The following is a 56,858-nucleotide window of genomic DNA, read 5'->3' on the forward strand; positions in this document are numbered from 1 at the left end:
ACCCGCCCCAGACGGTCAGCGGAACGCCGATATCCATCGAGCCGCCCTGGTTGCGGGTGACGATGGTCTCGTCGAACAGGTTCTCGACCCGGCCGACGAAGCTCAGCTTGTCGACCAGCGGGACCTGGGCGAACAAGTCGACCGTGGTCGCGGCAGGCAGCGCGTCGTTCTCCTGGTCGTCCTCGTACTGCAGGCCGACATGGCGGAGCGTGGCGGCGAAGGTCATGCCGTCCGCAGGACGCCAGCTGACGGTGCCGCTCGCGGCCCACTCCGGAGTCTGCGCCGGACGGAAGCCGTCGAGCGCGGCCTGGACGCCCGAGCTCTGCATCTTGGCGTCGGTGTAGGCGAGCGTTCCGTCGAAGCTGATCTGACCGAACGCGAGCTGGGTCGCGAATTCGATACCCTGCGCCTTGATCGCGTCGATGTTCTGGCGCTGGCGGATGTTTGGCGCGTTGACCGGATCGGGCGTGACGTTGGTGATGGCGTCCTCGACCTCGTTGTCGAACGCAGTCAGCGAGACGTTGACGTTCTCGGTCGCCTGCCAGTCGATGCCGGCTTCGAAGCCCTTGAGGCGTTCGTTGCCGAGTGCGGCATTGGCCTGGGTGGTCACCGGGAACACCACGAACGGGCGATAGAGCTCGTTCAGGGTCGGCAGGCGCAAGCCGGTGTAGGCCGCCGTGCGCAGGCGCAACCCTTCGGTCGCCTCGAACACCGCACCGGCACGCCAGGAGGCGGTCCAGTCGGAGCGGTCGGCGAAGGTGTTGTCGATCGTGGTCACGCCCGCGGCGTTTACCGAGCGGAAGTAGCCGTCTTGAATCTGGTAGTGGTCGGCGCGCACGCCGCCGGTCAGGGTGACCGGGCCAATCTCCCAGTCGTCTTCGAGGAAGAAGCCGAGGTCGGTGTTCTTACCGCCTGCGAAACGGTGCGCGGTGAGGGCTTTGGTCGTGGCGTTGTAGGAGTCCTCGGCCAAGTTGCCTTCGGAACGGCGGTAGTCGGCCCCGAAACGCAGGGTGTGGTCCTCGCCAACCGGCGGACGCACCTCGAGCTTGCCGCCGACGCCGGTCGAAGGCGTGTCCTTCTGGTCGAGCGAGAGGTTGAAGGTGGTCGAGGAGATCACCTTGTTGGTGAAGTTGCGCCACTGGGCATAGGCCACGGCGTCGACCTGCCACGCACCGCGGCTGACCAGGCGGGCGCTGATGTCCTGCCCTTCGCTCGACGTATCGGCGCCCGCGAAACGCAGCACTCGCTGGTCCTGGAACGCGAGGCCGCGCAGCTGCAACTCGAGGTTGTCGGCCACGGGCTGCACCACTCTTGCGCTAGCCGACCAGGAATCGAACTTGGCCCGCACCGTGGCCGGAACGCGCTGCTCCTCGGGCGTGGTGTAGAAGCCCTTGCCCCGGTCCCAGCGGCCGCTGACGACGGCGAAGCCTTCGCCGATCTGCGGGGCGACTGTACCCGAAAGCTCGGTCTCGGCGCGGCTGTTGATCGAGGCCTGGCCGCTGAGCAGGCCGAGCGTCGCGGCATCGGCGCTCTCCAGTTCGATCGCGCCGGCGAGCGCGCCCGAACCGAACGGGCCCGAGCCGCCGCCGCGGGTGACGCGGATGCTCTCCAGTCGCTCCGGCGCGACGGCCGAGAGCGGGATGTAGCCGAAGAAGGGGTCGGAGATCGGCACGGCGTCGAGCAGTACCAGCGCGCGGCTCGTGGCATTGCCGCCGAGCGCGCGCAAGGTCACGCCCTGTGCGCTCGGGTTGGAGGAACGGCTGTCCGAACGGCGGAACTGCTGGAAGCCTGCGACCGAGCCGAGCACGTCCTCGATCCGGCCCGAGCTGCCCGAGACGATCTTCTCGCGCTCGATCTCGATCACGTCGTAAGCAGGCGTGGCGGGGGTCTGTTCGAGGCCGTGCCCGGTGACGACGATCACCGGTTCCTTCTCCGGCTCCTTGTCCTGGGCGAGGGCCGGAACGGCCGGCAGCAGGAACGGCAGCACGGAGGCCATTGTGGCCAGGTTACGCAGGCGCATGAACGATCTTCCCCGACTTCCCAAATTGCGTTTGTCCGGCTCTCTAGCGAGTCATGCTTGCCGCGTCACCCCTCCTTTGGCAAAGACTGTACAAAGCAGGTAGATACGAGGGGAGATGTGGGGATGCGCCTCGCTATAATTGCAATTGGAACCATCGCGGCGGCCTTGGCCACTCCTCTCGCCGCTCAGGAGACGTTGACTATGTCCGTTCCACCAGTCGTTTCGCAGGACCATGAAGCACTGCTCGCCAGCCCCGATCCGCGCCTCGCGGCGAACAAGCGGCTGGTCTACGACATGTATCGCATCGTGCTGCAGGCGGGCCTAGCCGACCGGGCGCATGAATTCATCGCGGAGGATTACATCCAGCATAATCCCAACGCGGCGCAGGGTTTGAAAGGCCTGGTGGACTATGTCCGCGCCAGCCGGCCCGAACGGCCGATCAAGGACAAACTCGATTTGCCGCTGGTGCACCTGATGGCTGAAGGCAACTACGTCACCACCACCTTCGTCCGTCCCGAGAAAGACGCCAACGGCGAGACTTACTATTCAAGCTGGTTCGACCTCTACCGGATCGAGGACGGCAAGATCGTCGAGCACTGGGACCCAATGCTCAAGAGCGACCCGAAGATCGATCCGAACGACAAGCGGATCTAAACGGTGGTTAGTGAGAGGGCTTGACATTTATAACCAAATAGGTTAAAGGCCCCGCCGTCAGTTGACACCTGACAAGCGACGGGGGCGGGAGCGGTAGCGCTTCGTTCTCACTCCCGCAGCTAAGGCCGGCGCCCTTCCGACATCGTCAGAGGGTGTCCAGCGTAGGATACGAGGATGACAACCGTTGGCGGGACCTGCGAGCCCTAACCGCCAGTGCCTCCTATCCGACAGGGCCGAGCAGCGAGTTTTGGTCGCAGCCCTCGCCGCCGTTCGCTTTATGCTCGCGCAAGGCAATCCTGTGACGCCCAGGACGCGCCGGCCTTTGCCCGTCCGCGACATTTCCTTCCGGCGTTAGGCCCGCGCTCGCCAGCGGGTGATTGGGTGTGCCTGCGGCACACAGGATCTCACGCAAAGGCGCAAAGCCGCGAAGAACTAGTCCAACACCTCTCCCCTTTTTCGTCATTCCCGCGAACGCGGGAATCTAGGGCGGAGTAGCGCAAGAGAGCCGACTGGGTCCCCGCGTTCGCGGGGATGACGAAGGGTGGGGGTACAGAGATCGAGCGAGTTGCGCGAGGTGGTCATACGGGAGAGAGCCTTCGGCTCAGCGCACCCTCTTCGCGGCTTTGCGCCTTTGCGTGACCAAAAATCCTCCTAAGTTTGCTCGGGAGGAGAAGCGCTCGCCTTCTCAATCCTCGTCCGGGTCGTGACCCTCGCCGAGCGTCTCGTCCTCATCATCCATGTTAGGCTCGCCAAGATAGGCGCCCATGTCGATGCGGCCCGACTGTTCCATGTCGCGCATATGGTCGATCAAGTCCTGCGTGGAATCGTCCATCACTTCGCCGGGCTCATCGGACTTCTCGCTGTCGAGCGGGCTCTCTTCGTCGTCGGCGGAATAGGCCTCCTGGGTGACGGTCTGGGCCTGGGCCAGCTCGTCGTCCTGTTCGGCGTCGTGAAGCTCGGGTGCTTGTTCGGCGGAAGTGTGCACACCTTTGCGCAGCTTGTCGGTCATCGGGGGATCTCCTTTGCCCCGACCAACCAACCGTGAGGCCGCCCTGTTCCCGTCAGCGCGTCGGGACGGGTTCCTCGCCCGAATAATCGTAGAACCCCTTGCCGGTCTTGCGGCCGAGCCAGCCCGCTTCGACGTACTTGGTCAGCAGCGGGGCGGGGCGGTACTTGGAATCGCCAGTGCCGGCGAAGATCACGCGCATGATCTCCAGGCAGGTGTCGAGGCCGATGAAATCCGCCAGCTGCAGCGGACCCATTGGGTGGTTGAGGCCGAGGCGCGCGCCCTTGTCGATGTCGGCAATGCCCGCGGTGCCGCTGCCGAGCACGAATACCGCCTCGTTGATCATCGGCAGGAGCACGCGGTTGACGATGAACCCCGGCTCGTCCCCGCTGAGGATCACCTGCTTGCCGAGGCTTTCGGCGAAAGCGCGGGTGCGCTCGACCGTTACGGAGGAGGTGGCGAGACCGGGGATTACTTCGACCAGTTCCATCAGCGGCACCGGGTTGAAGAAATGCAGCCCGATGAAGCGCGCCGGATCGACCGTGGTCGCGGCCATGCGGGTGATCGGGATAGAACTGGTGTTGCTCGCCAGGATCGCCTCGGGGGCAAGGACCTGGCCGGCCTGGGCGAAGATCGCCTGCTTGATGTCCTCTCGCTCGGTCGCGGCCTCGATGATCAGGCCAACGCCCGCTAGCGGAGCATAGTCCGCCGACGGGTGAATCCGGGCGAGAGCCGCATCGGACGCGGCTTGTGTCAGCTGCTGCTTCTCGACCTGACGCGCGAGCCGCTTGCCGATCCCGTCGCGCGCCTTTTCGGCAATGGCGATCTCGCGGTCGACCAGGAACACGGTGTACCCGCCCGCGGCAGCGACTTGCGCGATGCCGGCGCCCATCTGGCCCGATCCAATGATGCCGACCGCTTCCATATGTCACTCCTTCGCAGGTGCAGCAGAGTAGCGACGGTGAGGCGTGTAGGCTAGCGGTTCGCGCCGGGCTTCCAGAGCACGTCGCCCGACCCGTCGGAATTCGCGGCTCGTGCGACGACGAACAGATAGTCGGACAGGCGGTTGATATAGGCGAGCGCCGCGGGGTTGACCGGCTCTTCTGTCGCGAGCGCGGTCATTGCCCGTTCGGCGCGGCGGGCCTGGGCGCGGGCGAGGTGGAGGCGGGCGGAAGCTTCGCTGCCGCCAGGGAGGATGAAGCTCCGCAACGGCTCCAGCGCTTCGTTCGCCTCGTCGATCAAGCTTTCGAGCCAGGTCACTTGCGCGGGCACGATCCGCAGGACCATGTCCGATGGGGTGAAGTCGTCCCCCGGCGTGGCCAAGTCGGCGCCGAGATCGAACAAGTCGTTCTGGATGCGCACCGCGGTCTCGGCCTCGCTCACCTTGAGCGCCAGCACCGCCCAGCCGAGCACCGAGTTCGCCTCGTCCACCGCGCCCACCGCCTCGAGCCGGGCCGAGTGCTTGGGCAGGCGTGAACCATCGACCAGGCCAGTCGTGCCGTCATCGCCCGTGCGGGTGTAGATCTTGGTCAGCCGGACCATTCTGCGATCGATCCTCTCAGGCCATCCAGCTACTTGCTGTTCACCATCATCAGGATCACGACGACGACGATCGCCAGCGCCTGGTACTTGATGCGGGCGAACATCATCTTGTTCTGCCGGAGCTGCATCTCCTTGACCCGATCGCCATCGTTTTCGAGGTCGAGCTTGGTGCTTTGCAGGAAGGCCGCAATCCCGCGTACGAGCGAGATGACCACCCAGATCATCGCGAGGATGAGGACGACAATGAGGACTGTGTTCATGGCGTCCCATCTAGGCCTTCCGACAGGGTAATTCCAGTCGGTAGGCGCCCTTCGCGCAAGGCTTCGGCGAGAGCTCGCCCATCCTCGCCCGCACGGCGCCGGTCGGCGAGCGAGGGGGAATTGCGCCGTTTGGCGAGCTTGGTGCCGTCCGCATCGAGCAGCAGCGCATGGTGATGCCACACGGGCACCGGCAGGCCGAGCAAAGCTTGCAGCAAGCGATGGATGTGGCTCGCTGCGAACAGGTCCATCCCGCGCGTAACCAGGGAAACTCCGTCGGCGGCATCGTCGAGCGTCGCGGCGAGGTGGTAGCTCGCGGGCGTTTCAGCCTCCTTGCGCACCAGCACCACGTCGCCGGCTAGATCGGGACGGGCCACTTGCTCGCCGGCCAGCTCATCGGTCCAGGTCAGCGGGCCGGTTCGAGCGAGGGCTTTGCTCACGTCGAGTCGCCAAGCCACGGGATCCGTGGAAACCCAATTCCCGTCTCGACAAGTGCCCGGGTAGACCGGACCGTCGGGCCCTTTCGCCAGGGCCGCTGCGGCAATCTCTGCGCGAGTGCAGCGGCAGGGATAGAGCAGGCCCATCTCGCGCAGGGCAACAGCGGCGGCTTCGTAGCTGGCAATGCGCGAGGACTGCGCCGGGACTTCCTCCCACTCGAGGCCGAGCCAGGCGAGATCGGCGCGGAATTCCTCCGCCAGCGCGGGACGTGAGCGCGACCCGTCGATGTCCTCGATCCGCACCAGGAACCGACCCCCGCGAGCTTTCGCCAGATCATGCGCCACGATGGCCGAGTAGGCATGCCCCAGGTGCAGAGAACCGTTAGGGCTGGGGGCGAAGCGCGTGACCGTCATGCACCGCTCCCTAACAATATCGCGCAGTTGCGGCAAAACGCTGGGGATTCCACCTTCGTAACGGGGTTGACGCAAATTGCTGCAAATGCTCCCTTACGTCGCATCAGGGGAGCATAACGCTGTGCTCAAGTCCGAACTGATAGATAGGGCATCCCGGTTCCGCAGCGCGGAAGAGGATCCTACGCGCAAGTTGGAAAACTGCCCCGCGCTGGTCCTCAACGCCGACTATACCCCGCTTTCCTATTACCCGCTGAGCCTGTGGCCGTGGCAGACCGCGATCAAGGCGATCTTCCTCGAAAGGGTCGATGTCGTCGCGACTTACGAGCGCATGGTCCACTCGCCCTCGCTCGACATGCAGATCCCTTCGGTGATCGCCTTGCGGCAATATGTGAAGCCGAGCGAGTTCCCCGCGTTCACCCGCTTTAACGTGTTCCTGCGCGATCATTTCGCCTGCCAGTACTGCGGCAGCCCGCAGCACCTGACCTTCGATCACGTCGTGCCGCGCCGGCTCGGCGGCAAGACGACGTGGGAAAATATCATCACCGCCTGCGCGCCGTGCAACATGAAGAAGGGCGGACGCACCCCCAGGCAGGCGCACATGCACCCGCTGCTCGAACCGATCCGGCCGACCAGTTGGCAGCTGATCCAGCAAGGCAAGAGCTTCCCGCCGAACTACCTGCACGAAACCTGGCGTGACTGGCTCTACTGGGACATCGAGCTGGAGGAATAACGGCTCTTTTCGAATCCCGGTGCTTCCAATCCGTTTCCTTTCCCCCTTCACCGTTCGTCCTGAGCTTGTCGGAGGACGTCAGCACGGCACCAGGGTGGTTCGACAAGCTCACCACGAACGGAAGAGGTGGAATGGAGGCTCTGCCTTTCGGCCTTGAGATTTACGCTATGCCATGTGCCCTCTGGGCGTTAGGGCGCTCCCACGCGTAACCTTCAAGCACCAGAGGATCGCCCTTGGCTGACGAGCAAACCGACCGCTTTACCGCGCGTGAAGCGCTGTTTTACCACGAGACGATCCGGCCGGGTAAGATCGAGATCATCGCCAGCAAGCCGATGGCGACTCAGCGCGACCTTAGCCTCGCCTACTCTCCTGGTGTCGCCGTTCCGGTTCAGGCCATCGCCGATGATCCCGCGAACGCCGCCCGTTATACGGCCCGCTCGAACCTCGTCGCGGTGATCTCCAACGGTACGGCCATCCTCGGCATGGGCAATCTGGGCGCGCTCGCCTCGAAGCCGGTGATGGAAGGCAAGGCAGTGCTGTTCAAGCGCTTCGCCGACGTCGACTCGATCGATATCGAACTCGACACCGAAGACCCGGAAGCCTTCATCAACGCCGTCGCGCTGATGGAGCCGACTTTCGGCGGCATCAACCTGGAAGACATCGCCGCGCCTGAGTGCTTCGTGATCGAACAGGCCCTGCGCGAGCGGATGAACATTCCGGTCATGCACGATGACCAGCACGGCACCGCGATCATCTCGGCCGCCGGCTTGCTCAACGCTTGCTTCATCACGGGGCGCGACCTGACCAAGGTGCGCATGGTGGTGAACGGCGCGGGCGCCTCGGCCATCGCCTGCACCGCGCTGATCAAGGCGCTGGGCGTCCCGCACGAAAACGTCACCATGTGCGACCGTTCGGGCGTGATCTACCGCGGTCGCGACAACGTCGACCAGTGGAAGAGCGCGCACGCGATCGACACCGCTGCGCGCACTCTGGAAGAGGCGCTGGACGGCGCCGACATCTTCCTCGGCCTTTCCGCCGCGAGAGCGCTCAAGCCCGAATGGGTGGCGAAGATGGCCGACCAGCCGATCATCTTCGCGATGGCCAACCCCGATCCGGAAATCACCCCGGACGACGCCAAGGCCGTGCGCCCCGACGCGATCATTGCCACTGGCCGGTCGGATTATCCGAACCAGGTCAACAACGTGCTCGGCTTCCCGTTCATCTTCCGCGGCGCGCTCGACGTGCAGGCGACCGCGATCAACGAAGAGATGAAGATCGCCGCCGCTCGCGCGATTGCCGAGCTCGCGCGCGAGTCCGTGCCGGAAGAGGTCGCCGCGGCCTATGGCAAGAGCCATCAGTTCGGGCGCGACTACATCATTCCCGCCCCGTTCGATCCGCGCCTGATGGAAGTTGTCCCGATGGCCGTCGCCCGCGCGGCGATGGAAAGCGGCGTGGCGAAGAAGGGCATCGAGGATTTCGAGGCCTATCGCCTCCAGCTCAAGAGCCGCCTCAATCCGACAACCTCGGTCCTGGCGAGCGTCTATACCGAGGTGAAGAACAACCCCAAGCGGGTGGTCTTCGCCGAAGCGGAAGAGGAAGTGGTGCTGCGCGCTGCGATCCAGTTCCAGGAATTCGGCTACGGAACGCCGGTCCTGGTCGGGCGCACCCAAGCCGTGGTGGACAAGCTGGCGGAGCTCGGCGTGTCGGATCCGCGGCAGTTCGAAATCCAGAACTCGGCGGACTCGCACCTCGTGCCGCAGATGGCGGACTTCCTCTACAAGCGGCTTCAGCGCCGGGGCTTCACCGAGCGTGACGTGCGCCGCATGGTCAACCAGGACCGCAACACCTTCGCTTCGTTGCTGGTGGCGCTTGGCCACGGCGATGCGCTGATCTCCGGCCTGACGCGTCCGTTCGCGCAGACCATGCGTGAAGTCAGCCAGGTGATCGATCCGAAGCCGGGCCAGGTGCCGTTCGGCGTCCACATGATGATCGGCAAGAACTACACCGTGTTCCTGGCCGACACGACGATCAACGAGCGGCCGAACGCCGAAGAACTCGCCCACATCGCCAAGGAAACCGCGGCGGTGGCGCGCCGCCTTGGGCATGAGCCGCGGGTGGCGTTCCTGTCCTATTCGACGTTCGGCAACCCGTCGGGCAAGTGGCTCGATAACATCCGCGACGCGGTGCATATTCTCGACGCCGAGGATCCGGGCTTCGAGTACGAAGGCGAAATGGCGCCCGACGCCGCGCTCAATCCGCGCGTCATGTCGCTCTATCCGTTCAGCCGCCTCTCGGGGCCGGCCAATGTGCTGGTCATGCCCGGCCTGCAATCGGCCAACCTTTCGGCCAAGCTGCTGCGCGAGCTGGCGGGCAATGCCACGATCGGCCCGATGCTGATCGGCCTCGAAAAGCCGGTCCAGATCGCGCCGATGACGGCCAATGCGCCCGACGTGCTGACGCTGGCGGTCCTGGCGGCGGCCGGCATCGTCGGGTGAGGGCTGCTGGGGCCAACTGGGCCCTGGTTGTAGTGCCGCTGATCTTTGCGGCGCTCAGCCTGCCGATGGTGTTCGAGTGGGTCGGGCCCAACGCCTACTACGGCGCTCGGACCGCGGCGTCTCAGGCCTCCGAGGCCGAGTGGTACCGGATCAACCAGCTGTCCGGCTTGGTCGGCGTGATCGGCGGCCTGATCGGGGCCGCCGTCAACGTAGCGATCGTCCGATCAGGCTTGTCGGTGATGCACAAGCAGGTCGCCTGTGTTGCGGTAATCGTGGCCGTGGCCGTGTCGATGGCCGCGTCGGCCTCGGTCGTCGCGTAGTCGCCTGGGGGCTTAACCCCAGGCACTCCACACACCGTAGGCGCTCGTCAGCGTCAGCACGATACCGACCAGGATCAGCATCTGCTTGGCCGGGAAGTGCTTGGCCGCCCAGGCACCGAGCGGGGCCGCGAGCAAGCCGCCGATCAGCAGGCCGAGCGTGGCGCCGGCAAGCTTTTCGATGCCGAGGTGCCAGATGAACGACGCCGAGATCGTTACCGTCAGGAAGAACTCAGCGGCGCTGACCGTGCCGACGACCTTGCGGGGCTCTGCCCCCTGGATCAGCAGGTTCGAGGTGACGACAGGTCCCCAGCCACCGCCGCCGGCAGCGTCGAGGAAACCGCCGATGAGGCCGAGCGGAGCAACGAGCTTCGCTTCCTTGAGCTTGGGCGGATACATCAGCCCGCGCCACAGCAGGTATAGACCGATCGAGGTGAGGTAGAGCAGCACGAACGGCTTCACGATGGCTGCGTCGAGGCTCGAGAGGACATAAGCGCCGGCGAACCCACCGATCATGCCCGGCACGACCAGATGCAGGAACAGTTTCCCGTCGATGTTCCGGTGCAGCAGATGGCTGAGCCCCGAAACGCCGGTGGTGAAGACCTCGACGATGTGGACGCGCTGCGATGCGTGCGCGGGGGGTACGCCCAGCACACCGACCAGCAGCGTGTTAGAAATGACCCCGAAGGCCATGCCGAGTGCACCGTCGACCAGCTGTGCGGCAAAACCCACCGCGATAAATGGCAGCAAGGCAGCAAGGTCGAAATCGCCAAACGGCATGCGGCAGTCCCCTTCGTTCCGTGCGATCCGGCTATCGAACCTATTCTCAACCAAAAAGATAGAGAATCATTCAGGCAGAGAAGCTTGGCTATTTGAGGGAAATACGGCCTTACTGCGGCAAAGAGGTCAACTTAGCCAAAAGCGCTTAAGTCCCTCCAAAAGGGGCTAACTCCGACGGAAGCGGAAGTACCAGACCTCGTGACCATCCCGCCGGGCCTTGGCTTCGTAGCGGGTTTCACTCCAGCCACCGGGGCGGTTCTGCCAACTCTCCGGTCCGTCGACCAGCCATTCGAACTGATGGGTGTGGCGGCGCATGACCATCAGTGCGTGGCGCAAGTAGATCGGGTGGTCGGTGCCGAATCGGAATTCGCCGCCGGGCTTGAGCTTGGCTGCGATCATGTCGACCGGGCCGTCGTTCATCATGCGCCGCTTGGCGTGGCGGGCCTTGGGCCAGGGGTCCGGGTGGAGCAGGTAGACGAACGACAGCGCCCCGTCGGGCACGCGGGCGAGCACTTCGAGCGCATCGCCATGATGGAGCCGCACGTTGCCGATCGGCGGGTGCGCTCCGTGGTCGCCGCTCACATGCACGAGCGCCTGGGCGACACCGTTCACAAACGGCTCGCAGCCGATGAAGCCGTGGCCGGGGAGCAGGTCGGCCCGCGCCGCCATATGCTCTCCACCGCCGAAGCCGATCTCGAAATGGAGCGGGCAATCCTCGCCGAACAAGCGCTCTGCCGTAACCGGGCCTTCTGCCGGAACGGCGATCTGCGGCAGCAGTGTGTCGACCAGGTCCTGTTGCCCGGCACGCAGGGTCTTGCCCTTGGAGCGGCCGTAGAGCCGGTTGAGAGTGGTCGGATCGCCCGACTTGTGTGCAGTCATGGCGCGCCCGCTAGGCGGCAGGGGGCGGGATTGTCCAGCGCGAAACTCCCTTCCGGCTCGCGGAAGGGAGACCAAAGAAAAGGGCCCGCCTCCAGTGGAGGCAGGCCCAAGTTTCTAGGAGTACGATAGTTTCTAAGAGTACGACTGCTTCTAGGAGAACAATATCAGGCCGCTTCGACCTCTTCGCCCGGGTCACGCAGCACGTAGCCACGTCCCCATACGGTTTCGATGTAGTTTTCGCCGCCGCACGCGCTCGAGAGCTTCTTGCGCAGCTTGCAGATGAACACGTCGATGATCTTGAGTTCGGGTTCGTCCATGCCGCCATAAAGGTGGTTGAGGAACATTTCCTTGGTCAGGGTGGTGCCCTTGCGGAGCGAGAGCAGCTCCAGCATGGCGTATTCCTTGCCCGTCAGGTGAACGCGCGCGCCGTCGACTTCGACAGTCTTGGCATCGAGGTTAACCGCCAGCTTGCCGGTACGGATGACCGACTGCGAATGACCCTTCGAACGGCGCACCACGGCGTGGATGCGGGCGATCAGCTCGTCCCGGTGGAACGGCTTGGTCACATAGTCGTCGGCACCGAAGCCGAAGCTGCGAATCTTGGAATCCATTTCCGAAATGCCGGAAAGGATCAGCACCGGCGTCTGCACTTTGGCGACGCGCAGTTTCTTAAGCACGTCATAGCCGTGCATGTCAGGCAGGTTCAGGTCGAGCAGGATGATGTCGTAATCATACAGCTTACCAAGGTCCAAACCCTCTTCGCCGAGATCGGTCGAATAGACGTTAAAGCCCTCAGTCGTGAGCATGAGCTCGATCGCCTTGGCGGTCGTCGGCTCGTCCTCGATCAACAGAACACGCATTGCTGCCCCCCTAGAGCTCCTGGTAACGTCACGCTAACAGGTGTTGCCCGGAATTAACCACGACATGTCTCAACGAAAAAGGTTAATTTTTCCTTTAACCCTTTTGCAAGAGTCGGTGGCTGCGCGATTGCGCTAGGCGACGCGGGCCAGTTTCTTCTGCCGCCGCCGCTGGACCGAAGAGCCGATACCGATCGCCTCGCGGTACTTCGCCACCGTGCGGCGGGCGAGATCGAAGCCCTTTTCCTTGAGCAGTTCGACCAGCTTGTCGTCCGAGAGGATATCGTCGGCGCTTTCGGCGTCGCACAGCGAACGGATCTGCGCCTTGACCGTCTCAGCGGACACCGCGCCTTCGCCATCGGACGAAGCGACGCCGCTGGTGAAGAAGTACTTGAGCTCGAACGTACCGCGCCCGCAGTTGAGGTACTTGTTCGAAGCGACGCGGCTGACCGTGCTCTCGTGCATCTCGATCGCTTCGGCCACCATGCGCATGGTTAGCGGGCGGAGATGCGATACGCCGCGGCGGAAGAAGCCTTCCTGCTGCTTCACGATTTCCGCGGCGACCTTGAGGATGGTTTTCTGCCGCTGGTCGAGCGCCTTGATCAGCGAGTTCGCCTCCGACAACCGCTCACTCAGCCAGCGCTTGGCGCTGCGGTCGACGCAGCCGCCGCGCAATTCGACATAGTAGGGGCGGTTAACGATGAGCCGTGGAAGTGTCGCCTGGTTCAAGGCGATCTCCCAGCCCTTGGCACCATCGCCGGAGATGAGGATGTCGGGCACGACAGGAGCCCGTTCACCGCCGCCGTAGCGCAGGCCTGGCTTCGGATCGTAGCCGCGCAGTTCGATGAGCATGTCGGAGAAATCTTCGTCATCGACGTCGCACATGCGCTTGAGGCGAGCGAAATCGCCCTTGGCGACCAGTTCGAGGTTGTCGATCAGCCGCGCCATGCACGGGTCGTAGCGGTCGGCCTCCTTGGCCTGGAGAGCCAGGCACTCGGACAGGTTTCTGGCACCGACGCCTGTCGGGTCGAGCGTCTGCACGATCGCCAGGGCCTCTTCCACACGCGCCAGCGGGACGCCGAGGCTGTCCGCGGCTTCGAGCAAGGGAGTGGGAAGGTAACCAGCCTCGTCGATCAGGCCGATCAGGTGGCGAGCGACGAACAGCAGCGCCTGGTCCGAGGTGACGGCGCCAATCTGCGCCTCCAGGTGCTCGGCCAAGGTCGGCTCGTCATCGCCGCGCTCGTCGATGTCCGGCCCCGGTTCGCTGCCGCCGATCGACGCGGTGGCCGACCAGTCGCCGGTGTCACGGTCGCGGTCGAGCGCGGTGACGTCGATGTCGAGCGGCGCGTCGGCCTCACCCTGGCCGCGCATGATCAGCTCGTCGGACGAAGGGTCTTCCGGCGCTTCTTCGCGGGTATCGGGTTCGGCCTGGCGCTCGAGGGAGATTTCGCCGGCTTCAAGTAGCGGATTGTTGTCGAGCGCGTCGCCGATGAAAGCTTCGATTTCGAGGTTGGAGAGCGCCAGCAGCTTGATCGCCTGCTGGAGCTGTGGCGTCATCGTGAGCGACTGGGATTGCCGCAGGTCGAGCCGAGGCCCCAGTGCCATCGATCAGCCTCCCCCTATACCAACCTAGAGGGTGAAGCTCTCGCCGAGGTAGAGCCGGCGCACATTGGGGTCGGCTACCAGATCCTCGGGACTTCCGGCGAACAGCACCTGGCCGCCGTAGATAATGCAGGCGCGGTCGACGATATCGAGCGTCTCGCGCACGTTGTGGTCGGTGATCAGCACGCCGATGCCGCGCCGCTTGAGATCCCTCACCAGCTCGCGAATGTCGCCGATCGACAGCGGGTCGATGCCCGCGAAGGGTTCGTCGAGCAGCATGATCGAGGGCTTGGCGGCTAGCGCGCGGGCGATCTCGCACCGGCGCCGCTCGCCGCCTGACAGCGCCATCGCCGGGCTGGAGCGCAGGCGGGTGATGTGGAATTCGTCGAGCAGGCGGTCGAGCTCGGCCGCGCGAACATCCCTGTCCGGTTCGACCATTTCGAGCACGCAGTTGATGTTCTGCTCCACCGTCATGCCGCGGAAGATCGAGGTTTCCTGCGGCAGGTAGCCAAGGCCGAGGATCGCGCGGCGGTACATCGGCAGCTTGGTGACATCGACGCCATCCATCAGGATGCGGCCGCTGTCGGGGCGGACGAGGCCCATGATCGAATAGAAGCAGGTCGTCTTGCCGGCGCCGTTCGGGCCGAGCAGGCCGAGCACCTCTCCCTTGCCGACCGTCAGCGAGATGTCCGACAGGACGGCGCGCTTGTCGTAGCTTTTGGCGATCGAGACGACCTCGAGCCCGCCTTGCGGGATCGGTGGCGCGGCATTGCCCGGCGCCTCTGCCATCGCTGAGGCGAGTGCGCGGGTGTCGAGGGCGGTTTCGTCGAGTGGGGTCATGGCTTCAGGTTCAGTCCTTTAGCACGGCTTGCGGAGGTTTGAACCCCGTTGGCAGGATTCCTGCATGACACGTTAGGAACCTACGGCGGACCGACAAGGTTACTACACTTGAAACACTGTCACGGTGGTGAGATAGTCCGAGTCGGGAAAGCAGAGGAGGAAAGGCGCGTGAATAAGGCGCTTCGTGATTCTGCGGCAACGCAAAATGTCTCCGGGCAGAAGGCGGCCGGACAAAAGCCAGTAGGCAAGAAGGTCGACTGGCGACGCAAAATGAGCGACCATGTCGCTTACGCGCTGCTGGTTTACACGGGCTTGCAGATTTTCGTGACGATGGGGGCACTTAAGAGCGGCCACAGCTCGATCCTGCCGTATTTCGCGCTGATCGTGCTGGTCGCGGCGATCATTCCGGCATGCCGCATGTTCGAACAACGCTGGGACGGGCTGAGCGACAGCGATGCCGCCAATCCCGAGCTGGCCGACCGTTTCAAGCGCGATCGCCTGGTCCTGTGGCTCTGTGCCCTTGGCTTGCCATTCCTGCTGACCGGGCTGTTCAAGGTCGCCTACTCGTTCATGTAGCGCCTTAAGGTCGCTGGACATGGAGGCTGCTGCCGACGCGCTCGAACGGATGATCGAGCGCTATTCTCCCCACGTGGCGGAACTGGGCAGATCCCTCATCGCGCATGCGCGGGCCCGGATCCCCCAGGCCAACGCCCTCGTCTACGATAACTACAATGCGCTCGGCGTGGGCTTCGCCCGAAACGTTTCGTCTTCGAACGTCATCATCTCGGTGGTGCTCTATCCGCGGTGGGTGAGCCTGTTCTTCTTCAAGGGAGCCTTGCTGGAAGACCCCGCGGGCCTGTTGCGCGGCAGCGGCACGATCATCCGCCACATCCGCTTCGAGGACGACGCCGAATTCGCGAGGCCCGAAGTCGAGTCGCTGATCGCCGCGGCGCTCGACCTGGTCGAGCCGCCGCTGGATCCTGCGGCCGAGGGCCGGTTGGTCATCAAGTCGGTTTCGGCGAGGCAGCGGCCTCGCCGCCCCGCCTAGTCGAAAAGGTCAGGCCGCAGCCTTGTTGTAGCGTTCGATCGCTTCGATGGTGACCTGGCGCGCCATGGCCGCGTCGCCCCACTCGCCGACCCGCACCCACTTCTCGGACTCCAGGTCCTTATAGTGCTTGAAGAAGTGCTCGATCTGCTGGAGCACGATCGAAGGCAGGTCTTCCCGTTCACCGACGTCGGAATAGTACGGGAAGGTCGAATCCACCGGAACGCAGATGAGCTTCTCGTCACCGCCATGCTCGTCTTCGAGCACCAGCACGCCGATCGGGCGCGCGCGGACGACGCAGCCGGGGATGAACGGCGAGCGGGAAATGACCAGTGCATCGAGCGGATCGCCGTCGGGCGACAGCGTGTGCGGCACGAAGCCGTAGTTCGCCGGATAACGCATCGGCGTGTGCAGGATGCGGTCGACGAACAGGGCGCCGCTTTTCTTGTCGAATTCGTACTTTACCGGTTCGCCGCCCGTCGGGACCTCGATGATGACATTGAGGCTTTCAGGCGGATTGTCGCCGGTGGGAATGTGTTCGATACGCATTGAAGCTCGCTTCCATCAGGTAATCTGGCACCCCCCCTGATTTTTTCGGCGCGCCTAGAGCATGGGGTGCGGCTTGGCGAGAGCGAATTGCCGTGAAGCCATTTCTGCGGCATCAATCCGACAACCAAGCGGCAAGACGGACGCATAATAAGCCGCAAGCCCTGGATGAGAGGAAACCGATGCACGTAGGCCTTGCCACAGGATTCGCGCACCAGCGCGGCGACAGCTATTCCGACACGCAGTTTATTCGCGAAGAGGTCGAGAACCTCGTCCTCGCTGAAGAGCTTGGGTTCGATTCGGTGTGGATCACCGAGCACCACTTCACCGACTATTCGATGTCGAACGATCCGTTGCAGCTGCTGACCTACATTGCCGGTCGCACCAAGCGGGTGAAGCTCGGGACGCAAGTCATCATCGCGCCGTGGCGGGATCCGGTGCGGCTGGCCGAAGCGATCATCAACCTCGACATCATTTCGGGCGGCCGGGCGATCCTCGGCTTCGGGGGCGGCCTTTCGCCCGACGAGTTCCACGGCCTGCGCGTCGACCAGAACAAGTCGCGTGCGCTCTACAACGACGTGCTCGACATGGTCATTCCGGCGATCGAGACCGGCATTCTCGAAGGCGAGACCGAAACCATCAGCCAACCGCGCGTCGAGCTGCGGCCGCGGCCGTTCAAGAGCTTCGAGGGACGGAAGTTCTGCGGCTCGCTCTCGGGCACTTCGATGTTCGCCGCGGCCCGCCATGGCTTCGGCAACATGGTGCTGATGCTGCCCCAGCGCGGCAAGGAAGCGGCGCCCGACAAGTACATCGAGGTGTGGCAGGAAGTGCATGGCCCGGGTAGCCGCCCGCCAGCGCCGATGGTCAGCGGCAACTTCTACATCGACGAAAGCGCCGAGTTCGCCGAGGTGCAGGGCCACAAGTACCTCGCCAACACCATGCGTGCAGCGGTCAAGAACTACAGCCTCGACAAGCCCGGTACCTTCGCGAACATCAAGGGCTACGAGAACTACGAAAACATGACCATGCCGCCCGAAGCGGTGGAGGAATACTCCCAGAACTTCGGCCAGGGCGCCGTCACCGGCACCCCGCAGATGATGATCGAGCGGATGTGGGAACTGAAGGAAGCCTACAAGCCGCAGGGCTTCTTCCCGCACCTCTACTTCGGCGGCATGCCGCAGGAAGAAGCGCTCAAGAACATGCACTTGTTCGCCGAGAAAGTGCTGCCGGAGGTCAAGAGCTGGGAGGCCGAGGTCTCGATCGACGATCGGTTCCTGGAAGCGGCGGAGTAATCCTCCCCGGAACGGGGAGGGGGACCGCGCGAAGCGTGGTGGAGGGGCACCTGCCGCAATCGTTGCGCTGGCCGAGGGTGCCCCTCCGTCAGCCGCCTGCGGCGTCTGCCACCTCCCCGTGCCGGGGAGGATTTAGCCCCCCAGCACGTTGATCGCGAAGGCGATCAGGCCGATGTTGAACAGGAACGCGCCGAAAGTGTGCAGCAGCACGATCCGGCGCACACCCGTCGTCGTGATCTGCACGTCGGAGGTCTGGAAGGTCATCCCCAGCGTGAAGGCGAAATAGGCGAAGTCGTGGTAGTCGGGCGTCTTGGTCCCGGGAAACTCCAGCCCGCCCGCGTCCCCGCCGTCTGATCCGATCCCATAGTAGGCGTGGGCATAGTGCAGCGCGTAGACGCTGTTGGCGAAGAGCCAGACCAGAATCAGCGTGCCCACCAGCGTGACGACCGCCGCAGGATCGCCGCTCCGGGCGCCGTGCAGCTCGCCGATGATCGCCGCCATGGCGACCGCGGTAAGCAACGTGCTCAGGATCAAGACCAGCACGCGGTTGGCATCATTGGCCGCAGCGTGGTTGCGCATGATCTCGGGAGACGAATAGCGCACCAGGCTGGCAAGCGAGCCCAGGAACACCATCGCGGCAATGTCGAAAGCCACCGCGACTCCGTCGAGCCAGCCCCGGTGCCCGAGCCCCATGAGATAGCCAGCGTAAGTGAGAACCAGCACGCCGATGAACAGCAGGAAGCGCGGCGGGGCAATCCGATTGCCGATCGAAGGACGAGGGCGCGCCGAGTTCACGGGGCTCACCATAGCGCTTTTGCCGGGCTTGGCACCAGCAACGCGTCTTTGCGAACCGGCGCTTTGCAGCTAAGCGCCGGGGCGCATGAGCAGGATCGAAACCCCCAAGCCCATCAGGGGCACCCAGGACATCTTCGGCGCCGAGGCCGAGGCCTTCGCGCACGTCGTCGAAACCTTCGAGCGGGTGCGCAAGCTCTACCGCTTCCGCCGCATCGAAATGCCGGTGTTCGAAAAGACCGAGGTGTTCAGCCGCTCGCTCGGCGAAACGACCGACGTGGTCTCGAAGGAAATGTACTCGTTCCTCGACCGCGGCGACGAATCGCTGACCCTGCGACCGGAGTTCACCGCCGGCATCGCCCGTGCCTACCTCACCGACGGCTGGCAGCAGTACGCGCCGCTCAAGGTCGCGACCCACGGCCCGCTGTTCCGCTATGAACGGCCGCAGAAGGGCCGCTACCGCCAGTTCCACCAGCTCGATGCCGAGATCATCGGCGCGGGTGAGCCGCAGGCCGATGTCGAGCTGCTGGCGATGGCCGATCAGCTCCTTAAGGAATTGGGCATTGCCGATGGCGTGACGCTGCAGCTCAACACGCTCGGCGACGCGGAGAGCCGTGAAGCCTGGCGCGCCGCGCTGGTCGAACACTTCCGCGATTCCCGCGATGCGCTGTCCGAAGATTCGCAAGAGCGGCTCGAGAAGAACCCGCTGCGCATCCTCGACAGCAAGGACCCGCGCGACAAGGCGCTGGTCCACAACGCCCCGCGGATCGACGACTTCCTCAGTGGGGAGGCCGAGCGGTTTTTCCTGCAAGTAACCGACGGCCTCGATGCCGCCGGCGTCGCCTGGACGCGCAACCCGGCGCTGGTGCGCGGGCTAGACTACTATCGCCACACCGCGTTCGAATTCGTGACCGACCGGCTGGGCGCCCAAGGCACTGTGCTGGGCGGCGGGCGCTATGACGGGCTTATGGAAAGCCTCGGCGGCGTGCCGACCCCGGCGGTCGGCTGGGCTGCCGGGATTGAGCGGCTGGCGATGCTGGTCGAAGCCGCGGGCAGGGTCGCCATTGATACGCTCGACGTTATCCTCGCAGTTGAGGACGATCGCGCGTTGCGCGTTGCTCAGCAATCGCTCGCGCAGCTCCGTCGCGCGGGTTTCTCTGCCGACATGATCGCCAGCGGCTCGCCGCGGAAGCGGTTCGATAAGGCGGTGAAGGCGGGGGCTCGGGTGATCCTGGGTTTCACTCACAACGAGGACCAGGTCGTGCGGAGCCTCAAGGGGCCCGATGATTGGGTGGAGAAGATCGACGCAGTAGTCCTGCCGTTGATCCTGGCCCAAGGGCAATGACCATCCCCGAAGAGCGCTTAGCGCAGATTTCCAACCGCTTTGCCGAGCTCGAAGCCCGCCTCGCTTCGGGACAGCTCGAGGGCGAGGCTTTCGTCGCCGCCAGCCGCGATTATGCCGAGCTCGAACCCGTCGCCAAGGCGGCGCAGGACGTGCGCGACATGCGCGCCGAGATCGCCCAGCTTGCCGCGCTCACCGACGACCCCGAAATGCGCGCCCTAGCGGACGAAGAGCTGGGCGAGTTGCGCCAGCGCCTGCCTGAGGCCGAGCGGGCCCTCTCCATCGCGCTACTACCGCGCGACGCGGCCGATGAGCGACCGGCCATGCTGGAAATCCGCGCCGGCACTGGCGGTGACGAGGCGGCGCTGTTCGCGGGCGACCTCTACCGCATGTACGAACGCTTCGCTGCCGAGCAGGGCTGGAAGGTTGAACCGATCTCGATGAACGCCAGCGATGTCGGCGGGTTCAAGGAAATCGTCGCCAACGTCGCGGGGGCGGGCGTGTTCGCCAAGCTCAAGTTCGAAAGCGGCGTCCACCGCGTCCAGCGCGTGCCGGCGACCGAGAGCGGCGGGCGCATTCACACCTCTGCGGCGACCGTCGCCGTTCTGCCCGAACCAACCGAGGTCGACGTCCATATCGAGGACAAGGACCTGCGGATCGACATCTACCGGTCGAGCGGCGCGGGTGGGCAGCACGTCAACACCACCGACAGCGCCGTCCGCATCATCCACTTGCCCACCGGCCTGGTGGTGATCCAGCAGGACGAGCGCAGCCAGCACAAGAACCGCGCCAAGGCGATGCAGGTCCTGCGCGCCCGTCTCTACGAAAAGATGCGCGAGGAAGCTCACGGGGTCGAAGCTGAAGCGCGCAAGGCCATGGTCGGTTCGGGCGACCGTTCAGAGCGCATCCGCACTTACAACTTCCCGCAGGGCCGGGTGACCGATCACCGTATCGGTCTGACGCTGCACAAGCTCGACGAAGTGCTGCAAGGTCCGGGGCTGGGCGAACTGGTGAATGCGCTGATCGCCGAAGACCAGGCCAAGCGGCTCGCGGCCCTAGGTGAATAAGAGCCTTTGCCGTTCGTGGTGAGCTTGTCGAACCACACCAGCGCCGCGCTATCGTCCTTCGACAGGCTCAGGACGAACGGAGGTTGGGTTGAAAGTCGCTGAAGCGCTCCGACAAGCTGCCGCCCGGCTCGAACCGGTCTCCGATACCGCCCGGCTCGATGCCGAGCTGCTGATGACCCATGCCTTCGGGGCTTCGCGCTCCGAGCTGTTGCTGCGGCACATGCAGGCCGATGCGCCCGAAGCCTTCATGGCACTCGTCACGCGAAGGGAACGTCACGAACCTGTGGCCTACATCCTGGGCCACAAGGAGTTCTACGGGCGAGAGTTCCTCGTCGCGCCCGGTGTGCTCATTCCGCGGATGGATAGCGAGACGACTGTGGCGGCCGCCCTCTCGGCGGTGCCTGCGCCACGCCGGGTGCTCGATTGCGGTGTCGGTTCGGGCGCCTTGCTGCTCACCGTTCTGGCCGAAGTTCCAGGCGCCGAGGGCGTCGGCATCGACCGCGCCGAAGCGCCCCTGGAAATAGCCTCGGCCAATGCGGCCCAACTGGGCCTCGCCGAGCGCGCCCGCATAGTGCGCGGCGATTGGAGCGAGCCCGGCTGGGCCGACGCGCTGGGCGAATTCGACCTCGTTCTCGCCAACCCGCCCTACGTCGAGGAAGACGCGCCGATCGCGCTGGCGGTGCGCGATTGGGAGCCCGCAGGAGCCCTGTTTGCGGGGCCCGAAGGCCTGGACGATTACCTCGTTCTGGTGCCCCAATTGCCGCACCTGCTCACGAAAAACGGGGCGGCAGTCCTTGAAATCGGCGCTGCGCAGGCTGACCAAGTGGCTGGAATCGCCGAACTAGCCGGCCTCACCTCCGAATTGCACCGCGATCTGGGCGGTCGGCCCCGGGCGCTGGTGCTGAAAAAGCTTGCCGATTAGGGCTTGGCAAACGGCATCCGACTCACTAACTCTCAATTCAGGCCAGCGGTGGGAGGCGAAAGCCGGCACCGCGCCAGAAACTCCATCATTTGCCAAGTAAACGGGGGCTACCGCCCACCGAAAGAGCAGATGGGGAACCGCGAAGCGCTCTTCCTTGCCCAGGAGGCGCCGTGGATGGGGGATGTGTGACCGGGAGGCCGGTCTTTAATCAAGGAAGCAGATTTCCTTTGAACCAGAATCGCAACAACAATAACCGCCGGCGTGGTCGCGGCAACAATCGTGGCGGCCAAGGTGGCGGCGGCAACATGGGTAACCGGATCGACAGCCGGGCCCGTGGCAACGCGCCGCAGATGCTCGAAAAGTATCGCAAGCTAGCGCACGACGCTTCGCTCAACGGCGATCGCGTGCAGACCGAATATTACCTGCAGTTCGCGGATCACTATTTCCGCGTCGTGGCCGACAGCCGCACGCAGAAGGACGACCAGCGTCCGCGACGCGACAATGAGCGCGACGATCGCGATCATGGTTATGAAACCGACGACTACGACACCGACGAGCAGCAGGATCAGGGCGGGCGCGAGCCACGCCAGGCCCAGCCGCAGCCGCAGTCGCAGCAGCGCGGTCGTGATCGCGACCGTGACGATGATCGCGGCCCGCGTGAAGCGCGTGACGAAGGTCCTCGCGCCTCCGAAGGCGATGATGCCCTAACCGCGGAAGACAATCCGTTCACTCGCGAAGCCCGGGCCCCGCGTCCGCGCACTCGCGGCCGCGCTCGCCCGGCCAATGATGCCGATGCGGGCGGACGTGAAGACGAGCGCAGTGCCGATGCCGAAGTATCGAGCTTCGATCCCGGTCTGCTGCCGCCGTCGATCGTCCGGGAAGAGGAAGCCGAACCGCGTCCTCGCCCCCGCACTCGTGCCCGCAAGACTCGCCCTGTCGATGACAGCGGCGACGAGGCTCTCGAAGCCGTTAGCTGACGCCGCTTGCGCACCGCGCTATGGCCCGCCAAACGCATGCCATGGCGCTTGTGCTGAGCTCATGGCGATACCTGGCCGCCCGTCCTCGCCTGAGCGCGGTGGGCCTTGGCCTGCTTGCGGCGACGGGATTCCAGCCGCTGGGGCTCTGGCCGTTGTCGCTGGCAGCGATGGCGCTCTTCGCCGCGCTGCTGGCTGAAACGCCTAACGCAAAGCGAGCCGCGGCGCTCGGCTGGTTCTTCGGCCTCGGCCACTTCACTTTCGGTAACAACTGGATCGCCGCCGCCTTCACCCACCAGGCGGAAATGCCCGCGGTGCTCGGTTGGGCGGCGGTGCCGATACTCTCGCTTTACCTGGCAATCTATCCCGCGCTCGCCGCGATGGGCGCTCGCGTGATCTCGCGCGGAGGCTTGAGCTGGACTCTCGCCTGGGCTTTCGCGGGCTGCTGGACGCTATCGGAATTGATGCGCGCGATGGTGTTCAGCGGCTATACCTGGAACCCGTTCGCGATGGTTCTGTTGGGCCCGTTCGACCGGCCAGGGCTGGCGGCAATCGCTCCATGGATGGGGACTTACGCCCTTTCCGGAATCGCCGTGTTCGTTTCCGCTGCGTTGGCTGTGCTGGTGCGCGAACAGCGGCGGCTGGTCGCGATACTGGTCGCCATTCTGCTTGTGATCGGGATGTACCTGCCCGCCCCGGCCGAACGCGAGGGGAAGTTGCAGTTCACCCTCGTGCAGCCCGATCTCAGGCAATACCGCATCAGCGACCCGCTCTATTACGAGGCGAATTACTTGCGCCTCGCCGAGTTCACGCATCCGCGACAGCCGGGACAACCGCGGCTGGTCCTGTGGCCCGAATCGGGCCTCGCTGACTATCTCGAGCCGGGCTACCCACAGCGCTACTATGACCGCATGACTGCGTTCGGTGATCCGGTGCTCGCGCGTTACCGGATCGCCCAGCTGATCGGGCCAGGCTCCGTGCTGCTGACCGGGGCTGTTGAGCTGAAGATCGGCGGCGGGCGCGCCGTTGGCGCTTACAACTCGGTCAGCGCCCTCGACGACCAGGGCGCCATCCTCGGCAGCTACGACAAGGCGCACTTGGTCCCTTACGGCGAATACCTACCGATGCGTGAGGTGCTGGAGCCGATCGGCCTCAGTCGCCTCGTGCCCGGCTCGATCGACTTCATCCCCGGCCCTGGCCCGCGCACGCTCGACCTTGGCGCTCTCGGCAAGGCCGGGGTGCAGGTTTGCTACGAGATCGTCTTCTCCGGCGAGGTGGCCGACCGCGGCAATCGTCCGGATTTCATCTTCAATCCGTCGAACGACGGCTGGTTCGGAAGTTTCGGTCCGCCGCAACACCTCGCCCAGGCTCGCCTGAGGGCCATCGAGGAAGGGCTTCCAGTGCTCCGTTCGACCACCACCGGGATCAGCGCCGTGATCGATCAGCACGGTGTAGTCCGTCACTACCTGCCAATGCACAAGGCTGGCCGCATCGACGGGAAGATTCCGCTGGCCGCCTCGCCCACGCCGTTTGCGCGACTGGGCAATGCGCTCGCGATTGCATGGGCGATGGTTTTCCTTGCCCTTGGCTATATTGCGTCGCGCCGGGGCCGCCGTTAGACCCCATTCAACAAAGTACCCGAGGGAACCCAGCCTAAATGCGTCAGTCTTACCTGTTCACGTCCGAAAGCGTGTCTGAAGGTCATCCCGACAAGGTCTCGGACCAGATCTCCGACGCCATTGTCGACCTGTTCCTTTCAAAGGACCCGGAAGCGCGCGTCGCCTGCGAAACCCTGACGACGACGCAGCTCGTGGTGCTGGCCGGAGAAATCCGCTGCAAGGGCGTGTTCGAGAACGGCGAATGGGCTCCTGGTGCACTCGACGAGATTGAGAAGACTGTCCGCAACACCGTCAAGGACATCGGTTACGAACAGGCCGGCTTCCATTGGAACGAGCTGCGTTTCGAGAACAACTTGCACGGCCAGTCGGCGCACATCGCGCAAGGCGTGGACGCCAGCGGCAATAAGGACGAAGGCGCCGGCGACCAGGGTATCATGTTCGGCTTCGCGTGCGACGAGACGCCCGACCTGATGCCGGCGACGCTCTACTATAGCCACAAGGTCCTCGAGCACATGGCGGCCGATCGCCATTCGGGCGCGGCCCCGTTCCTGGAGCCTGACGCCAAGAGCCAGGTCACTCTCAAGTTCGAAAACGGCAAGCCTGTGGCCGCCACCGCGATCGTGGTCTCGACCCAGCATGCCAAGGGCTATGACGAAGGTGCCAAGGAAGCCGAGCTCCACACTTACGTGAAGAAGGTGATCGCGGACGTACTTCCGGCAAACCTGCTGTCGAACGGAACCGAATACCACATCAACCCGACCGGCTCGTTCGAGATCGGGGGCCCTGACGGCGACGCCGGCCTGACCGGGCGCAAGATCATCGTCGACACCTACGGCGGCGCGGCGCCGCACGGTGGTGGTGCGTTCTCCGGCAAGGACCCGACCAAGGTCGACCGCTCGGCCGCTTACATCACCCGCTACCTCGCCAAGAACATCGTTGCCGCAGGCCTCGCCAAGCGCTGCACGATCCAACTGGCCTACGCCATCGGCGTGTCAAAGCCGCTGTCGCTCTATGTCGACACGCACGGCACGGGCACGGTCGGGGATGACAAGATCGAAGCCGCGATCCAGTCGATCGACAAGCTCGGCGGCCTGACCCCGCGCGGCATCCGCACGCACCTCGGCCTCAACAAGCCGATCTACCGCAAGACCGCGGCCTACGGCCACTTCGGCCGCACGCCTGAAGGCGACTTCTTCCCGTGGGAGAAGACCGACCTGGTGGACGACCTCAAGGCCGCACTGGCCTGATCCAGCTCCAAACCCCCTCCCGCTTGCGGGAGGGGTCAGGGGTGGGCAAGGCCTGCCCCTACTTCTCGGCTACGGCGGCAACGTCCCGCGCCAGATGACGGCTTGCCAGCAGGTAATGCAGCCCCGCCCAGACGTAGAGCGCTCCGGTGATTGCCATCGCGACAGACAGCCCCTGCGCCGGGCCAAAAGATAACGCCATGCGGTCGCTCAGCCAGCCAAGCAGGAATGGTCCGAGCGCGCTGGCGACACCGTACACGACATTGAGAACGGCAAAGGTCGAGACCCGCATGCGCGGGTGCATCAGGTTCTGCAGCGCGGCGTAAGTGATCCCGAGGTAGCCGAAGTTGAGGAACGTCGCGATGCTGATGAGGCCTAGCAGCAGGCCAAGGCTCTCGCGGGTGATGGCAAAGACATAGAGCGGTCCGCCGATGATCAGGCAGATCGCCGGGATCAGGGCATAGGCCGCCGGATTCTTCGCGCCCAGCTTGTCGCCGAGCCAGCCGCTTCCGACGACAGAGATCGCAGCGGGCAAGCTGGCGATGATGCCCGAATAGAGCCCCGCCTCAGCCAAGCCGACCCCGAACTGGCGCATCATCAGCGAGGTGAAGAAGTAGTTCAGCCCGAAGCCGAGCATGGCTGCGAGTGAGGATCCAATCACCAGGTGGCGGGCGCTGGACAGCCCGAACAGGCGGTGAAGTACCGCCTTCATTGGCGGCACCTCGTCGGTCGCGACCTTGTCGTACCGGCCACGCGGCGGCTCGGCCACGAACAGCCAGGCGAGGAGGGCCAGTACCAAGCCGGGGATCGCGGCGATCAGGAAAGTGAAACGCCAGTCGAACTCTTGTGCGATCCAGCCACCACCAACAAAGCCGACGAAGGCTCCAATCGGCGGCGCGAGCATCAGGATCGATATCGCCAAGCCCCGTTTCGACGGCGGGAAGTAATCGGAAATGACCGACTGGTTGCTTGGCAGCCCGATCGCTTCGCCCAGGCCTACGCCCATTCGGGCAAATAGCAGTTGGGTCCAACTCACCGCCCAGCCGCAGGCCGCCGTGGCCAGGGACCAAAACAGTGTGCCGGCCGCAATCAGCGACAACCGCCGAAGCCGCTCGGCATAACGAGCGACGATCAGGGCAACGCCGACGTTGAGCAGGGTGAAGGCCGTGCCCATCAGCGAGACCTGCGCGTCCGTCAGCTTGAACTCGCCCTTGATCGGCTCGACCAGCACGTTGACCACGATGCGGTCGATGAAACCGACCGTGCTGATCGACATCAGCAGGATCAGCGCCAGCCAAGGCGAATCGCGACGCGTATTGAAGGCCATCCCCATTTCTCTCCCAGTTCCGCTCAGTCGGCGGATCGGGAAGGAACTTGCCAAGGCTTGCGGGGATTAGCGAGCGCCGATTAGCGCGCGTTGCGGAAATCCTGCGTGATCGTGCCGGCTTCGCGCAATTCGGCCTCGTGGCTTTCCTCGCGCCATTCCTCGGCGAGGGCTTGGGTTTCCCAGTCCTTCATCGCCGGATGAGCGATGATCCGCTCGACCCATTCGGCGCCGCGGCCCACTTTGAGACCGTAAGTACGAATGCGATAGGCGACTGGAGCGTAGAAAGCGTCGGCGGCGGTGAACGAGGGGCCGGCCAGCCACGGACCGCCAAACCGCAAGAGGGCTTCCTCGAAGATCTCCTGCACCCTGACGACGTTGCGCTGCAACGCTTGCGACATCGGCTTGGGCTCCACCCGGACGCCAACGTTCATGGTGCAATCGTTGCGCAAGGCACCGAAGCCGCCGTGCATCTCGGCCACGATACATTGGGCAAAGGCTTGCGCGTCCTGGTCCTCTGGCCAGATGCCGCCATGCCGGTCTGCCAGGTAGAGCGTGATCCCGAGCGAATCCCACACCCGCCGCTCGCCATCGATAAGCAGCGGCACTTGCCCGGTGGGCGAGAACAGGCGGAAGTCTTCGTAGTTGTCGGGCTTGGAGAACTGCTCGAGCCGGTCGTCGAACGGGATGCCGAGCGCCTTCATCAGCAGCCAGGGTCGCAGCGACCAGCTGGAATAGTTCCGGTTGGCGGTGATCAGCGTGTATCGCATGGCTGCGTCAGGCAAGATAACTCGCGGTGGTCTTGAGCGCCACCTCTTCCGCGCTGACGCCCGGGGCGAGTTCGATCAGGCGGAACGGGCTCGCGTGGTCGGAGCGGTGGAACACCGCGAGGTCGGTGACGATCATGTCGACCACACTTTTGCCGGTCAGCGGCAGCGTGCATTCGGGAATGAACTTGGGGCTGCCGTCCTTGGCGTTGTGTTCCATCACCACGATGATCCGCTTGACCCCGGCGACCAGGTCCATCGCTCCGCCCATGCCCTTCACCAGCTTGCCGGGGATCATCCAGTTGGCGATGTCGCCATGTTCGGACACTTCCATCGCCCCGAGCACGGTCAGGTCGATATGGCCGCCGCGGATCATCGCAAAGCTCGCCGCGCTATCGAAATAGGAGGTCTCCGGCAACTCGCTGATGGTCTGCTTGCCGGCGTTGATCAGATCGGGGTCGACCTCATCGGGATAGGGAAACGGGCCGATCCCGAGCATGCCGTTCTCCGACTGGAGCGTCACTTCCATCCCCTTGGGAATGTGGTTCGCTACCAGGGTCGGGATGCCGATGCCGAGGTTGACGTAGAACCCGTCCTGCAGCTCGAGCGCGGCGCGGGCGGCCATCTGGTCGCGGGTCCAGCCTTTGGTTTGGCCGTCTTGGATGCTCATGCGAAACGCCCTTTTTCAAACTGCGCCAGGTCTTGCGGTATGACGGCCCAATCGACACGAGAGCCGCACCATGCCTCCAGCGTCGGATGGATCAGCTCGGGCTCGTCGAACGTTCCCGCTTTTACGTAGGCAACATCGGGATTGTCCGGTGCCCATGTGTAAATCGGCGATCCGCAGTCAGGGCAGAAGTACCGGGTCAAGCTGCGGCCGCTGTCGGCTTGCTTCGTGAAAGCCCCCAAGTTGCCGCTCTCGATCACGAAATCTTGAATGGCGACGGGTGAGCTGATGCCGAAGGGACTACCGGTCAACTTGCGGCAATCGGCACAATGGCAATAACCCGCGGGCCCGACCTCACCGTCGATGCGATAACGCACACCACGGCAGAGGCATCCACCCTCGGCCGCCATCACGCCGCCTCCCTTTCGCGTGTGGTCGTGAATTCGATCTTCTTGTCGTAGGGCGCGCCGACGACCATCCGTTGCACGTAGACCCCGGGCAAGTGAATGCCGTCGGGGTCGAGGCTGCCGGTGGGGACGATCTCTTCGACCTCGACCACGCAGACCTTGCCGCAAGTCGCGGCCGGCAGGTTGAAGTTGCGCGCGGTCTTGCGGAACACGAGGTTGCCGGTCTCGTCGGCCTTCCACGCCTTGACGATCGAGAGGTCGGCGAAGATGCCGCGTTCGAGGATGTAGTCCTCCCCGTCGAACACCTTCACCTCCTTGCCCTCGGCCACCAGGGTGCCGACGCCGGTCTTGGTATAGAATCCGGGGATGCCGGCCCCGCCCGCTCGCATGCGCTCGGCCAACGTGCCTTGCGGGCAGAACTCGACCTCGATCTCACCAGCGAGATACTGTCGCTCAAACTCCTTGTTCTCGCCGACGTAAGAGCTGATCATCTTGCTCACCTGGCGGGTGCGCAGCAGCTTGCCGATGCCTTCGTTGTCGATCCCGGCGTTGTTGCTGGCGAAAGTCAGGTTCTTGGCGCCGCCGGCGGCGATGAGCATGCCGTCGTGCAGCAGCCCGTCGAGGGCGGCAGTGGCGTCGGGGTAAAGCTTCTTCATGGGCGACTCCCGCTGGGCATCGGCTTTGAGTAGGCGCATTGGTTAGGCAAGGCATGCTCTGCTGTCACCATCGAGCACGACCTGGCGCCCGTTCTCCATCCCAAAATTCATGCTGCGGCGCAACATCCGGAAGCCTTGCACACATTGACAAGTTGATGGCGTGAACGGCGAACATATGTGTAAGTTAGAAAGCTATATATTTCAATGCTCTGTTATGGAGTTGCGCAAATCGCAACATGACTTGCGCTTTTCGCACTTGCGAGATGAACGGCCTCGCCGCATATGGAGCAGGCCTTTCAGGCATCCTCTCCCAAACTTCCAAGGCCCGGCCGGCAACGTCCGGGTCTTTTTTTGTCCGCTTTCCGCGCGACCTTTTCTACGGCCCTCCCGGCACCTTCTTTCTGCTCGCCGGTTTGCAATCGGGGGGCGGCGCACCTAGCTCTCCATCGAACGAACGGAAAGCGAGAGGGCGATGGCTGACGCAGCTGATGCGAAAGTGGAACAAGGCGAAGTCCGGCTGCAAGTCGCCGCCGCGCGGCAGGAAGAAAGCGGCACCGGCGTTGCTCGCATGCCCCGCAGCGCATTCAAGACTCTCGGCATCACCGAAGGCGACGTAGTCGAACTCGAAGGCAAGCGGGTAACCGCCGCCATCGCGCTTCCCGCCTATGCCGAAGACGACACGCTCGATGTGGTGCGGCTTGACGGTCTCCAGCGCGCCAACGCCCAGACCTCCTCTGGCGAGCATATCAAGATTCGCTCCGTCGAATCGCGTGCCGCGACCCGCGTGGTGTTCGCCCCCGCCCAACGCGAAATGCGGTTGCAGGGTCCGACCGAGGCTCTCAAGCGCGTGTTCTTCCGCCGGCCGCTCGTTGCGGGCGACCTCGTGGCCACCACTGGCCAGCAGCCGGTGCAGGACGTGCCTGCCGCCGTCCGACGCATGTATAATGCCCCGGCTTACGCGCTGACCCAGATCCGCCTGCAAGTCGTCAGCACCGTGCCCAAAGGCATCGTCCATATCGACGAGAGCACCGAAGTGGAGCTTCGCTCCGAGTTCGAAGAGCCGAGCGATAGCCGCGGCATCATCAACTACGACGACGTCGGCGGCATGCAGGAAACCATCGACGCCTTGCGTGAGATGGTCGAACTGCCCTTGCGCTATCCCGAACTGTTCACTCGTCTGGGCGTCGATCCGCCCAAGGGCGTGCTGCTGCACGGCCCGCCGGGCACCGGCAAGACGCGCCTCGCGCAGGCTGTCGCCAACGAAAGCGACGCTGAGTTCTTCACCATCAACGGGCCCGAGATCATGGGCTCTGCCTATGGCGAGAGCGAGAAGCGGCTGCGCGAGGTGTTCGAACAAGCACAGCGCTCGGCCCCGGCCATCATCTTCATCGACGAAATCGATTCGATCGCCCCCAAGCGGCAGAACGTCACCGGCGAAGCTGAAAAGCGGTTGGTCGCCCAGCTGCTGACCTTGATGGACGGCTTGCAGTCACGCTCCAACCTCGTGGTCATTGCCGCTACCAATCGGCCCGATGCGATCGACGAGGCTTTGCGCCGTCCCGGCCGCTTCGACCGTGAGATCATCATCGGCGTGCCCGATGAGCAAGGCCGACGCGAGATCCTCGCCATCCACACCCGCGGCATGCCGCTGGGCGAGGGCGTCGATCTCAAGGAACTGGCGCGCAGCACGCACGGCTTCGTGGGCGCCGATCTTGCGGCGTTGGCCCGCGAGGCTGCGATCGAGGCAGTGCGGCGAATCATGCCCAAGCTCGACCTCGACGCGCGCACGATCCCGCCCGAGGTGCTCGAAGACCTGCAGGTCGAGAAGGACGACTTCCGCGCCGCCGTAAAGCGCGTCCAGCCGAGCGCGATGCGCGAGGTCATGGTCCAGGCACCGACCGTCGGTTGGGCCGATATCGGCGGTCTGGACGAGGCGGCCGAGAAGCTGCGCGAGGGCGTTGAACTGCCACTCAAGAACCCCGCCGCGTTCGAGCGCATCGGCATCCGTCCGGCCAAGGGCTTCCTGCTTTACGGCCCGCCCGGAACCGGCAAGACCTTGCTGGCCAAAGCCGTCGCCAAGGAAGCGGAAGCCAACTTCATCTCGATGAAGAGCTCCGACTTGCTGTCGAAGTGGTACGGTGAAAGCGAACAGCAGATCAGCCGCATGTTCGCTCGCGCGCGCCAGGTGGCGCCGTGCGTGATCTTCATCGACGAGATCGACAGCCTGGTTCCCGCACGCGGCAGCGAGGCCAACGAGCCGCAAGTGACGGCGCGTGTGGTCAACACGATCCTGGCCGAGATGGACGGGATGGAAGAGTTGAACTCGATCGTCGTGATCGGCGCTACCAACCGTCCGGGCTTGGTTGACCCCGCCCTGCTGCGGCCGGGCCGGTTCGACGAGCTCGTCTATGTCGGCGCGCCAACCCAGGCTGGCCGCCTGCACATTCTCGGCATCCACACCCGCGACATGCCGCTGGCGGACGACGTGAACCTCGCAGGCATTGCGGCCGAGACCGAGCGCTTCACCGGCGCGGACCTCGAGGATGTGGTTCGCAGGGCAGGCCTCATCGCCATCCGCAAGCGCGGCGTGAACGTGACCGAAGTGACCGGACAGGACTTCACCGAGGCCCTGGCCGACAGTCGCGCGACCGTGACCGAGCAGATGGAGATGGAATACCTGCGCATGCGTGGCGAGTTGAAGAAGCGCGCGATGCAGGTGCAGCCAATCGGCTTCATCCACGAAGGCATGGTGGAATCCACGCGCGAGCGGAAGCACACGCCTGGGAGTTAAATCCTCCCCGGAACGGGGAGGGGAACCATGCGAAGCATGGTGGAGGGGCACTTTCGTGTGCTCCTCCGCTATCGCCCTTCTCGCGATCTTCGAAGTCTCGGCGCGAATCTCGTAAGTCAGGAGCGCCGGCGTGTGCCCCTCCACCACCTTCGGTGGTCCCCCTCCCCCAAGGGGGAGGATTTGGTGTTAGTGCGCTGCGTCCCAGCTAAGGCCGGTGCCGATCTCGATCCCGAGCGGTACATCAAGCTCCACCGAGGGCAGCGCTGCCTCGGCCATCACTCGCTCGATCACCGGCGAAGCTGCCGCAACATCGCCTTCGGGCAACTCGAACACCAGTTCGTCGTGCACCTGCAGCAGCATCTTGACCTCGCCCAGCCCGGCGTCAGCCAGGGCCGCCGGCATCCGCGCCATCGCGCGTTTGATGATGTCGGCGCTGGTGCCCTGGATTGGCGCGTTGATGGCGGCGCGTTCGGCGCCTTGGCGTTCGTGCGGGATCTTGGCGCTGATCCGCGGGAACCAGGTCTTGCGGCCGAACAGCGTCTCCGAATAGCCGCGTTCACGCACGCTCTCGAGCGTGTGGACGATATAGCGCTGGATGCCGGGGAAGCGCTGGAAGTAGCGATCGATCACCGCCTGCGCCTCGTCCGCCTCGACGCCGAGACGACCCGCCAAGCCCCAGCGGCTGATGCCGTAGAGAATCGCGAAGTTGATCGTCTTGGCGCGCGCGCGAGTGTCGCGGTCGACCGTGCCGTACATCTCCTGCGCGGTGCGCGCATGGATGTCCTCACCGGCGGCGAAAGCTTCCTTGAGCGGTGGCACGTCGGCCATGTGCGCGGCAAGGCGTAGCTCGATCTGCGAGTAGTCGGCGGCGAGCAGCACGTTGCCAGGCTCGGCCACGAACGCCTCGCGAATGCGGCGACCAATGGCGGTGCGGATCGGGATATTCTGCAGGTTCGGGTCGGTCGACGACAGCCGCCCGGTCTGCGCACCGACCAGGCTGTAGCAAGTGTGCACGCGCCCCGTGGCCGGGTTGATCGCCGCCTGCAGCGCCTCGGTGTAAGTGCTGCGCAGCTTTGAATGCTGGCGCCAGTCGAGCACCAGCCGGGCGACCGGAGCGCCCTGGTTCGCGAGTTGTTCGAGGATCGCCTGGTCCGTCGAATACTGTCCGCTCTTGCCCTTGCGCCCGCCTTTGTAGCCCATCTTGTTGAACAGAATATCGCCGAGCTGGGCGGGGCTGCCGATGGTGAACTGCTGTCCGCAGCATTCGTAGATCTCGCCCTCGATCCGGGCGATTTCCTTGGCGAACTCCTCCGACAATCCGGCGAGGGCCTGGCGGTCGACCTTGATCCCGTTGCGCTCCATCTGTGCGACGACCGGGATCAGCGGCCGATCGACACGCTGGTAGACCCGCGTGCCGTTCTCCAGCGCCAGTCGCGGCTTGAGCGTCTTGTACAGGCGCCAGGTCACGTCGGCGTCCTCGGCCGCGTATTCGGTGGCCTTGGTAAGCGGAACTTCGCCGAAGGGGATCGCCTTCTTGCCGGTGCCGCAAATGTCCTTGAAGGTCAGCGTGGTGTGGCCGAGGTGGCGGGTCGCAAGCTCATCCATCCCGTGACCGCCGCCGATCCCGTCTTCCGAGCGGCCGGCGTCAAGGTCGAAGCTGATCACCATCGTGTCGTCGACCGGTGCGACTTGAACGCCGTTCCGGGCAAAGATGTTGAGATCGTACTTCACGTTCTGGCCGACCTTGAGGACGGCTTCGCTCTCAAGCAGCGGCTTGAGCGCGGAGAGCGCAGCGGCCTTGTCGATCTGCACCGGCCGTTCGGCGAACATGTCGGTCCCGCCGTGGGCGAGCGGGATGTAGCAAGCATCGTTCGGGCCGAGCGCCAGGCTGATACCGGTTAGCTCTGCCCGCATGGCGTCGAGGTCGCTGGTCTCGGTGTCGATCGCGACCAGGCGGGCGTGGAACGCGCGGCCAATCCAGTGTTCGAGCCGCTCCATCGACTGCACGCATTCGTAAGTGCTGCGATCCACCGCTGGCCATTCGGGCAAGGGCTGGCGGTTGCCTTCGGGGGAGACGGGCGCACCGGCGGTCTCGGGCTTCGCAGGATTGAGCTGCGTTGGCCGGTCGGGGCTGCCGCGGCCATCGCCCAGGCGCTTGAGCAGGCTGGTGAAGCCATGCGTTTCGAGGAACTGCGCCAGCGGTTCTTGCGGTGTTGGCTTGAGCACGAACTCGTCGAGCGGCATTGGCAGCTCGCAATCTTCCTTGAGCTGGACCAGCACCCGGCTGAGCTCGGCCATCGAGCGGCCTTCGATCAGGCGTTCCTTCAGCTTGCCGGGCTTCATTGATGGCGCCGCGTCGAGCGCGCCTTGCAGCGATCCATAGTCCTGGATCAGCTTGCTCGCAGTCTTGGGGCCGATGCCGTAGATGCCGGGCACGTTGTCGACTGCGTCGCCCATCAGCGCCAGCACGTCGCCAACCAGCTCGGGCGGGACGCCGAACTTCTCGATCACCTCGGGGATGTCGATCCGCTGGTTCTTCATCGTATCGAGCATGTCGATGCAGCCACCGTCGTGGCCGTCATGCGGCTCGGCGCACCGGCCGACCAGTTGCATCAGGTCCTTGTCGGAACTGACGATGGTTACGTCCCACCCGCGCCGCGTGGCTTCCTTCGCGTAGGAGGCTATCAGGTCGTCGGCCTCGAGGTTGTCCTCCTCGATGCACGGCAAGCTGAACGCGCGCGTGGCGTCGCGGATCAGCGGGAACTGCGGGACCAGGTCCTCGGGCGGCGGAGGACGGTTGGCCTTGTACTGGTCGTAGAGGTCATTGCGGAAGCTGTGCGAGCCCTTGTCGAGGATCACTGCGAGGTGCGTGGGGCCGTCGGCCTTGTCGAGGTCGTCAGCCAGCTTCCAGAGCATCGTGGTGTAGCCATAGACCGCGCCGACCGGCACGCCGTGCGGGTTCGTGAGCGGCGGCAGGCGGTGATAGGCGCGGAAGATATAGGCCGAACCGTCGACCAGGTAGAGATGCTGTTTGTCGGCCATGGCGGACTGTTAGGGCCTGTCTCGGCTTGCGGCAACGGGGGAGGGCTCATGCCGCGATCCGGGCGCAGGGTTGCCTTGCCACAAAGTTGCCATTATTTCTCAAGTCCGAAATTCGCTTTCGGTGGATTTCCGCGCCTGCTCCGCAAGGGGTGTGCGTTCTGGTTTCGCTGTTTAAGGATATAAAAACATGCGCAAGATCGTTCTCGCCGCCGCAATTGCCGGCGCAGCCCTCTCGCTCGCAGCTTGCTCGGAAAGCACTGAAGACGCTGCCACCGACGCTGCTGACTCGGCCATGGCCGACACTGAAGCCAACGTCGAAGCTGCCGGTGAAGCCGTTGGCGATGCCGCTACTGCCGCGACCGAAGCCGCCGCTGATGTCGGGGCTGCCGCGACCGATGCTGCTGCCACGGCCGAAGCCGACGTGCAGGGCGAATCCACCGAGGCTGCCAAGGCCGACTGATCGGCCTGAAGTAAGCTATTCGAAGGGGGCGTGGCCGCGAGGCCGCGCCCTTTTCTTATTTGCCGGCGCTGTTGGCGTAAGTGGCGTTGGTCCACTGGCGCGTCGACTGGGTGCCGTACCCGTCATAGATCGCCCGGGCGATATTGGCGATCCGGGCTTCCCGGTTCAGGCGGGTGCCCTGGCCGGTCACATAAATAGCGAGCGCAATCGCGCGGCCATCGGGCATGGTGATAATGCCGATGTCGCTTGAAGTGTTGTTGAGCGAGCCGGTCTTGTGCGCCACGCGAGCGTCGGCGGGCATGAGCGCCGGGATGCGGCGGGTACCGGTGCGGCACCGCTCCATCGCGTCGATGATCACGTAGCGGCTCGAAGCGCTGAGCCACTGGCCCTGGTAGATTCCGCTCAACAGCTTGACCATGTCGCGCGGGGTGGCGCTGTCACGAATGTCGATATGCGCGGCAGGATTGAACTCGCCGTCGTCGCGCACCAGCGTGGCGATGTCGCGGGTGAGGTTGAAGTTCTGGATCCCGGCGCGGCGTGCCCAGTCGTTGACCTTGGACGGTCCGCCCACGGCGGCCAGGAGCGCGTCCGTCGCCTGGTTGTTGCTGCGCGTGATCATCATGTCGATCAGCGCACGGGCGCTATAGGACTCGCCGGCGCGAACCGGTGCAATCCGGCTTGAGAAGGGCTTCGAAGCGACCGGCATCATCATCGGAAACTGGCTGTCGAGAGACCAGCGGCCCCGGTCAACGCCTTCAAGGAAGGTAGCGGCGATGGCGATCTTGCTGGTGCTGGCCATCGGAAAGCGCTCGTCGCCCAGGACGCCGATCTCTTGTCCGGTGGTGAGGTCAACCGCCGCCACGCCGATGCGGCCTTGCGACCCTTCGGCGATCAGCGCGATCTGCTGGGCGAGCGCGTTGTCGTAAGTGGCGGAGAAATCACGGGGCGCCCGAAGCTCGGTGCCGAACGCATTGTCGAACCGGGATTCAAGCGGTTGGCCCTGCGCGAGCGCAGGCGTGGCGACGGCCAGCAAAAGGCCGGCGACCATCCGTCCTATGAAGCGCAATGTCATGACCCCTGCTTATACCCTCAAATATTGTCAGAATCTTAACCACGCTGGAGCTTGGCGTAACCAGATTCGCGACGAACGGAGTCTCGACGGCGGCAAACCGCTGATTTTGGCGGAACTTGCTCAGTTCGGCTTGCGCAGCCGTAGCGCGAATTGGTCGGTTTTTCCGCGGATCGTGGGGTCGAAGACGTTGGCGGTTCGGGGGTCGTCGGGTCGTTTGTAGAGGTCGCTCTGGGCCTCCACGACAAAGCCTGCGTTGGTCAGGGCCGCTATCGCGGCCGCCTTGTCGATCCGATGGATCGAGTTGGCCGCGGTCGTACCGCTACCGTCGGCGGCGCTGTGGTCCACCACCACCAGAGTGCCGCCGGGCTTGAGCGCGTCGAACAGGGCGGCGATGGATTTGGCGGCCGTGTCGGGCGGGAAGGCTCCGAGGTAGAGATCGTGCAGGTTCTGCACCGTGATGATCGTGTCGAGCTTTTCCGGGAAGGGCGGTGCCGCGACTGGCCCGCGCAACGCAGCGACGTTGGCGCGGCCAGCCACGGCGGCGTTTTGCTCGTCACCATAGGCCGCGCGGAAGGCGATGAATTCGTCCGGCTGGAAGGCATAGACTTTGCCCTGGGGTCCGACTGCCGTGGCCAGCAGCCTCGTCCAGTAGCCGCCGCCCATGATGTAATCGCCGACCTTCTCGCCTGGATCGATCTCGGCGAACGCCAGCAGCTCAGCGGGGTGGCGGGCCGCATCGCGTTCCTTGTCTGCCGCCGGCCGCTGCGCATCGGCGAGAGCTGCGGCATAGTCGGAGGGTTCGTTGGCGGCGGCTGCGGGGACGCTGACGGTTAAGGCCAGCGCGAATAGGGCTAAAGTCGAGCGCATGAGGACGTCCTCTCTTGGCTTTTGCCCATCCTATCACGGGGATGGGCGCTCGCAAGGATGTCGCGCTACGGTGGTTCGACGAGCTCACCACGAACGGGCTTAAGGTTGCGACCCCCGTTCGTCCTGAGCTTGTCGAAGGACGACTGCCTATCGTCCATGTGCGCCGATCAACGGCACGAAGCGCACGTTGCCGAGGTCATGCTCGATCCATTCCTCCTCGCCAGTGCGCCTGAGGCAGAGCAGCGTCTGCAAGCCAGTGCCCCCCACTGGTACCACCAGTCTACCGCCGATCGCGAGTTGCCATTTGAGCGGTTCGGGCACTCTGTCGCCGCCGGCCGAGACGAGGATCGCATCGAAAGGCGCCATGTCGGGCAGGCCAACGCTGCCATCGCCAGTAATCACCGTGACGTTAGGGTATCCGCCCTCGAGCAGCCGCTCGCGCGCACTCTCGGCCAGAGTCGGATGCCGCTCAATCGCGAACACGCTGCTGGCAATCTGCGCCATCACCGCCGCCGCGTAGCCCGAGCCGGCGCCGACCTCGAGCACGCGGTCACCGGGCGCTACGCCCGCCGCCTCTATCATCAGCGCGAGGACATAGGGCTGCGAGATGGTTTGCTCCTCGCCGATCGGCAGCGGGCCATCGGAATAAGCGAATTCCAGCAGCCGCTCGGGCACGAATTGCTCTCGTGGGACCTCGCCCATCGCGGCCAGCACCCGCGCGTTGCGGATGCCGCGCGCCTTGAGTTGGCGTTCGACCATCGCAGCGCGCTGGTGGGCAAATGAGGTCACGAGTTTACGTCAAGCGGCGGCGAGCACCCGCTCGATCTCCTTAATCGGTGAGTTGGTTAAATCCTTGGCGACTTCGCCCAGGATCCGGCTCTGCACTTCCTTGTGACAGCGCTGGCGGATCTGACCCAGAGTGCGCGGATCGGCGGCAATCACGAGGTCCTCTAACTGGCCGTTGAGAGCCCGTGCATTGAGCCACTCCGCGATGGCCGCGCCGTGGGCGAGCTCGTCGAGATTGGTGCTGTTGTTGGGTGCTCCCCTGCGATCCTGGTGGCGGATTCCGGCGCTGAAGTTGGTGAGTTCCAGGTCCAGTTCCTGTTCGCGCTCCAGCTTGGGATCGAACGCCTGCCCGATGTTGCGCATCAGCACGAATTGCTCGCCATTGGCGAGCGCGACGAGGGCCTGGTGGGGGATCTTCATGGCTTGCGCTCTCCTGTCTGTTCACCCAGCCTAACGGGCGAGTGGCGTGCAAGGTCCGGACAAAAGAAGAGGGCCGGAGGATCGCTCCTCCGGCCCTTCCTTATTTTGGCTGAGAGCCTGGGCTTAGAAGCCCATGCCACCCATGTCCGGCATCGCCGGCGCGGCCGGCTTGTCGTCCGGCAGTTCAGCGATCGCCGCTTCGGTGGTGATCAGCAGGCCAGCGACCGAAGCTGCGTCCTGCAGCGCGGTGCGGACGACCTTGGTCGGATCGATCACGCCGGCCTGGACCAGGTTCTCGTAGACGTCGGTCTGGGCATTGAAGCCGAGCTGCTCGTCGTTGCCGTCGATCAGCTTGCCGGCGACAACCGCGCCGTCATGGCCGGCGTTCTCGGCGATCTGGCGAACCGGAGCCTGCAGTGCACGACGGACGATGTCGATGCCGCGGGTCTGGTCCTCGTTCGCGCCGGTCAGGCCGTCGAGGGTCTTGGTGGCGTAGAGCAGCGCGGTACCGCCGCCCGGGACGATGCCTTCCTCGACAGCGGCGCGGGTCGCATGCAGCGCGTCATCAACGCGATCCTTGCGCTCCTTGACCTCGATCTCCGAGGCGCCGCCGACCTTGATCACCGCAACGCCGCCGGCGAGCTTCGCCAGACGTTCTTGCAGCTTCTCACGGTCATAGTCGCTGGTGGTCGATTCGATCTGGGCACGGATCTGCTCGACCCGGGCCTTGATGTCTTCGGCATTGCCGGCGCCATCGACGATCGTGGTGTTGTCCTTGTCGATGGTTACGCGCTTGGCCTGGCCGAGCATGCTCACCGAAACGCTCTCGAGCTTGATGCCGAGATCTTCGCTGACCATCTCGCCCTGCGTCAGGATCGCGATGTCCTGCAGCATGGCCTTGCGGCGATCGCCGAAGCCCGGAGCCTTGACGGCTGCGACCTTGAGGCCGCCGCGTAGCTTGTTGACCACCAGGGTGGCCAGGGCTTCGCCTTCGATGTCCTCGGCGATGATGAGGAGCGGACGGCCGCTCTGAACCACGGCTTCGAGGATCGGCAGCATCGACTGCAGGTTCGAAAGCTTCTTCTCGTGGATCAGGATGTACGGGTTATCCAGCTCAACGACCATCTTCTCGGCGTTGGTCACGAAGTAGGGCGACAGGTAACCACGGTCGAACTGCATGCCTTCGACGACATCGAGTTCGAACTCGAGGCCCTTGGCTTCCTCGACGGTGATTACGCCTTCCTTGCCGACCTTTTCCATGGCTTCGGCGATCTTCTCGCCGACTTCACGGTCGCCGTTGGCCGAGATGACGCCGACCTGGGCGATCTCGTTCGAGCCGGCAACCGGCTTCGAGCGGGCCTTGAGGTCTTCGACAACCTTGCCGACCGCGAGGTCGATGCCGCGCTTCAGGTCCATCGGGTTGATGCCGGCGGCAACCGACTTCATGCCTTCGCGAACGATCGCCTGGGCGAGTACGGTCGCGGTGGTGGTGCCGTCACCGGCGAGGTCGTTGGTCTTCGAGGCCACTTCACGCAGCATCTGCGCGCCCATGTTCTCGAACTTGTCCTTGAGCTCGATTTCCTTGGCGACGGTGACGCCGTCCTTGGTGATGCGCGGAGCGCCGTAGCTCTTGTCGATGACGACGTTGCGGCCCTTGGGCCCCAGGGTCACCTTGACGGCGTTGGCGAGCGTATCGACGCCCTTGAGGATGCGTTCGCGCGCGTCGCGCGAAAATTTCACGTCCTTGGCAGCCATGTTTCTGTTTCCTCTATGCGAATGGGTTGATTGGGAAAGCTAAAGGGAGCGGCTGGATCAGCCGACGATCCCCATGATGTCGCTTTCCTTCATGATCAGCAGGTCTTCGCCGTTGAGCTTGACCTCGGTGCCCGACCATTTGCCGAACAGCACGCGGTCGCCCGGCTTGACGTCGAGCGGGGTGACCTTGCCGTCTTCGGCGCGCGAGCCCGAACCGACGGCGACGACTTCGCCCTCGCTCGGCTTTTCCTTGGCGCTGTCGGGGATGATGATGCCACCGGCCGTCTTTTCTTCGGCCTCAATGCGGCGGACCAGAACGCGGTCGTGCAGCGGACGGAATGCCATGTGTATGACCTCTTCCAATAGGATTGTTAAACACGATTGGCACTCTCACGTGGAGAGTGCCAGCGGGGCGCATATGGTTGGGCGGTCCGGAGGCGTCAACACCCCGGCACAAAGAATCTCGTCAGGCCGGTAGCAGCCCGAGACGAGCGCGCCGGCTCCAGCGCCAGATCATTGGCAAGGCCACCGCCACCAGGCCAACGGCTAGGCCGAACCAGATTCCGAGTCCTTCCAGCGGCGTGAAGAAGCCGAGCACCACCGCCGTGCCGAGTCCGGGCACCCAATAGCCGAACAGGGCAATGAGCATCGGCACCCGCGTATCCTGCAACCCGCGGAGCGAGCCGGCGGTCACCGCCTGCAAGCCGTCGAACAATTGGAACGCCGCTGCCACGGCCATGAACCGCACGGCATAGGCGACCAGCGTGGCGTTGGCGGCCGCATGGGGATCGACATAGATGCCGAGCAGCAACCTCGGCGCGAACAGCATGAACGAGGCGGTCACCAGCATGAAGGCGCACCCGGTGGCGATCGCCACCCAGCCAGAGCGGCCGACCGCTTGCGGATCGCCCCGGCCGTAGTGGTAGCCGACCCGGATGGTCGCGGCCTGGCCGATCCCGAACGGAATCTGGAAGGCGAGAGCGGCGATCTGCAAAGCTATGGTGTGAGCGGCCAGTTGAGAGGCGCTGATCAGGCCCATCAGGAACGCCGCCCCGCTGAACAGGCCGGCCTCCGCCAGAATCGCCAACGCCACCGGCAGGCCCGTCCGCACAAGCTCGCGGAAGCGCGACCATTCCGAGCGCCACCAGTTGCCGAACAGCTGATAGCGCCGCAGCCGCCGGTCCGAACGGATCGCCGTGACGTAAGCGGCGAGCATGAAGATCGCGGTCAGCACACTCGCCAGGGCCGACCCCTCCAGCCCGAGCGCGGGGGCGCCGAGATTACCGAACACGAACGCATAGTTGCCCAGCGCGGCAATGCCGATGGCCAGCGCCGTGATCGCGGTGGCGAACAGCGGTCGGCCGAGCGCCGATACCACCGAACGCAGCACGTTGGCGAGGATCATCGGCACCATGGCCCACATGATTACCCGCATGAAACCGCCGGCCCGCTCGGCGATGCGCGGCTCCTGTCCAGCCAGCAGCATGACTTCGTGCCCGAAGAAGCACACGACCATGCCCAGCAGGCCGCAGGCGAAGCCCAGCCACAGCGCCATGCGCGCGCTCCGCCGCACTTCGCGCGCTGCGTGGCGGCGGCGGCCGAGCTCAGTGGCGATCAGCGCCGCGACCATCCCGGTCAGTCCGGAGAAGCACCACATCATCAACCCGAACAGCGCAATTGAAAGGCTCGAAGCCGCGAGCGCTTCCTCTCCCAGGCGGGCGACGAAGATCACGTCGATCGCATAGACCAGCATCTGCAGTAGGTTGGCGGCCGCCAGCGGCCCCGCGATACGCAGGGTCGCGGCCAGTTCGCCGCGCCAAGTCAGAGGGGAGGTCTCGAACATGAAGCCGGCCCGGATAGGCGCGGCCGAGGTGCGGCGAAAGTCGGGATGTATCCCTATTGCGACGTTTCGCACCCTTGTGCGGCCCGCTGGCCACAAGCTCTTCCTATCCGGAAAATCACGCGATAGAGGGCAGGCGAGTTCTCCTAAAGGGATGCATTGATGATGTTCGCCCCCACGACTGCTGCCCGTTTCACTTCCGCCTTCGCCCTCGCGCTGGCTCTCGCCGCATGTGGCGGCGGGAATGACCAGGCCGACGAACCGACGGCGTCCGTCACCGACGCAACCCCCCTCGCCACTCCGGGCGCGACCGACACGGCAACGCCCGCCGCCACTCCGACGCCCGAAGCGACCCCCAGCGAATCGCCGAGCCCGACTGCGACCCCGAGCGCCAAGGCGACGGCCACCACGGCTGCCGCTGCCGCTCCGGTCGAGCCGGCCGCGTTCGCGCAGTGCAAGGCCTGCCACTCGGTCGAGCCGGGCAAGAACGGCATCGGCCCGTCGCTCGCCGGCATCTGGGGCGAGAAGGCCGGCGCCGTGCCGGGCTTCGAATTCAGCCAGCCGATGAAGGATTCGGGCCTCGTCTGGAACCAGGCCACGCTCGACAAGTACCTGACCGATCCGCGCGGTGTCGTCCCCGGCACCAAGATGGCCTTCGGCGGCGTCAAGGACGCGGCCAAGCGCCAGGCGCTGATCGACTACATCAAGGGTCTCTGACCCCATGGCGCGCGCGGATCAAATCGAGATCCGCGCCCGCCTGGTGATCGAGCAGCCGGTGCCCGGCGTCCTGCACAGCCTGCAGGAAGACGACGCGCCGCTCGATCCCAAGACCTCGAAAGCGGGCGAGCCGCTCGCTTTCGATTTCCCGCTACGCATCGAGCGCACTGAAGGCGGCGCCAAGCTCTTCGGCAAGCAAGTCCGCCGAGAAGGGCCAGAGCGCCGCTTCGTCTACATCCGCATCGGCACGCTCGCGGGCGATTGCGCCTCGCCGTGGACCCGGAAGATGAAGATCGACATCCATGATATTGAGTCGGCTTTGCTCGACAAGGCGGCGGCAGGCGGGTTGCTGGTCGGCAGGATCAACGGGACAGCCAAGGATGGCTCGCCCGTGTGCGCGACGGTGAAGCCGGTGACCTGGCGAGTGGTTTAGCTGACGATGTCGACTAACGACCCATTGCGGAGATCCGAGCATTGGCGGATAGTTATCGAGTGATCAACTTCGCACAGACCTTGCTGCCGCAAACTGTCGGCTACCCGAAGCTCATTAGGATGGGCCAGCTGGAAAACGACCAGCGGTGAGTAAACCCTCGACGCCGACGATTATTACGCCGCGCTTCGTCCTGCGCGAACTTACGCGGACAGACGCGCCCGCTCTTTTTCCCAGCTTTGCCGATCCGGTGCTCATGCGCTGGTGGAGTCGCGGACCCTTTTCGAGCGTTCAAGAGCTGGCCGAATGGCTTGTTCCAAGCTCGGGGTGGGAAGAAGGCCGAAGCTGGGCCGTGACGGAGGGGGAAGGTGGACCAGCCATCGGCCGGCTCGCCGCCCTCGATCGCGGCGATGGAATCACTGAACTCGCGCACCTGGTGGTTAGCGAGCGGCAAGGACAGGGTGTCGCCCGCGAGGCCCTCAGGGCTCTCATGGATCACCTCTTCGGGATCGAGCAGCGCCGCCGACTGTATGCCGACACCGACCCTGACAATCTGGCTTCCAACCGAGTGCTCGAAAGCCTCGGCTTCGTTTGCGAGGGTCGCTTGCGCGAACAGTGGACCACTCACATCGGTCGCCGAGACAGCTTGATTTGGGGTCAACTTGATCACGAATGGCGAGCGCGCCGCGAGGCCTCGAACTGACAAGCGGGCCTTACTCGCCTTAGCTCACCGATGTGACAACCTTCGCCACAACGTCTCAGCTGCCATCACTTACCTTTCGCAGTGTAACCGCCTGGGAGCTTCCGGCCAGTGGCCCATAAGCCTCTGACGTGAAAAGGAATGCTTCTTTGCCGTCCTGCGTGACCACGGGCATCGAAAATTGGACAATGGCGACAGGGAATTCCGCGCCTGCTCTGGTTATCTGATCGATCGTGGGATCGTCGTGTAGGGTGCCGGTATGCGCCAACCAGTCGCCAAGAGCGTTGCACTCGATTACCGGACTTTGGTCTCGTAAATCCGCAGATGCGAGCATGAGCTCAAGATCGGGATCATCCGCATGCTCGGGATGACCAAGAACGAATTGCTCGATCTCAGAGCGCGACTTCTGGAGTCCATCTACACGCTTTAATACGGCATTCGGTTTGGACGCGCTCCTTTGGAAGTGCCTCACATATGAAAGTGCGACGTCACAAGCTTCTACCTGGGCGATAGTGTCGTGGCCTGCGGTGCAGGCTGAAGTCGTTAAGGCGACTGCGCAAACACTCGAGAGCGCTCTGCTCATGCTATCTGCCCCATCTGAGGCTGTAGCTTGCATAACTTATGCCTGCTTTCCACCCACAGCGGACATTGCCTCTCGGATCGCGCTCGGCCTGTCATTCAGATCCAAACTGCGGATGACCGTTCAAACAAAAAAGGGCGGCGCCTTGCGGCACCGCCCCCTTCTGTCTGATCCGAATGGATCGAGGGTAACGTCGGAGCTTTCGCCCCAGTACGTTACTTGACTTCGACGACGCCGCCGGCTTCCTCGATCTTCTTCTTGATGTCTTCGGCTTCGGTCTTGTTGACCGCTTCCTTGATCGGCGTCGGGGCGCTCTCGACCAGGGTCTTGGCTTCGGTCAGGCCCAGGCCGGTGATGGCGCGGACTTCCTTGATCACCTGGATCTTCTTGCCACCGTCACCGACGAGGATGACGTCGAACTCGGTCTTTTCCTCAACGGCTTCAGCAGCTGCGGCCGGAGCGGCAACGGCCACGGCAGCAGCGGCGGAAACGCCCCATGCTTCTTCCAGGGCCTTGGCGAGTTCGGCAGCTTCCATGACGGTCAGCTGCGACAGGTCTTCAACGAGCTTGGCGATATCGGCCATGTTAAAATACTCCGTTCAAATGATGGACCCTGGCCGGGAAAATCTCTGACCAGGGGAATTCGAGAATTGAAAAACCGCTTACGCTGCGTCCTTGGCGCCATAGGCACCGAACACGCGAGCAAGCTTTGCCGCCGGGGCATTGACCAGCTGCACCACCTTGGTGGCAGGCGCATTGACCAGGCCGACGATCTTCGCCCGCAGCTCATCGAGCGACGGCATCGAGGCGAGAGCCTTGATTCCATCGGCATTGAGTTGCGTGCTGCCCATGGCGCCACCGACGATTTCGAGCTTGTCGTTCGTCTTGGCGAAGTCCACCGCAGCCTTGGCAGCGGCGATCGGATCGATCGACCATGCCAGGGCAGTCGGGCCGGTGAGGTGTACCTCGAGGCCTTCGTACTGGGTGTCCTTCAGGGCGAGCTTGGCGAGGCGGTTCTTCGCAACCTTGTACGACGCACCCGCTTCGCTCATCTTCGAACGCAGGGCAGTGGACTGACCCACCGACATGCCGAGGTTGCGGGTGACGACCACCAGCCCAACCTCGTTGAAGACCGCGTTGAGGGATGCGACCGATTCGGCTTTCTGCGAACGATCCATGCCTTACTCCTTCACTATGGCCGCACGCGTAATCGTTGCGGGCGACCGGCTACGTTGCCGCATCGCCGAAGCGACACGGGCGAGTCCGTTGAAGGGGAAGGAGCGCGCCGAAGCGCTTTTATGGACAGCGCACGAGGCGCTGCCCGAAAATCTCTTTTCCCCGTCTAGGCTGGAAATTAAGCGCCGGCAGATCCGGTGCACCAACTGTCTCGGACGGTTGACCGCCTAAGCGATCGGGCCGGGCCTCTAGACGAAGGAGGCGAGAAGTCAACGAGTCATTCGAAGTGGGCGGCGAGCTTGTCTGTCCTGTCGATCCTCACGCCGACACGGTGGCCCACTGCGAAAGCGACGGCGCAGCTCATGACCAGCGCAAAGGACAGAGTGACCGTAAATGCCGCGAGTGAGGCGAGATTGGATAAGGCATACGCCCCGATCTCGATGTCTGGCAACTTGGCGACCAGTAGACCGGTGACAAGGCCGACTAGGGAGATCGGGATAAAGGCGATGGTCATAAGCAAGATCGCCCAGAAGAGTGAAGGCGCCGTTAGCGTAGCTGAGCGGGTAGGGCCAACGACCGTCGATCCCGATGGAGCTGTGACGCTCCAAGGTGCGGTTAAAATAACGAGAAGGACGGCAACGATGGCCTGTGCAAGCGTCGCCTTGCCGCTAACGTCATGATCGCTCCAGGCTGCCAGTGCTACTTCGATCAGGGTCATCGAGATTAGATAGGGTGCGAATGTCCGGGCCGATGCTCGACTTATGGTCAACGCCTCGGTCATGTCACGATTGAGCGCAATGAACCGTATTACCGGGTACCCCACCGCGACTGTCAGCATGGCTTCGGCGACGATTTGCGACCAGTAAGCCAGATCGGCGGACGCGTCCGGAATTTGGCTGGCAAAGAAATCGTAGACCGTCATTGGCAGCGTGGGGATGAGCGCCAGCCACCAACCCTTACGCCAGAAGGCCCAGCTTTCGCTGAACACGAAAGCCAGGCCTTGCCCCAAATTCATCTGGTTAGTCCTCCCCCATTCCTCCTTCGTATCCCAGCACATCTCCCGGTTGGCAATCAAGCTCCCGGCAGATCGCTTCGAGGGTCGAGAAGCGGATCGCCTTGGCCTTGCCGGTCTTGAGGATCGAGACGTTGGCAAGCGTCAGGTCGATCCGTTCGGCAAGCTCGGTCAGGGTCATGCGGCGCTGGTAGAGCAGGTCGTCGAGTTTCACGGTGATCGGCATCAGACGGTCCCCTCCAGGTCTTCGCGCATCTCGGCGCCCTTGCGGAACACTCGGGCGAGGATGAACAGCACCAGCGCCAGGGCGAAGCCGTACAGCGAGAGGTTCGATTCAATCTGGAACACTCCGTCGTCGATGCGCGATTCCAGCCAGGTGGACAGGAGCATGACCGGGAGCCCGAGCAACTGGACGATGATCGCCAGCCACCCCATGCGGGTCAGGCGTGCGGCGTTCTCCAGGGTGAAGGGGTCGCCTTCGCCGACGGTGTCGATCACCTGGCCCAGGCGCCTGACGAAGTCTTCCATGAGGCCGAGCGAAACGAGCGTGAGGGCGATCACCAGGAGAGCTGCCCCTTTCGTTCCGCCGAGGCCGCTGGAGTTCAACTGCACGACGAAGTGTTCGGAGAACATGCCGGTCCCGCCGATCACCAGGACGGCGCCGGCAATGCCGAGGCCGATCATGCCGATGACGAGGCCGATGCGGACGATGATGGTCACCACTTTCGCAGTGACCAGCAACGGATCTTTCTTGAGTGGAGTCATGGATGGCTTCCCTTCGAGGTCCGGCTGAAGACGTCAGGCCAGGATCGGTGCGGCGATGGCCGGGTTGGTCCGGTCAACTGGCACAGACGCGACTTCGGCAAACGAAATGGTGGCGAGGAGCACTGCGATGAGCAGGGCGGCGGTGTTTTCAATCACTCTGGTCATTTCTCGATCTCCAATATGGTCGATATCGATATTCAATAAGCTGATTCGCGCATATCGTCAATCGATAATATCGAAAAACAATATCAAGCTGATTGAATTACGGAAAATCGAGGATCAACCACGGCGGCTCCGTCGCACGAGCGCCACGAACTGGCCGCCATCGGGCCGATTCGTTGCTGTCGGGCGTTTGACTTGGGGCCACCCCGCTCCTATATCCGCCCTCCATTCGACAGCTTCGAGCAAGGCGGGCCCATGTGCGGGGGTCTTCCACGGAAGGAAGCGTCGGGTAATCCGCTCGATTCGTCGCCAATGCTGCAGCTCCGGTCCCGGATGGGGAGCGGTGTGCCTGCGGCTCTTTCGGCGTTTCGGTGGAGCCGCCCCGCACAGGGCAAGAAATTCACGCCGGACCAATTCCGGCGAAGCATAGCGAAGAGGCAACTCCCTCCATGGCGAAGAAGTCAGAGGCCACCGGCGCCGCGTCCGTTGCGACCGTCCCGAGCAAGAAGAAGCGCATCCGCAAGATCTTCGGCGACATCCACGAAGTGGTGCAGATGCCGAACCTGATCGAGGTTCAGCGCGAAAGCTACGAGCAGTTCCTGCGCTCCGACAAGAGCACCGGCTACGTCTCGGGCCTCGAGAAGACCTTGCGTTCGGTATTCCCGATCCGCGACTTCGCCGGCACTGCCGAGCTCGACTTCGTCCACTACGAGCTGGAAGACCCCAAGTACGACACCACCGAGTGCCGTCAGCGCGGCATCACTTATGCCGCCCCGATGAAGGTCACGCTGCGCCTGATCGTGTTCGAGGTCGACGCCGAGACCGAGACTCGCTCGGTCCTCGATATCAAGGAGCAGGACGTCTACATGGGCGACATGCCGCTCATGACCGAGAACGGCACCTTCATCATCAATGGCACCGAGCGCGTGATCGTGTCGCAGATGCACCGTTCGCCGGGTGTGCTGTTCGACCATGACCGCGGCAAGACCCACTCTTCGGGCAAGTTCCTGTTCGCCGCCCGCGTGATTCCTTACCGCGGTTCGTGGCTCGACTTCGAATTCGACGCCAAGGACATCGTCAACGTCCGTATCGACCGCAAGCGCAAGCTGCCGGTCACCGCGCTGCTGTTCGGCCTCGGCCTCGATAGCGAGCAGGTGCTCGACTACTTCTACGACGCGATCACCTGGAAGCGCGGCGCCAACGGTTGGGAAATCCCCTTCGCTCCGGAGCAATGGCGTAACGCCAAGCCGGGCTTCCCCCTAGTCGACGCCAAGACCGGCGAGGAAGTGTTCCCCGCCAACCAGAAGGTCAGCCCGCGCGCTGCCAACAAGGCGGCCAAGGACGGCCTCGAGACCCTTCTGATCCCGACCGAGGAAGTCTTCGGCCGCTATTCGGCCAAGGACCTGATCGACGAGAGCACCGGCCGCATCTACATCGAAGCGGGCGAGGAAGTTTCGCCCGAGAACCTCGAGAAGATCGACAAGGCCGGCATCGACCAGCTGCTGCTGCTCGACATCGACCACGTCACCACCGGCGCCTGGATGCGCAACACCCTGCAGGCCGACAAGGCGGAAAACCGCGAAGAAGGCCTCGAGGCGATCTACAAGGTCATGCGCCCGGGCGAGCCGCCGACGAAGGAAACCGCCGAAGCCCTGTTCGAAGGCTTGTTCTTCGATCCGGAGCGCTATGATCTCTCGGCCGTCGGCCGCGTGAAGCTCAACATGCGCCTCGGCCTCGACGCCGAAGACACCGTGACCACCCTGCGCAAGGAAGACATCCTTGCCGTGGTCAAGGAACTGGTGAACCTCAAGGACGGCAAGGGCGAGGTCGACGACATCGACAACCTCGGCAACCGTCGCGTCCGCTCGGTGGGCGAACTGCTGGAGAACCAGTACCGCGTCGGCCTGCTCCGCATGGAGCGCGCCGTGAAGGAGCGCATGAGCTCGGTCGACGTGTCGACCGTGATGCCGAACGACCTGATCAACGCCAAGCCCGCGGTTGCCGCGGTGCGCGAGTTCTTCGGTTCGAGCCAGCTCTCGCAGTTCATGGACCAGACCAACCCGCTGTCGGAAGTCACCCACAAGCGCCGCGTTTCGGCGCTCGGGCCGGGTGGTCTTACCCGTGAGCGCGCAGGCTTCGAAGTCCGCGACGTTCACCCGACGCACTATGGCCGTATCTGCCCGATTGAAACGCCGGAAGGCCCGAACATCGGTCTGATCAACTCGCTCTCGACCTTCGCCCGCGTCAACAAGTACGGCTTCATCGAAACCCCGTACCGGACCGTGATCGACGGGACCGTCACCGGCGAGGTGACTTACCTCTCGGCGATGGAAGAGCAGAAGCACACCGTCGCGCAGGCTTCGGCCGATCTCGACGACAAGAAGCACTTCATCGAAGACCTGGTCTCGGCCCGCCAGAACGGCGAGTTCGTGATGGCTCCGAACGAAACCGTCACCCTGATGGACGTTTCGCCGAAGCAGCTGGTCTCGGTCGCGGCATCGCTGATCCCGTTCCTTGAGAACGACGACGCCAACCGCGCGCTGATGGGCTCGAACATGCAGCGCCAGGCCGTGCCGCTTCTGAAGGCCGAAGCGCCGTTCGTCGGCACCGGCATGGAAGAGACCGTGGCGCGTGACTCGGGTGCGGCGATTGCCGCCACCCGTTCGGGGGTGATCGACCAGGTCGACGCGACCCGTATCGTCATCCGCGCCAGCGGCGACGTCGATGCCGGCAACCCGGGCGTCGACATCTACAACCTGCAGAAGTTCCAGCGTTCGAACCAGAACACCTGCATCAACCAGCGTCCGCTGGTGAAGGTCGGTGACGTGGTCGAACAGGGCGACATCATTGCCGACGGTCCTTCGACCGACCTCGGCGAGCTGGCGCTCGGCCGGAACAGCCTCGTCGCGTTCATGCCGTGGAATGGCTACAACTACGAAGACTCGATCCTGATCTCCGAGCGGATCGTGAAGGATGACGTGTTCACCTCGATCCACATCGAGGAGTTCGAGGTCATGGCTCGCGACACCAAGCTCGGGCCGGAAGACATCACCCGCGACATCCCGAACGTCGGCGAGGAAGCCCTGCGCAACCTCGACGAAGCGGGCATCGTCTACATCGGCGCCGAAGTGCACCCGGGCGATATCCTGGTCGGCAAGATCACGCCGAAGGGTGAAAGCCCGATGACGCCGGAAGAAAAGCTCCTCCGCGCGATCTTCGGCGAGAAGGCTTCGGACGTTCGCGACACTTCGCTCAAGCTGCCGCCGGGCGTTGCCGGCACGGTCGTCGAAGTGCGCGTGTTCAACCGTCACGGCATCGAGATCGACGATCGTACCCGCGCCATCCAGAACGAGGAAATCGAACGCCTCAAGAAGGATAGCGAGGACGAGCGCAACATCCTCAACCGCGCGACCTACAACCGCCTGCGCGAGATGCTCGAAGGCCAGGTCTCTGCGGCCGCGCCGAAGGGTCTCAAGAAGGGTGCGAAGATCGACAGCGAAACGCTGGACTCGGTCGACCGCCACGACTGGTTCAAGTTCGCGGTGGCCGACGATGGCGTCCAGTCGCAGCTTGAAGCGGTCAAGGGCCAGTATGACGAGGCCGTGAAGCGCATCAAGGACAAGTTCGAAGACCGCAAGGAGAAGCTCGAGCGGGGCGACGAACTGGCTCCGGGCGTGCTCAAGATGGTCAAGGTCTTCGTCGCGGTGAAGCGCAAGCTGCAGCCGGGCGACAAGATGGCCGGCCGTCACGGCAACAAGGGTGTCATCAGCCGCATTCTGCCGGTCGAGGACATGCCGTTCATGGAAGACGGCACCCCGGTCGACCTGGTGCTCAACCCGCTGGGCGTGCCTTCGCGCATGAACGTCGGACAGATCTTCGAGACCCACCTCGGCTTTGCCGCACGCGCTCTGGGCCACCAGGTCGCCGAGGCGCTGGAGGAATGGCGTCTGGCCAACCCGAACCCAGAGGCATCGGCTCCGCCGGCTGCCGTGGTCGAGAAGCTGAAGGACATCTACGGCGAGCAGTACCACGCGGACATCGACTCGCGGACGACTGCCGAAATCGTGGAACTGTCGGGCAACCTGAAGACGGGCGTTCCGATGGGCACTCCGGTGTTCGACGGCGCGCGCGAGGCGGATGTTTCGGCGATGCTGGCGAAGGCCGGGCTGAATACCTCCGGCCAGTCGACCCTCTACGATGGTCGTTCCGGCGAGGCGTTCGACCGCAAGGTGACCGTGGGCATCATCTACATGCTCAAGCTCCACCACTTGGTCGACGACAAGATCCACGCCCGTTCGATCGGACCGTACTCGCTCGTCACCCAGCAGCCGCTGGGCGGTAAGGCGCAGTTCGGCGGCCAGCGCTTCGGTGAAATGGAGGTCTGGGCGCTCCAGGCCTACGGCGCCGCCTACACGCTGCAGGAAATGCTCACCGTGAAGTCGGACGACGTGGTCGGCCGTACCAAAGTCTACGAAGCGATCGTCAAGGGTGACGACACCTTCGAGGCCGGTATTCCGGAGAGCTTCAACGTGCTCGTGAAGGAAATGCGTTCGCTGGGCCTCAACGTCGAATTGTCGTCGCTGACCGATGGCGATGACGAAGACCAGTGGCCGGAGGCGGCGGAATAGTCGGGATCGGGGCGGCCAAAACGGCCGCCCTCCCAACCGCCCCAGGAATTCACCCGCAAGGGAATTGAAACATGAACGAACTGACCAAATTCACCAACCAGATCGCGAAGCCCGAAACCTTCGACCAGATCCAGATCGGCATTGCCTCTCCGGAGCGCATCCGTTCGTGGTCGTTCGGCGAGATCAAGAAGCCGGAAACCATCAACTACCGCACGTTCAAGCCGGAACGTGACGGCCTGTTCTGCGCGCGCATCTTCGGACCGGTGAAGGACTACGAGTGCCTGTGCGGCAAGTACAAGCGCATGAAGTACAAGGGCGTCGTCTGCGAAAAGTGCGGCGTCGAAGTGACCGTGACCAAGGTCCGTCGCGAGCGCATGGGCCACATCGAGCTCGCCGCTCCCGTCGCGCACATCTGGTTCCTCAAGTCGCTGCCGTCGCGCATCGGCCTGCTGCTCGACATGCAGCTCAAGCAGCTGGAGCGCGTGCTCTACTTCGAGAGCTACATCGTCACCGAGCCCGGCCTGACCCCGCTCGAGAAGTATCAGCTCCTCACCGAGGACGAACTGCTCGACGCGCAGGATGAGTACGGCGAAGACGCCTTCACCGCCGGCATCGGCGCGGAAGCGGTCAAGCAGATGCTGATCGACCTCGACCTGGCCCAGGAAAAGGAAGACCTGCTCAAGGAGCTGGCCGAGACCAAGTCGACGCTCAAGCCGAAGAAGATCATCAAGCGCCTCAAGGTCGTGGAAAGCTTCATCGATTCCGGCAACCGCCCGGAATGGATGATCCTCGACGTCGTGCCGGTCATTCCGCCGGAACTGCGCCCGCTGGTTCCGCTGGACGGCGGCCGCTTCGCGACCTCGGATCTCAACGACCTCTACCGTCGCGTGATCAACCGTAACAACCGCCTCAAGCGCCTGATGGAGCTGCGGGCGCCGGACATCATCGTCCGCAACGAAAAGCGCATGCTGCAGGAAGCCGTTGACGCGCTGTTCGACAACGGCCGCCGCGGCCGCGTGATCACCGGCGCCAACAAGCGTCCGCTGAAGTCGCTGTCCGACATGCTCAAGGGCAAGCAGGGCCGCTTCCGTCAGAACCTGCTCGGCAAGCGCGTCGACTATTCGGGCCGTTCGGTCATCGTGACCGGTCCGGAGCTCAAGCTGCACCAGTGCGGCCTGCCGAAGAAGATGGCGCTCGAGCTGTTCAAGCCGTTCATCTACGCCCGCCTCGACGCCAAGGGTCTCTCGATGACCCTCAAGCAGGCGAAGAAGTGGGTCGAGAAGGAACGCAAGGAAGTCTGGGACATCCTCGACGAAGTCATTCGCGAGCACCCGGTCCTCCTGAACCGCGCCCCGACGCTTCACCGTCTTGGCATCCAGGCGTTCGAGCCGGTCCTGATCGAAGGCAAGGCGATCCAGCTGCACCCGCTGGTCTGCTCGGCCTTCAACGCCGACTTCGACGGTGACCAGATGGCCGTCCACGTTCCGCTGAGCCTCGAGGCCCAGTTGGAAGCGCGCGTGCTGATGATGTCGACCAACAACATCCTCAGCCCCGCGAACGGCAAGCCGATCATCGTTCCTTCGCAGGACATGGTCCTGGGTCTGTACTACCTGTCGATGGACCGCGAAGGCGAACCGGGCGCAGGCAAGATCCTGGCCGACATCGCCGAAGTGCACCAGGCGCTGCACGTCGGTGCGGTCACCCTGCACTCGAAGATCACCAGCCGCGTCCCGCAAACGGGCGAAGACGGTGTCGAGCGCATGGTCCGCTACGAAACCACGCCGGGCCGCATGCTGATTGGCGAATGCCTGCCGAAGAGCCACAAGGTGCCCTTCGACGTCGTCAACCGCCTGCTGACCAAGAAGGACATCGGCGACGTTATCGACGAGGTCTATCGTCACACCGGCCAGAAGGACACGGTGCTGTTCGCCGACGCCATCATGGCGCTGGGCTTCCGTCACGCGTTCAAGGCCGGCATCTCGTTCGGCAAGGACGACATGATCATCCCGGACAGCAAGACCGAGCTGGTCGACCAGACCAAGGCGCTGGTTGCCGATTACGAGCAGCAGTACCAGGACGGCTTCATCACCCAGCAGGAAAAGTACAACAAGGTGATCGACGCCTGGAGCCGTTGCGGCGACCAGGTGGCGAACGCCATGATGGACGAGATCCGCGCGGCGCCGATCGACGAGGACGGCCGTCAGAAGCAGATCAACTCGATCTACATGATGAGCCACTCCGGTGCCCGTGGTTCGCCGGCGCAGATGAAGCAGCTGGCCGGTATGCGCGGCCTCATGGCCAAGCCGTCGGGCGAGATCATCGAAACGCCGATCATCTCGAACTTCAAGGAAGGCCTGACCGTTCTCGAATACTTCAACTCGACCCACGGCGCCCGTAAGGGCCTCGCGGACACCGCGTTGAAGACCGCGAACTCGGGTTACCTGACGCGCCGCCTGGTCGACGTGTCGCAGGACTGCGTGATCGTCGAAGAGGACTGCAAGACCGAGAACGCGCTGGAAATGCGCGCCATCGTTCAGGGCGGTTCGGTCATCGCTTCGCTTGGCGAGCGTATCCTGGGCCGCACCACGGCCGAGGACCTGGTCAACGCCAAGACCGGCGAAGTCATCGTGAAGTCGGGCACCCTGCTCGACGAACCGATGGTCAAGTCGATCGAGGAAGCCGAAGTGCAGTCGGCCAAGATCCGTTCGCCGCTTGTCTGCGAAGCGGAACAGGGCGTCTGCGGCAAGTGCTACGGCCGTGACCTGGCTCGCGGTACTCCGGTCAACATCGGTGAGGCTGTCGGCGTTATCGCCGCGCAGTCGATCGGTGAGCCGGGCACCCAGCTGACCATGCGTACCTTCCACATCGGTGGTGCGGCGCAGGTCAACGAAACCAGCCACCTGGAGTCGATCTCGGAAGGCACGGTCGCGTACCGTGACATGCCGACGATCGTCGACAAGCGCGGCCGCCGTCTGTCGCTGGCTCGCAGCGGCGAGATGGTCGTCATCGACAGCGAGGGCCGTGAACGCGCGATCCACCGCGTGCCTTACGGTACCGTGCTGATGTTCGAAGACGGCGCGAAGGTGAAGGAAGGGCAGCGGCTCGCCGAGTGGGATCCGTTCACCCTGCCGATCATCACCGAGCAGTCGGGTATCGTCCGCTACCAGGACCTGGCCGAAGGCAAGACGATGGAAGAGCGCCTGGACGAAGCCACCGGCATCGCCCAGCGCGTGGTCACCGAATACCGCGCCACTGGCCGGTCGAAGAAGGAAGACCTCCGTCCGCGTCTGACCCTGCTCGGCGAAGGCGGCGGCGAAACCGAGGCGGCGCGCTACATGCTCGCCCCGGGCACGGCGCTGTCGGTCGACGATGGCCAGCAGGTCGAGGCGGGTGACATTCTCGCCCGTGCTTCGCGAGAAGCTGCCAAGACCCGCGACATCACCGGTGGTCTGCCGCGTGTGGCCGAACTGTTCGAGGCGCGTATGCCGAAGGACGTTGCGACCATCGCCAAGATCAGCGGCCGGATCGAGTTCGTTCGGGATTACAAGGCCAAGCGCAAGATCGCGATCGTTCCGGAAGAGGGCGATTCGGTCGAGTACCTGGTGCCGAAGACCAAGATCATCGACGTCCAGGAAGGCGACTTCGTCAAGAAGGGCGACACGCTGATTTCGGGTAGCCCGAATCCGCATGACATTCTGGAAGTGATGGGGGTCGAGGCTCTGGCCGAGTACCTCGTCGCGGAAATCCAGGAAGTCTATCGACTGCAGGGCGTGAAGATCAACGACAAGCACATCGAGGTGATCGTTCGCCAGATGCTGCAGAAGGTCGAGATCACCGACGGCGGCGACACCACGCTGCTGCCGGGCGAACAGCTCGACGCCGAAGAGATGCACCAGATCAACGCCGGACTGGCCAAGGGCAAGCAGCCCGCGGTCGGCACCCCGGTGCTGCTCGGCATCACCAAGGCGAGCCTGCAGACGCGGTCGTTCATCTCGGCGGCTTCGTTCCAGGAGACCACCCGCGTGCTCACCCAGGCCGCGGTCGAGGGTAAGAAGGACACCCTCATCGGTCTGAAGGAAAACGTGATCGTCGGCCGTCTCATCCCCGCCGGTACCGGCGCGGGCATGAACCGTCTGCGCGTGACCGCCAACAGCCGCGACG

53 protein-coding genes (2 of these 53 cut by a window edge) are annotated in these 56,858 nt (G+C 64.1%); 20 read left to right on the forward strand and 33 right to left on the reverse strand.

Annotated elements, in window-relative coordinates; genetic code table 11:
- Positions 1-2,020: the 5' portion of a TonB-dependent receptor plug domain-containing protein gene (locus tag ASD76_RS15160; RefSeq protein WP_055924955.1), read on the reverse strand. Its footprint begins 17 nt before the window's first position; the window shows 2,020 of its 2,037 coding nt (coding positions 1-2,020); the start codon lies at positions 2,018-2,020; its stop codon lies off the left edge, out of view.
- Between the two features lie 201 nt (positions 2,021-2,221).
- Here ASD76_RS15160 and ASD76_RS15165 point away from each other — a divergent pair, with 201 nt between their 5' ends.
- Complete coding sequence (locus ASD76_RS15165) at positions 2,222-2,674, forward strand: nuclear transport factor 2 family protein (protein ID WP_082553883.1); 453 nt, start codon at positions 2,222-2,224, stop codon at positions 2,672-2,674.
- Positions 2,675-3,359: 685 nt separating this feature from the next.
- Here the strand turns inward: ASD76_RS15165 and ASD76_RS15170 are convergent.
- From ASD76_RS15170 to gluQRS, 5 genes are read right to left on the reverse strand one after another with little or no spacing between them, the layout of a single operon-like run.
- Positions 3,360-3,683 carry a hypothetical protein gene (locus tag ASD76_RS15170; protein WP_082553884.1) on the reverse strand — a complete coding sequence of 108 codons (324 nt, stop codon included), beginning with the start codon at positions 3,681-3,683 and terminating at the stop codon, positions 3,360-3,362.
- A 52-nt stretch (positions 3,684-3,735) separates the two neighbouring features.
- Positions 3,736-4,605 (reverse strand): 3-hydroxyacyl-CoA dehydrogenase NAD-binding domain-containing protein, encoded by an 870-nt coding sequence (locus tag ASD76_RS15175; protein ID WP_055924958.1) that lies wholly within the window; start codon positions 4,603-4,605, stop codon positions 3,736-3,738.
- Positions 4,606-4,655: 50 nt separating this feature from the next.
- The gene (locus ASD76_RS15180; RefSeq protein WP_055924961.1) at positions 4,656-5,222 is read right to left on the reverse strand and encodes a cob(I)yrinic acid a,c-diamide adenosyltransferase; all 567 of its coding nucleotides are present in this window, start codon (positions 5,220-5,222) and stop codon (positions 4,656-4,658) included.
- 29 nt (positions 5,223-5,251) lie between these two features.
- A complete protein-coding gene (locus ASD76_RS15185) occupies positions 5,252-5,482 on the reverse strand; it encodes an HIG1 domain-containing protein (RefSeq protein WP_055924964.1) in 231 nt (76 codons plus the stop codon).
- On the reverse strand, positions 5,479-6,330 hold the full coding sequence (gluQRS, locus tag ASD76_RS15190; RefSeq protein ID WP_055924967.1) for a tRNA glutamyl-Q(34) synthetase GluQRS: 852 nt from the start codon (positions 6,328-6,330) through the stop codon (positions 5,479-5,481). The genes ASD76_RS15185 and gluQRS overlap by 4 nt, the downstream gene beginning before the upstream one ends.
- Positions 6,331-6,451: 121 nt before the next feature.
- Here gluQRS and ASD76_RS15195 point away from each other — a divergent pair, with 121 nt between their 5' ends.
- From ASD76_RS15195 to ASD76_RS15205, 3 genes are all read left to right on the forward strand, one after another.
- Positions 6,452-7,060, forward strand: coding sequence for an HNH endonuclease (locus tag ASD76_RS15195; protein WP_055924970.1), 609 nt, complete (start codon positions 6,452-6,454; stop codon positions 7,058-7,060).
- A 233-nt stretch (positions 7,061-7,293) separates the two neighbouring features.
- Positions 7,294-9,555, forward strand: coding sequence for an NADP-dependent malic enzyme (locus ASD76_RS15200; protein ID WP_055924973.1), 2,262 nt, complete (start codon positions 7,294-7,296; stop codon positions 9,553-9,555).
- Entirely contained in the window at positions 9,552-9,875 is a 324-nt protein-coding gene (locus ASD76_RS15205; protein ID WP_156457757.1) for an SdpI family protein, read from the forward strand. The genes ASD76_RS15200 and ASD76_RS15205 overlap by 4 nt, the downstream gene beginning before the upstream one ends.
- A gap of 12 nt (positions 9,876-9,887) precedes the next feature.
- On the opposite strand, the gene ASD76_RS15210 is transcribed toward ASD76_RS15205, so the two are convergent.
- From ASD76_RS15210 to lptB, 5 genes are all read right to left on the reverse strand, one after another.
- Positions 9,888-10,652 (reverse strand): sulfite exporter TauE/SafE family protein, encoded by a 765-nt coding sequence (locus tag ASD76_RS15210; RefSeq protein ID WP_055924979.1) that lies wholly within the window; start codon positions 10,650-10,652, stop codon positions 9,888-9,890.
- A gap of 165 nt (positions 10,653-10,817) precedes the next feature.
- On the reverse strand, positions 10,818-11,531 hold the full coding sequence (trmB, locus tag ASD76_RS15215; protein WP_055924983.1) for a tRNA (guanine(46)-N(7))-methyltransferase TrmB: 714 nt from the start codon (positions 11,529-11,531) through the stop codon (positions 10,818-10,820).
- Positions 11,532-11,695: 164 nt separating this feature from the next.
- Positions 11,696-12,391, reverse strand: a complete 696-nt coding sequence (ctrA, locus tag ASD76_RS15220; protein ID WP_055924986.1) for a response regulator transcription factor CtrA — start codon at positions 12,389-12,391, stop codon at positions 11,696-11,698.
- A gap of 132 nt (positions 12,392-12,523) precedes the next feature.
- Entirely contained in the window at positions 12,524-13,993 is a 1,470-nt protein-coding gene (gene rpoN, locus ASD76_RS15225) for an RNA polymerase factor sigma-54 (RefSeq protein ID WP_055924989.1), read from the reverse strand.
- A 24-nt stretch (positions 13,994-14,017) separates the two neighbouring features.
- Entirely contained in the window at positions 14,018-14,830 is an 813-nt protein-coding gene (gene lptB, locus ASD76_RS15230; RefSeq protein WP_055924994.1) for an LPS export ABC transporter ATP-binding protein, read from the reverse strand.
- A gap of 168 nt (positions 14,831-14,998) precedes the next feature.
- Between lptB and ASD76_RS15235 the strand changes: the two genes are divergently transcribed.
- Complete coding sequence (locus tag ASD76_RS15235) at positions 14,999-15,406, forward strand: hypothetical protein (RefSeq protein ID WP_235506788.1); 408 nt, start codon at positions 14,999-15,001, stop codon at positions 15,404-15,406.
- 19 nt (positions 15,407-15,425) lie between these two features.
- Positions 15,426-15,878: a DUF1801 domain-containing protein gene (locus ASD76_RS15240; RefSeq protein WP_055924998.1), complete on the forward strand. Its 453-nt coding sequence runs from the start codon at positions 15,426-15,428 to the stop codon at positions 15,876-15,878.
- Between the two features lie 9 nt (positions 15,879-15,887).
- Here the strand turns inward: ASD76_RS15240 and ppa are convergent, their stop codons facing one another.
- Complete coding sequence (ppa, locus tag ASD76_RS15245) at positions 15,888-16,424, reverse strand: inorganic diphosphatase (RefSeq protein WP_055925001.1); 537 nt, start codon at positions 16,422-16,424, stop codon at positions 15,888-15,890.
- 179 nt (positions 16,425-16,603) lie between these two features.
- On the opposite strand from ppa, the gene ASD76_RS15250 reads away from it, so the two are divergent.
- Complete coding sequence (locus ASD76_RS15250) at positions 16,604-17,713, forward strand: LLM class flavin-dependent oxidoreductase (protein ID WP_055925004.1); 1,110 nt, start codon at positions 16,604-16,606, stop codon at positions 17,711-17,713.
- Between the two features lie 132 nt (positions 17,714-17,845).
- On the opposite strand, the gene ASD76_RS15255 is transcribed toward ASD76_RS15250, so the two are convergent.
- Positions 17,846-18,508 (reverse strand): DUF1345 domain-containing protein, encoded by a 663-nt coding sequence (locus ASD76_RS15255; RefSeq protein ID WP_235506789.1) that lies wholly within the window; start codon positions 18,506-18,508, stop codon positions 17,846-17,848.
- 85 nt (positions 18,509-18,593) lie between these two features.
- On the opposite strand from ASD76_RS15255, the gene hisS reads away from it, so the two are divergent.
- From hisS to metK, 6 genes are all read left to right on the forward strand, one after another.
- Entirely contained in the window at positions 18,594-19,850 is a 1,257-nt protein-coding gene (gene hisS / locus ASD76_RS15260; RefSeq protein WP_055925009.1) for a histidine--tRNA ligase, read from the forward strand.
- Positions 19,847-20,914, forward strand: coding sequence for a peptide chain release factor 1 (gene prfA, locus ASD76_RS15265; protein WP_055925013.1), 1,068 nt, complete (start codon positions 19,847-19,849; stop codon positions 20,912-20,914). The genes hisS and prfA overlap by 4 nt, the downstream gene beginning before the upstream one ends.
- Before the next feature lie 88 nt (positions 20,915-21,002).
- Positions 21,003-21,836 (forward strand): peptide chain release factor N(5)-glutamine methyltransferase, encoded by an 834-nt coding sequence (gene prmC, locus ASD76_RS15270; protein WP_055925019.1) that lies wholly within the window; start codon positions 21,003-21,005, stop codon positions 21,834-21,836.
- Between the two features lie 227 nt (positions 21,837-22,063).
- On the forward strand, positions 22,064-22,813 hold the full coding sequence (locus tag ASD76_RS15275; RefSeq protein WP_055925022.1) for a DUF4167 domain-containing protein: 750 nt from the start codon (positions 22,064-22,066) through the stop codon (positions 22,811-22,813).
- Between the two features lie 41 nt (positions 22,814-22,854).
- The gene (lnt, locus tag ASD76_RS15280; protein ID WP_156457758.1) at positions 22,855-24,429 is read left to right on the forward strand and encodes an apolipoprotein N-acyltransferase; all 1,575 of its coding nucleotides are present in this window, start codon (positions 22,855-22,857) and stop codon (positions 24,427-24,429) included.
- A gap of 38 nt (positions 24,430-24,467) precedes the next feature.
- A complete protein-coding gene (metK, locus tag ASD76_RS15285) occupies positions 24,468-25,676 on the forward strand; it encodes a methionine adenosyltransferase (RefSeq protein ID WP_055925025.1) in 1,209 nt (402 codons plus the stop codon).
- Between the two features lie 58 nt (positions 25,677-25,734).
- Here metK and ASD76_RS15290 read toward each other — a convergent pair whose 3' ends face one another.
- From ASD76_RS15290 to ASD76_RS15310, 5 genes are all read right to left on the reverse strand, one after another.
- Positions 25,735-27,000: a spinster family MFS transporter gene (locus ASD76_RS15290; RefSeq protein WP_162249681.1), complete on the reverse strand. Its 1,266-nt coding sequence runs from the start codon at positions 26,998-27,000 to the stop codon at positions 25,735-25,737.
- A gap of 80 nt (positions 27,001-27,080) precedes the next feature.
- Entirely contained in the window at positions 27,081-27,767 is a 687-nt protein-coding gene (locus ASD76_RS15295) for a glutathione S-transferase family protein (RefSeq protein WP_055925031.1), read from the reverse strand.
- A 7-nt stretch (positions 27,768-27,774) separates the two neighbouring features.
- A complete protein-coding gene (locus ASD76_RS15300; protein WP_055925034.1) occupies positions 27,775-28,434 on the reverse strand; it encodes a CoA transferase subunit B in 660 nt (219 codons plus the stop codon).
- Positions 28,431-28,841: a GFA family protein gene (locus ASD76_RS15305; RefSeq protein ID WP_055925037.1), complete on the reverse strand. Its 411-nt coding sequence runs from the start codon at positions 28,839-28,841 to the stop codon at positions 28,431-28,433. Before ASD76_RS15305 ends, ASD76_RS15300 begins: the two co-directional genes overlap by 4 nt.
- Positions 28,841-29,494, reverse strand: a complete 654-nt coding sequence (locus ASD76_RS15310; RefSeq protein ID WP_055925917.1) for a CoA transferase subunit A — start codon at positions 29,492-29,494, stop codon at positions 28,841-28,843. Before ASD76_RS15310 ends, ASD76_RS15305 begins: the two co-directional genes overlap by 1 nt.
- A gap of 472 nt (positions 29,495-29,966) precedes the next feature.
- On the opposite strand from ASD76_RS15310, the gene ASD76_RS15315 reads away from it, so the two are divergent.
- Positions 29,967-32,285: a CDC48 family AAA ATPase gene (locus ASD76_RS15315; RefSeq protein WP_055925040.1), complete on the forward strand. Its 2,319-nt coding sequence runs from the start codon at positions 29,967-29,969 to the stop codon at positions 32,283-32,285.
- Between the two features lie 186 nt (positions 32,286-32,471).
- Here the strand turns inward: ASD76_RS15315 and polA are convergent, their stop codons facing one another.
- Positions 32,472-35,327, reverse strand: a complete 2,856-nt coding sequence (gene polA / locus ASD76_RS15320) for a DNA polymerase I (RefSeq protein ID WP_055925043.1) — start codon at positions 35,325-35,327, stop codon at positions 32,472-32,474.
- Positions 35,328-35,514: 187 nt separating this feature from the next.
- Here polA and ASD76_RS15325 point away from each other — a divergent pair, with 187 nt between their 5' ends.
- A complete protein-coding gene (locus ASD76_RS15325) occupies positions 35,515-35,787 on the forward strand; it encodes a hypothetical protein (RefSeq protein ID WP_055925046.1) in 273 nt (90 codons plus the stop codon).
- 55 nt (positions 35,788-35,842) lie between these two features.
- Here ASD76_RS15325 and bla read toward each other — a convergent pair whose 3' ends face one another.
- The 7 genes from bla to ASD76_RS15360 form a co-directional block, all read right to left on the reverse strand.
- Positions 35,843-36,859: a class A beta-lactamase gene (gene bla / locus ASD76_RS15330; protein WP_055925050.1), complete on the reverse strand. Its 1,017-nt coding sequence runs from the start codon at positions 36,857-36,859 to the stop codon at positions 35,843-35,845.
- Between the two features lie 120 nt (positions 36,860-36,979).
- On the reverse strand, positions 36,980-37,726 hold the full coding sequence (locus ASD76_RS15335) for a class I SAM-dependent methyltransferase (protein WP_055925053.1): 747 nt from the start codon (positions 37,724-37,726) through the stop codon (positions 36,980-36,982).
- A gap of 147 nt (positions 37,727-37,873) precedes the next feature.
- Positions 37,874-38,515, reverse strand: a complete 642-nt coding sequence (locus ASD76_RS15340) for a protein-L-isoaspartate(D-aspartate) O-methyltransferase (RefSeq protein WP_235506791.1) — start codon at positions 38,513-38,515, stop codon at positions 37,874-37,876.
- A gap of 9 nt (positions 38,516-38,524) precedes the next feature.
- Complete coding sequence (locus tag ASD76_RS15345; RefSeq protein ID WP_055925058.1) at positions 38,525-38,932, reverse strand: host attachment protein; 408 nt, start codon at positions 38,930-38,932, stop codon at positions 38,525-38,527.
- A 123-nt stretch (positions 38,933-39,055) separates the two neighbouring features.
- Positions 39,056-40,687 (reverse strand): chaperonin GroEL, encoded by a 1,632-nt coding sequence (gene groL, locus ASD76_RS15350; protein WP_055925062.1) that lies wholly within the window; start codon positions 40,685-40,687, stop codon positions 39,056-39,058.
- 57 nt (positions 40,688-40,744) lie between these two features.
- On the reverse strand, positions 40,745-41,032 hold the full coding sequence (gene groES / locus ASD76_RS15355) for a co-chaperone GroES (RefSeq protein ID WP_055925065.1): 288 nt from the start codon (positions 41,030-41,032) through the stop codon (positions 40,745-40,747).
- Between the two features lie 121 nt (positions 41,033-41,153).
- Positions 41,154-42,530 carry an MATE family efflux transporter gene (locus tag ASD76_RS15360; RefSeq protein WP_055925068.1) on the reverse strand — a complete coding sequence of 459 codons (1,377 nt, stop codon included), beginning with the start codon at positions 42,528-42,530 and terminating at the stop codon, positions 41,154-41,156.
- Positions 42,531-42,689: 159 nt separating this feature from the next.
- On the opposite strand from ASD76_RS15360, the gene ASD76_RS18555 reads away from it, so the two are divergent.
- From ASD76_RS18555 to ASD76_RS15375, 3 genes are all read left to right on the forward strand, one after another.
- The gene (locus ASD76_RS18555) at positions 42,690-43,244 is read left to right on the forward strand and encodes a c-type cytochrome (protein ID WP_235506793.1); all 555 of its coding nucleotides are present in this window, start codon (positions 42,690-42,692) and stop codon (positions 43,242-43,244) included.
- A 4-nt stretch (positions 43,245-43,248) separates the two neighbouring features.
- Complete coding sequence (locus tag ASD76_RS15370) at positions 43,249-43,677, forward strand: DUF5990 family protein (RefSeq protein ID WP_055925071.1); 429 nt, start codon at positions 43,249-43,251, stop codon at positions 43,675-43,677.
- Positions 43,678-43,822: 145 nt separating this feature from the next.
- The gene (locus tag ASD76_RS15375) at positions 43,823-44,377 is read left to right on the forward strand and encodes a GNAT family N-acetyltransferase (protein WP_055925074.1); all 555 of its coding nucleotides are present in this window, start codon (positions 43,823-43,825) and stop codon (positions 44,375-44,377) included.
- A 55-nt stretch (positions 44,378-44,432) separates the two neighbouring features.
- On the opposite strand, the gene ASD76_RS15380 is transcribed toward ASD76_RS15375, so the two are convergent.
- The 7 genes from ASD76_RS15380 to ASD76_RS18780 all read right to left on the reverse strand — a co-directional run bounded on the left by ASD76_RS15380 (position 44,433) and on the right by ASD76_RS18780 (position 48,072).
- The gene (locus ASD76_RS15380; protein ID WP_156457759.1) at positions 44,433-44,957 is read right to left on the reverse strand and encodes a hypothetical protein; all 525 of its coding nucleotides are present in this window, start codon (positions 44,955-44,957) and stop codon (positions 44,433-44,435) included.
- Positions 44,958-45,169: 212 nt separating this feature from the next.
- Complete coding sequence (rplL, locus tag ASD76_RS15385; RefSeq protein WP_055925079.1) at positions 45,170-45,538, reverse strand: 50S ribosomal protein L7/L12; 369 nt, start codon at positions 45,536-45,538, stop codon at positions 45,170-45,172.
- A 78-nt stretch (positions 45,539-45,616) separates the two neighbouring features.
- Positions 45,617-46,132, reverse strand: coding sequence for a 50S ribosomal protein L10 (gene rplJ, locus ASD76_RS15390; RefSeq protein WP_055925081.1), 516 nt, complete (start codon positions 46,130-46,132; stop codon positions 45,617-45,619).
- Between the two features lie 275 nt (positions 46,133-46,407).
- Positions 46,408-47,145, reverse strand: coding sequence for a hypothetical protein (locus ASD76_RS15400; protein ID WP_055925087.1), 738 nt, complete (start codon positions 47,143-47,145; stop codon positions 46,408-46,410).
- Between the two features lie 4 nt (positions 47,146-47,149).
- Positions 47,150-47,368, reverse strand: a complete 219-nt coding sequence (locus tag ASD76_RS15405) for a helix-turn-helix domain-containing protein (protein WP_055925090.1) — start codon at positions 47,366-47,368, stop codon at positions 47,150-47,152.
- Positions 47,368-47,907 carry a DUF2975 domain-containing protein gene (locus ASD76_RS15410; protein ID WP_055925093.1) on the reverse strand — a complete coding sequence of 180 codons (540 nt, stop codon included), beginning with the start codon at positions 47,905-47,907 and terminating at the stop codon, positions 47,368-47,370. Before ASD76_RS15410 ends, ASD76_RS15405 begins: the two co-directional genes overlap by 1 nt.
- 33 nt (positions 47,908-47,940) lie before the next feature.
- Positions 47,941-48,072 carry a hypothetical protein gene (locus ASD76_RS18780; RefSeq protein ID WP_268760341.1) on the reverse strand — a complete coding sequence of 44 codons (132 nt, stop codon included), beginning with the start codon at positions 48,070-48,072 and terminating at the stop codon, positions 47,941-47,943.
- 446 nt (positions 48,073-48,518) lie between these two features.
- Here ASD76_RS18780 and rpoB point away from each other — a divergent pair, with 446 nt between their 5' ends.
- A complete protein-coding gene (gene rpoB / locus ASD76_RS15415; RefSeq protein ID WP_055925097.1) occupies positions 48,519-52,697 on the forward strand; it encodes a DNA-directed RNA polymerase subunit beta in 4,179 nt (1,392 codons plus the stop codon).
- A 71-nt stretch (positions 52,698-52,768) separates the two neighbouring features.
- On the forward strand, positions 52,769-56,858 hold the 5' portion of the coding sequence (rpoC, locus tag ASD76_RS15420) for a DNA-directed RNA polymerase subunit beta' (protein ID WP_055925100.1). It continues 254 nt past the right edge of the window; 4,090 of the gene's 4,344 nt are visible here — the first part of the coding sequence; the start codon lies at positions 52,769-52,771; its stop codon lies beyond the right edge, outside the window.

This window comes from Altererythrobacter sp. Root672, from assembly GCF_001427865.1.
Lineage (GTDB): Bacteria > Pseudomonadota > Alphaproteobacteria > Sphingomonadales > Sphingomonadaceae > Croceibacterium_A.

Coding starts and splice junctions, on each gene's coding strand:
- ASD76_RS15165 (WP_082553883.1), top strand. CDS start 2,222: ATGTCCGTTCCACCAGTCGTTTCGCAGGACCATGAAGCACTGCTCGCC.
- ASD76_RS15170 (WP_082553884.1), bottom strand. CDS start 3,683: ATGACCGACAAGCTGCGCAAAGGTGTGCACACTTCCGCCGAACAAGCA.
- ASD76_RS15175 (WP_055924958.1), bottom strand. CDS start 4,605: ATGGAAGCGGTCGGCATCATTGGATCGGGCCAGATGGGCGCCGGCATC.
- ASD76_RS15180 (WP_055924961.1), bottom strand. CDS start 5,222: ATGGTCCGGCTGACCAAGATCTACACCCGCACGGGCGATGACGGCACG.
- ASD76_RS15185 (WP_055924964.1), bottom strand. CDS start 5,482: ATGAACACAGTCCTCATTGTCGTCCTCATCCTCGCGATGATCTGGGTG.
- gluQRS (WP_055924967.1), bottom strand. CDS start 6,330: ATGACGGTCACGCGCTTCGCCCCCAGCCCTAACGGTTCTCTGCACCTG.
- ASD76_RS15210 (WP_055924979.1), bottom strand. CDS start 10,652: ATGCCGTTTGGCGATTTCGACCTTGCTGCCTTGCTGCCATTTATCGCG.
- trmB (WP_055924983.1), bottom strand. CDS start 11,531: ATGACTGCACACAAGTCGGGCGATCCGACCACTCTCAACCGGCTCTAC.
- ctrA (WP_055924986.1), bottom strand. CDS start 12,391: ATGCGTGTTCTGTTGATCGAGGACGAGCCGACGACCGCCAAGGCGATC.
- rpoN (WP_055924989.1), bottom strand. CDS start 13,993: ATGGCACTGGGGCCTCGGCTCGACCTGCGGCAATCCCAGTCGCTCACG.
- lptB (WP_055924994.1), bottom strand. CDS start 14,830: ATGACCCCACTCGACGAAACCGCCCTCGACACCCGCGCACTCGCCTCA.
- ASD76_RS15240 (WP_055924998.1), top strand. CDS start 15,426: ATGGAGGCTGCTGCCGACGCGCTCGAACGGATGATCGAGCGCTATTCT.
- ppa (WP_055925001.1), bottom strand. CDS start 16,424: ATGCGTATCGAACACATTCCCACCGGCGACAATCCGCCTGAAAGCCTC.
- ASD76_RS15250 (WP_055925004.1), top strand. CDS start 16,604: ATGCACGTAGGCCTTGCCACAGGATTCGCGCACCAGCGCGGCGACAGC.
- hisS (WP_055925009.1), top strand. CDS start 18,594: ATGAGCAGGATCGAAACCCCCAAGCCCATCAGGGGCACCCAGGACATC.
- prfA (WP_055925013.1), top strand. CDS start 19,847: ATGACCATCCCCGAAGAGCGCTTAGCGCAGATTTCCAACCGCTTTGCC.
- lnt (WP_156457758.1), top strand. CDS start 22,855: ATGGCGCTTGTGCTGAGCTCATGGCGATACCTGGCCGCCCGTCCTCGC.
- metK (WP_055925025.1), top strand. CDS start 24,468: ATGCGTCAGTCTTACCTGTTCACGTCCGAAAGCGTGTCTGAAGGTCAT.
- ASD76_RS15290 (WP_162249681.1), bottom strand. CDS start 27,000: ATGGCCTTCAATACGCGTCGCGATTCGCCTTGGCTGGCGCTGATCCTG.
- ASD76_RS15295 (WP_055925031.1), bottom strand. CDS start 27,767: ATGCGATACACGCTGATCACCGCCAACCGGAACTATTCCAGCTGGTCG.
- ASD76_RS15300 (WP_055925034.1), bottom strand. CDS start 28,434: ATGAGCATCCAAGACGGCCAAACCAAAGGCTGGACCCGCGACCAGATG.
- ASD76_RS15305 (WP_055925037.1), bottom strand. CDS start 28,841: ATGGCGGCCGAGGGTGGATGCCTCTGCCGTGGTGTGCGTTATCGCATC.
- ASD76_RS15310 (WP_055925917.1), bottom strand. CDS start 29,494: ATGAAGAAGCTTTACCCCGACGCCACTGCCGCCCTCGACGGGCTGCTG.
- ASD76_RS15315 (WP_055925040.1), top strand. CDS start 29,967: ATGGCTGACGCAGCTGATGCGAAAGTGGAACAAGGCGAAGTCCGGCTG.
- polA (WP_055925043.1), bottom strand. CDS start 35,327: ATGGCCGACAAACAGCATCTCTACCTGGTCGACGGTTCGGCCTATATC.
- ASD76_RS15325 (WP_055925046.1), top strand. CDS start 35,515: ATGCGCAAGATCGTTCTCGCCGCCGCAATTGCCGGCGCAGCCCTCTCG.
- bla (WP_055925050.1), bottom strand. CDS start 36,859: ATGACATTGCGCTTCATAGGACGGATGGTCGCCGGCCTTTTGCTGGCC.
- ASD76_RS15335 (WP_055925053.1), bottom strand. CDS start 37,726: ATGCGCTCGACTTTAGCCCTATTCGCGCTGGCCTTAACCGTCAGCGTC.
- ASD76_RS15345 (WP_055925058.1), bottom strand. CDS start 38,932: ATGAAGATCCCCCACCAGGCCCTCGTCGCGCTCGCCAATGGCGAGCAA.
- groL (WP_055925062.1), bottom strand. CDS start 40,687: ATGGCTGCCAAGGACGTGAAATTTTCGCGCGACGCGCGCGAACGCATC.
- groES (WP_055925065.1), bottom strand. CDS start 41,032: ATGGCATTCCGTCCGCTGCACGACCGCGTTCTGGTCCGCCGCATTGAG.
- ASD76_RS15360 (WP_055925068.1), bottom strand. CDS start 42,530: ATGTTCGAGACCTCCCCTCTGACTTGGCGCGGCGAACTGGCCGCGACC.
- ASD76_RS18555 (WP_235506793.1), top strand. CDS start 42,690: ATGATGTTCGCCCCCACGACTGCTGCCCGTTTCACTTCCGCCTTCGCC.
- ASD76_RS15370 (WP_055925071.1), top strand. CDS start 43,249: ATGGCGCGCGCGGATCAAATCGAGATCCGCGCCCGCCTGGTGATCGAG.
- ASD76_RS15380 (WP_156457759.1), bottom strand. CDS start 44,957: ATGAGCAGAGCGCTCTCGAGTGTTTGCGCAGTCGCCTTAACGACTTCA.
- rplL (WP_055925079.1), bottom strand. CDS start 45,538: ATGGCCGATATCGCCAAGCTCGTTGAAGACCTGTCGCAGCTGACCGTC.
- rplJ (WP_055925081.1), bottom strand. CDS start 46,132: ATGGATCGTTCGCAGAAAGCCGAATCGGTCGCATCCCTCAACGCGGTC.
- ASD76_RS15400 (WP_055925087.1), bottom strand. CDS start 47,145: ATGAATTTGGGGCAAGGCCTGGCTTTCGTGTTCAGCGAAAGCTGGGCC.
- ASD76_RS15405 (WP_055925090.1), bottom strand. CDS start 47,368: ATGCCGATCACCGTGAAACTCGACGACCTGCTCTACCAGCGCCGCATG.
- ASD76_RS15410 (WP_055925093.1), bottom strand. CDS start 47,907: ATGACTCCACTCAAGAAAGATCCGTTGCTGGTCACTGCGAAAGTGGTG.
- ASD76_RS18780 (WP_268760341.1), bottom strand. CDS start 48,072: ATGACCAGAGTGATTGAAAACACCGCCGCCCTGCTCATCGCAGTGCTC.
- rpoB (WP_055925097.1), top strand. CDS start 48,519: ATGGCGAAGAAGTCAGAGGCCACCGGCGCCGCGTCCGTTGCGACCGTC.